Origin of the sequence: Mycobacterium nebraskense, assembly GCF_002102255.1 — a bacterium.
Classification (GTDB): Bacteria; Actinomycetota; Actinomycetes; order Mycobacteriales; family Mycobacteriaceae; genus Mycobacterium; species Mycobacterium nebraskense.
The window spans coordinates 1-57481 of sequence record NZ_LQPH01000144.1 but is presented as its reverse complement, the minus strand read 5'-3'; the positions used below and the strand labels follow the sequence as shown (position 1 = coordinate 57481).

54 protein-coding genes (1 of these 54 cut by a window edge) are annotated in these 57481 nt (G+C 68.4%); 30 read left to right on the top strand and 24 right to left on the bottom strand.

Annotated features, from left to right (window positions below; genetic code table 11):
* The 8 genes from ctaD to AWC17_RS19790 form a co-directional block, all read left to right on the top strand.
* Window positions 1–1001: the 3' portion of an aa3-type cytochrome oxidase subunit I gene (gene ctaD / locus AWC17_RS19825; RefSeq protein WP_046187041.1), read on the top strand. The gene continues 745 nt to the left of window position 1, outside the view; only the last 1001 of its 1746 coding nucleotides appear in the window; the start codon falls outside the window, past its left edge; its stop codon occupies window positions 999–1001.
* Between the two features lie 24 nt (window positions 1002–1025).
* Window positions 1026–2261: a phosphoserine phosphatase SerB gene (gene serB, locus AWC17_RS19820; protein WP_047321686.1), complete on the top strand. Its 1236-nt coding sequence runs from the start codon at window positions 1026–1028 to the stop codon at window positions 2259–2261.
* Between the two features lie 45 nt (window positions 2262–2306).
* Entirely contained in the window at window positions 2307–3149 is an 843-nt protein-coding gene (locus AWC17_RS19815; protein WP_046186838.1) for an ABC transporter ATP-binding protein, read from the top strand.
* A complete protein-coding gene (locus AWC17_RS19810) occupies window positions 3146–3967 on the top strand; it encodes an NUDIX hydrolase (RefSeq protein WP_046186837.1) in 822 nt (273 codons plus the stop codon). The genes AWC17_RS19815 and AWC17_RS19810 overlap by 4 nt, the downstream gene beginning before the upstream one ends.
* Complete coding sequence (locus AWC17_RS19805) at window positions 3964–4728, top strand: enoyl-CoA hydratase (RefSeq protein WP_046186840.1); 765 nt, start codon at window positions 3964–3966, stop codon at window positions 4726–4728. Before AWC17_RS19810 ends, AWC17_RS19805 begins: the two co-directional genes overlap by 4 nt.
* 10 nt (window positions 4729–4738) lie before the next feature.
* A complete protein-coding gene (locus AWC17_RS19800; RefSeq protein ID WP_046186836.1) occupies window positions 4739–5713 on the top strand; it encodes a class I SAM-dependent methyltransferase in 975 nt (324 codons plus the stop codon).
* Window positions 5671–6912 (top strand): class I SAM-dependent methyltransferase, encoded by a 1242-nt coding sequence (locus tag AWC17_RS19795; protein ID WP_085165004.1) that lies wholly within the window; start codon window positions 5671–5673, stop codon window positions 6910–6912. The genes AWC17_RS19800 and AWC17_RS19795 overlap by 43 nt, the downstream gene beginning before the upstream one ends.
* 71 nt (window positions 6913–6983) lie before the next feature.
* Window positions 6984–7667, top strand: coding sequence for an esterase (locus AWC17_RS19790; protein WP_046187082.1), 684 nt, complete (start codon window positions 6984–6986; stop codon window positions 7665–7667).
* Between the two features lie 3 nt (window positions 7668–7670).
* Here the strand turns inward: AWC17_RS19790 and AWC17_RS19785 are convergent, their stop codons facing one another.
* Both AWC17_RS19785 and AWC17_RS19780 read right to left on the bottom strand, forming a co-directional pair.
* The gene (locus AWC17_RS19785) at window positions 7671–8039 is read right to left on the bottom strand and encodes a DUF6264 family protein (protein ID WP_046187083.1); all 369 of its coding nucleotides are present in this window, start codon (window positions 8037–8039) and stop codon (window positions 7671–7673) included.
* Window positions 8036–9394: an outer membrane protein assembly factor BamB family protein gene (locus AWC17_RS19780; RefSeq protein WP_372517403.1), complete on the bottom strand. Its 1359-nt coding sequence runs from the start codon at window positions 9392–9394 to the stop codon at window positions 8036–8038. The genes AWC17_RS19785 and AWC17_RS19780 overlap by 4 nt, the downstream gene beginning before the upstream one ends.
* 103 nt (window positions 9395–9497) lie before the next feature.
* Here AWC17_RS19780 and AWC17_RS19775 point away from each other — a divergent pair, with 103 nt between their 5' ends.
* Complete coding sequence (locus tag AWC17_RS19775; protein WP_046186342.1) at window positions 9498–10235, top strand: acyltransferase; 738 nt, start codon at window positions 9498–9500, stop codon at window positions 10233–10235.
* A 51-nt stretch (window positions 10236–10286) separates the two neighbouring features.
* Here AWC17_RS19775 and AWC17_RS19770 read toward each other — a convergent pair whose 3' ends face one another.
* From AWC17_RS19770 to AWC17_RS19755, 4 genes are all read right to left on the bottom strand, one after another.
* On the bottom strand, window positions 10287–10838 hold the full coding sequence (locus AWC17_RS19770; protein WP_046186341.1) for an anti-apoptotic protein: 552 nt from the start codon (window positions 10836–10838) through the stop codon (window positions 10287–10289).
* A 134-nt stretch (window positions 10839–10972) separates the two neighbouring features.
* On the bottom strand, window positions 10973–12301 hold the full coding sequence (locus AWC17_RS19765) for a cryptochrome/photolyase family protein (protein ID WP_046186340.1): 1329 nt from the start codon (window positions 12299–12301) through the stop codon (window positions 10973–10975).
* Window positions 12302–12316: 15 nt separating this feature from the next.
* On the bottom strand, window positions 12317–12796 hold the full coding sequence (locus tag AWC17_RS19760; protein ID WP_046186339.1) for a TspO/MBR family protein: 480 nt from the start codon (window positions 12794–12796) through the stop codon (window positions 12317–12319).
* Window positions 12793–14892 (bottom strand): MMPL family transporter, encoded by a 2100-nt coding sequence (locus tag AWC17_RS19755; RefSeq protein ID WP_085164991.1) that lies wholly within the window; start codon window positions 14890–14892, stop codon window positions 12793–12795. Before AWC17_RS19755 ends, AWC17_RS19760 begins: the two co-directional genes overlap by 4 nt.
* Before the next feature lie 165 nt (window positions 14893–15057).
* On the opposite strand from AWC17_RS19755, the gene fni reads away from it, so the two are divergent.
* The gene (gene fni, locus AWC17_RS19750; protein ID WP_141224690.1) at window positions 15058–16083 is read left to right on the top strand and encodes a type 2 isopentenyl-diphosphate Delta-isomerase; all 1026 of its coding nucleotides are present in this window, start codon (window positions 15058–15060) and stop codon (window positions 16081–16083) included.
* 10 nt (window positions 16084–16093) lie between these two features.
* Window positions 16094–17344, top strand: a complete 1251-nt coding sequence (locus AWC17_RS19745; RefSeq protein ID WP_046183267.1) for a glycosyltransferase — start codon at window positions 16094–16096, stop codon at window positions 17342–17344.
* Here AWC17_RS19745 and AWC17_RS19740 read toward each other — a convergent pair.
* The 11 genes from AWC17_RS19740 to AWC17_RS19690 form a co-directional block, all read right to left on the bottom strand.
* Window positions 17341–17925, bottom strand: coding sequence for a MarR family winged helix-turn-helix transcriptional regulator (locus AWC17_RS19740; protein WP_046183268.1), 585 nt, complete (start codon window positions 17923–17925; stop codon window positions 17341–17343). The genes AWC17_RS19745 and AWC17_RS19740 overlap by 4 nt on opposite strands.
* Window positions 17926–18335: 410 nt before the next feature.
* Entirely contained in the window at window positions 18336–18629 is a 294-nt protein-coding gene (locus AWC17_RS19735) for a LapA family protein (protein ID WP_046183269.1), read from the bottom strand.
* A 235-nt stretch (window positions 18630–18864) separates the two neighbouring features.
* Complete coding sequence (locus tag AWC17_RS19730; protein WP_082122948.1) at window positions 18865–19299, bottom strand: DUF2784 domain-containing protein; 435 nt, start codon at window positions 19297–19299, stop codon at window positions 18865–18867.
* Window positions 19300–19309: 10 nt separating this feature from the next.
* Window positions 19310–20320 carry a Rieske (2Fe-2S) protein gene (locus tag AWC17_RS19725; protein WP_046183270.1) on the bottom strand — a complete coding sequence of 337 codons (1011 nt, stop codon included), beginning with the start codon at window positions 20318–20320 and terminating at the stop codon, window positions 19310–19312.
* Window positions 20317–21864 (bottom strand): FAD-dependent oxidoreductase, encoded by a 1548-nt coding sequence (locus AWC17_RS19720; RefSeq protein ID WP_046183271.1) that lies wholly within the window; start codon window positions 21862–21864, stop codon window positions 20317–20319. The genes AWC17_RS19725 and AWC17_RS19720 overlap by 4 nt, the downstream gene beginning before the upstream one ends.
* Window positions 21861–22586, bottom strand: a complete 726-nt coding sequence (locus AWC17_RS19715; protein WP_046183272.1) for a class I SAM-dependent methyltransferase — start codon at window positions 22584–22586, stop codon at window positions 21861–21863. Before AWC17_RS19715 ends, AWC17_RS19720 begins: the two co-directional genes overlap by 4 nt.
* Window positions 22573–22884, bottom strand: a complete 312-nt coding sequence (locus AWC17_RS19710; protein ID WP_046183273.1) for a lycopene cyclase domain-containing protein — start codon at window positions 22882–22884, stop codon at window positions 22573–22575. Before AWC17_RS19710 ends, AWC17_RS19715 begins: the two co-directional genes overlap by 14 nt.
* Complete coding sequence (locus AWC17_RS19705; RefSeq protein WP_046183274.1) at window positions 22881–23204, bottom strand: lycopene cyclase domain-containing protein; 324 nt, start codon at window positions 23202–23204, stop codon at window positions 22881–22883. The genes AWC17_RS19710 and AWC17_RS19705 overlap by 4 nt, the downstream gene beginning before the upstream one ends.
* Window positions 23201–24157 (bottom strand): phytoene/squalene synthase family protein, encoded by a 957-nt coding sequence (locus AWC17_RS19700; protein WP_046183275.1) that lies wholly within the window; start codon window positions 24155–24157, stop codon window positions 23201–23203. The genes AWC17_RS19705 and AWC17_RS19700 overlap by 4 nt, the downstream gene beginning before the upstream one ends.
* A complete protein-coding gene (gene crtI, locus AWC17_RS19695; RefSeq protein WP_046183276.1) occupies window positions 24154–25686 on the bottom strand; it encodes a phytoene desaturase family protein in 1533 nt (510 codons plus the stop codon). The genes AWC17_RS19700 and crtI overlap by 4 nt, the downstream gene beginning before the upstream one ends.
* A gap of 27 nt (window positions 25687–25713) precedes the next feature.
* Window positions 25714–26835, bottom strand: coding sequence for a polyprenyl synthetase family protein (locus tag AWC17_RS19690; RefSeq protein WP_082122949.1), 1122 nt, complete (start codon window positions 26833–26835; stop codon window positions 25714–25716).
* A gap of 299 nt (window positions 26836–27134) precedes the next feature.
* Between AWC17_RS19690 and AWC17_RS19685 the strand changes: the two genes are divergently transcribed.
* Window positions 27135–27650, top strand: coding sequence for a MarR family winged helix-turn-helix transcriptional regulator (locus AWC17_RS19685; protein WP_046183277.1), 516 nt, complete (start codon window positions 27135–27137; stop codon window positions 27648–27650).
* A 112-nt stretch (window positions 27651–27762) separates the two neighbouring features.
* Here AWC17_RS19685 and AWC17_RS19680 read toward each other — a convergent pair whose 3' ends face one another.
* The 5 genes from AWC17_RS19680 to AWC17_RS19660 all read right to left on the bottom strand — a co-directional run bounded on the left by AWC17_RS19680 (window position 27763) and on the right by AWC17_RS19660 (window position 33825).
* Window positions 27763–28749, bottom strand: coding sequence for a hypothetical protein (locus AWC17_RS19680; protein WP_046183278.1), 987 nt, complete (start codon window positions 28747–28749; stop codon window positions 27763–27765).
* 63 nt (window positions 28750–28812) lie between these two features.
* Window positions 28813–30171, bottom strand: a complete 1359-nt coding sequence (locus tag AWC17_RS19675) for a TIGR01777 family oxidoreductase (RefSeq protein WP_047321692.1) — start codon at window positions 30169–30171, stop codon at window positions 28813–28815.
* 9 nt (window positions 30172–30180) lie between these two features.
* Window positions 30181–31425 carry a glycosyltransferase family 4 protein gene (locus AWC17_RS19670; protein WP_047321761.1) on the bottom strand — a complete coding sequence of 415 codons (1245 nt, stop codon included), beginning with the start codon at window positions 31423–31425 and terminating at the stop codon, window positions 30181–30183.
* A gap of 13 nt (window positions 31426–31438) precedes the next feature.
* Complete coding sequence (locus tag AWC17_RS19665; RefSeq protein ID WP_276038656.1) at window positions 31439–32989, bottom strand: glycoside hydrolase family 57 protein; 1551 nt, start codon at window positions 32987–32989, stop codon at window positions 31439–31441.
* Between the two features lie 26 nt (window positions 32990–33015).
* The gene (locus AWC17_RS19660; protein WP_085164989.1) at window positions 33016–33825 is read right to left on the bottom strand and encodes a class I SAM-dependent methyltransferase; all 810 of its coding nucleotides are present in this window, start codon (window positions 33823–33825) and stop codon (window positions 33016–33018) included.
* A 227-nt stretch (window positions 33826–34052) separates the two neighbouring features.
* On the opposite strand from AWC17_RS19660, the gene AWC17_RS19655 reads away from it, so the two are divergent.
* The 7 genes from AWC17_RS19655 (at window position 34053) to mnmA (ending at window position 42146) form a co-directional block, all read left to right on the top strand.
* Entirely contained in the window at window positions 34053–34844 is a 792-nt protein-coding gene (locus AWC17_RS19655; protein WP_046186521.1) for an electron transfer flavoprotein subunit beta/FixA family protein, read from the top strand.
* Between the two features lie 39 nt (window positions 34845–34883).
* Entirely contained in the window at window positions 34884–35840 is a 957-nt protein-coding gene (locus AWC17_RS19650; protein WP_085164987.1) for an electron transfer flavoprotein subunit alpha/FixB family protein, read from the top strand.
* 531 nt (window positions 35841–36371) lie between these two features.
* Entirely contained in the window at window positions 36372–38021 is a 1650-nt protein-coding gene (locus AWC17_RS19645) for a GAF domain-containing sensor histidine kinase (RefSeq protein WP_208618382.1), read from the top strand.
* A 124-nt stretch (window positions 38022–38145) separates the two neighbouring features.
* Complete coding sequence (locus AWC17_RS19640) at window positions 38146–39006, top strand: GNAT family N-acetyltransferase (protein WP_047321695.1); 861 nt, start codon at window positions 38146–38148, stop codon at window positions 39004–39006.
* Entirely contained in the window at window positions 39003–39851 is an 849-nt protein-coding gene (locus AWC17_RS19635; RefSeq protein ID WP_085164983.1) for a lysophospholipid acyltransferase family protein, read from the top strand. The genes AWC17_RS19640 and AWC17_RS19635 overlap by 4 nt, the downstream gene beginning before the upstream one ends.
* 40 nt (window positions 39852–39891) lie before the next feature.
* Window positions 39892–41073 carry a cysteine desulfurase family protein gene (locus AWC17_RS19630; RefSeq protein ID WP_085164981.1) on the top strand — a complete coding sequence of 394 codons (1182 nt, stop codon included), beginning with the start codon at window positions 39892–39894 and terminating at the stop codon, window positions 41071–41073.
* Window positions 41070–42146: a tRNA 2-thiouridine(34) synthase MnmA gene (gene mnmA, locus AWC17_RS19625; RefSeq protein WP_046184643.1), complete on the top strand. Its 1077-nt coding sequence runs from the start codon at window positions 41070–41072 to the stop codon at window positions 42144–42146. The genes AWC17_RS19630 and mnmA overlap by 4 nt, the downstream gene beginning before the upstream one ends.
* On the opposite strand, the gene AWC17_RS19620 is transcribed toward mnmA, so the two are convergent.
* Complete coding sequence (locus tag AWC17_RS19620; RefSeq protein WP_046184642.1) at window positions 42143–42775, bottom strand: sensor domain-containing protein; 633 nt, start codon at window positions 42773–42775, stop codon at window positions 42143–42145. The two genes, mnmA and AWC17_RS19620, sit on opposite strands and share 4 nt — an antisense overlap.
* A 108-nt stretch (window positions 42776–42883) precedes the next feature.
* On the opposite strand from AWC17_RS19620, the gene AWC17_RS19615 reads away from it, so the two are divergent.
* The 7 genes from AWC17_RS19615 to AWC17_RS19585 all read left to right on the top strand — a co-directional run bounded on the left by AWC17_RS19615 (window position 42884) and on the right by AWC17_RS19585 (window position 52312).
* Window positions 42884–43897 (top strand): uroporphyrinogen decarboxylase/cobalamine-independent methonine synthase family protein, encoded by a 1014-nt coding sequence (locus AWC17_RS19615; RefSeq protein WP_085164979.1) that lies wholly within the window; start codon window positions 42884–42886, stop codon window positions 43895–43897.
* A gap of 90 nt (window positions 43898–43987) precedes the next feature.
* The gene (locus tag AWC17_RS19610) at window positions 43988–44881 is read left to right on the top strand and encodes a hypothetical protein (protein ID WP_046184641.1); all 894 of its coding nucleotides are present in this window, start codon (window positions 43988–43990) and stop codon (window positions 44879–44881) included.
* Between the two features lie 47 nt (window positions 44882–44928).
* Window positions 44929–47010 (top strand): NAD-dependent DNA ligase LigA, encoded by a 2082-nt coding sequence (gene ligA / locus AWC17_RS19605; RefSeq protein WP_046184640.1) that lies wholly within the window; start codon window positions 44929–44931, stop codon window positions 47008–47010.
* A 4-nt stretch (window positions 47011–47014) separates the two neighbouring features.
* On the top strand, window positions 47015–48130 hold the full coding sequence (locus AWC17_RS19600; protein ID WP_046184639.1) for a cystathionine gamma-lyase: 1116 nt from the start codon (window positions 47015–47017) through the stop codon (window positions 48128–48130).
* Window positions 48131–48171: 41 nt separating this feature from the next.
* On the top strand, window positions 48172–48780 hold the full coding sequence (locus tag AWC17_RS19595; protein WP_141224689.1) for a TetR/AcrR family transcriptional regulator: 609 nt from the start codon (window positions 48172–48174) through the stop codon (window positions 48778–48780).
* Window positions 48781–48950: 170 nt separating this feature from the next.
* Window positions 48951–49397, top strand: a complete 447-nt coding sequence (locus tag AWC17_RS19590) for an MmpS family transport accessory protein (protein WP_197083435.1) — start codon at window positions 48951–48953, stop codon at window positions 49395–49397.
* Window positions 49394–52312, top strand: coding sequence for an MMPL/RND family transporter (locus tag AWC17_RS19585; protein ID WP_085164977.1), 2919 nt, complete (start codon window positions 49394–49396; stop codon window positions 52310–52312). The genes AWC17_RS19590 and AWC17_RS19585 overlap by 4 nt, the downstream gene beginning before the upstream one ends.
* Here the strand turns inward: AWC17_RS19585 and AWC17_RS19580 are convergent.
* Complete coding sequence (locus AWC17_RS19580; protein WP_141224688.1) at window positions 52309–52965, bottom strand: ACT domain-containing protein; 657 nt, start codon at window positions 52963–52965, stop codon at window positions 52309–52311. The two genes, AWC17_RS19585 and AWC17_RS19580, sit on opposite strands and share 4 nt — an antisense overlap.
* Before the next feature lie 117 nt (window positions 52966–53082).
* On the opposite strand from AWC17_RS19580, the gene gatC reads away from it, so the two are divergent.
* The 4 genes from gatC (at window position 53083) to AWC17_RS19560 (ending at window position 57340) form a co-directional block, all read left to right on the top strand.
* A complete protein-coding gene (gatC, locus tag AWC17_RS19575; RefSeq protein WP_046183988.1) occupies window positions 53083–53382 on the top strand; it encodes an Asp-tRNA(Asn)/Glu-tRNA(Gln) amidotransferase subunit GatC in 300 nt (99 codons plus the stop codon).
* Window positions 53379–54878, top strand: a complete 1500-nt coding sequence (gene gatA, locus AWC17_RS19570) for an Asp-tRNA(Asn)/Glu-tRNA(Gln) amidotransferase subunit GatA (protein ID WP_046183987.1) — start codon at window positions 53379–53381, stop codon at window positions 54876–54878. Before gatC ends, gatA begins: the two co-directional genes overlap by 4 nt.
* Before the next feature lie 68 nt (window positions 54879–54946).
* Window positions 54947–55978, top strand: coding sequence for an ATP-dependent 6-phosphofructokinase (locus tag AWC17_RS19565; RefSeq protein WP_046183986.1), 1032 nt, complete (start codon window positions 54947–54949; stop codon window positions 55976–55978).
* A gap of 495 nt (window positions 55979–56473) precedes the next feature.
* Entirely contained in the window at window positions 56474–57340 is an 867-nt protein-coding gene (locus AWC17_RS19560) for a MinD/ParA family ATP-binding protein (RefSeq protein WP_244193509.1), read from the top strand.
* The last annotated feature ends 141 nt before the right edge of the window (window positions 57341–57481 follow it).

Genomic DNA, 57481 nt, shown 5'->3' with positions numbered 1-57481 from the left:
ACGGCGGGGTCCTGCTGTGGCAGCACCTGTTCTGGTTCTTCGGCCATCCCGAGGTGTACATCATCGCGCTGCCGTTCTTCGGGATCATCACCGAGATCATCCCGGTGTTCGCCCGCAAGCCGGTCTTCGGTTACACCACCCTGGTTTACGCGACGCTGTCGATCGCCGCGCTGTCGGTCGCGGTGTGGGCGCACCACATGTTCGCCACCGGAGCCGTTCTGCTGCCGTTCTTTTCGTTCATGACGTATCTGATCGCGGTGCCGACCGGGATCAAGTTCTTCAACTGGATCGGCACGATGTGGAAGGGGCAACTCACCTTTGAGACCCCGATGCTGTTCTCGGTGGGCTTCCTGGTGACCTTCCTGCTGGGCGGTCTGACCGGGGTGATGCTGGCCAGCCCGCCGCTGGATTTCCACGTCACCGACACCTACTTCGTGGTCGCGCACTTCCACTACGTGCTGTTCGGAACGATCGTGTTCGCCACGTTCGCGGGCGTCTACTTCTGGTTCCCCAAGATGACCGGCAGGCTGCTCGACGAGCGGCTGGGCAAACTGCACTTCTGGTTGACGTTCATCGGCTTCCACACCACCTTCCTGGTGCAGCACTGGTTGGGCGATATGGGTATGCCGCGCCGCTACGCCGACTACCTGCCCTCGGACGGCTTCCAGCCGTACAACATCGCCTCGACGGTCGGCGCCTTCATCCTGGGCGCGTCGATGTTCCCGTTCGTGTGGAACGTCTTCAAGAGCTGGCGTTACGGCGAGGTCGTGACCGTCGACGACCCCTGGGGCTACGGCAACTCGCTGGAGTGGGCGACCAGCTGCCCGCCGCCGCGGCACAACTTCACCGAGCTGCCCCGGATCCGTTCGGAGCGCCCGGCTTTCGAGCTGCACTACCCGCACATGGTGGAGCGGCTGCGCGCCGAGGCGCACGTGGGCCGTGCTCACGGGCCGTCGGACAAGGACGTCACCAGGCTGGACGACGTCAACGTGCGCAGTTGATGGCCTGATAGGCGGCTATCGCGAGTGAGCACACCGAAGGTGTCGGTGCTGATCACCGTCACCGGAGTCGACCAACCGGGCGTCACGTCGGCCCTTTTCGAGGCGCTCTCCCGGCATGGTGTCGAGTTGCTCAACGTCGAACAGGTGGTGATAAGGCACCGTCTGACGCTCGGCGTGCTGGTGTGCTGTCCGGCGGACGTCGCCGACGGCCCCGAGCTGCGCCGTGACGTCGAAACGGCGATCCGCGGGGTGGGCCTCGACGTCAGCATCGAGCGCAGCGAGGACGTGCCGATCATTCGGGATCCCTCGACCCACACCATTTTCGTCCTGGGCCGGCCCATCACCGCAGGCGCGTTCGGCGCGGTGGCCCGGGCGGTGGCCGGCCTGGGGGTCAACATCGACCTCATCCGCGGTGTCTCCGACTACCCGGTGACCGGCCTGGAGCTACGGGTCTCCGTGCCGCCGGGATCGGACGCCGCGCTGCGGACCGCCCTGAACCAGGTCTCGGCCGAGGAGCGCGTCGACGTGGCGGTCGAGGACTACACCCTGGAGCGGCGGGCCAAACGGCTGATCGTGTTCGACGTGGACTCGACGCTGGTGCAGGGCGAGGTCATCGAGATGCTGGCCGCCCGCGCGGGTGCCGAGGGCAAGGTCGCCGCCATCACCGAGGCCGCCATGCGGGGCGAGCTGGACTTCGCGCAGTCGCTCGAACAGCGGGTGGCCACCCTGGCGGGTCTGCCCGCCACCGTGATCGACGAGGTCGCCGAGCAGCTGGAGCTGATGCCCGGGGCCCGGACCACGCTGCGGACGTTGCGGCGGTTGGGTTTTCACTGTGGTGTGGTTTCCGGCGGCTTCCGGGGGATCATCGAGCCGTTGGCCGAGGAGCTGATGCTGGACTACGTCGCCGCCAACGAGCTGGAGATCGTCGACGGCAAACTCACCGGGCGAGTCGTCGGCCCGATCGTCGACCGCGCCGGCAAGGCCACGGCGCTGCGGGACTTCGCGGAGCGGGCCGGGGTGCCGATGGCGCAGACCGTCGCCGTCGGCGACGGCGCCAACGACATCGACATGCTGGCCGCGGCGGGGCTGGGGGTGGCGTTCAACGCCAAGCCGGCGTTGCGGGAGGTGGCCGACGCCTCGCTGAGCCACCCGTACCTGGACACCGTGCTGTTCCTGCTGGGCGTGACGCGCGGCGAAATCGAGGCCGCCGACGCGGTGGACGGCGAGGTCCGCCGGGTGGAAATCCCGCCTGAGTCGTAGCGACCCGGCAGGTATCGGGCCGCCGCGGTACGGCACGATGGTCGGGTGTCCGAAGACGGAAGCGAGGCAGCCGACCCCGATCTGCTGATCGACTTCAGGAACGTGTCGCTGCGGCGCGACGGCCAAATCCTCGTCGGGCCATTGGATTGGGCGGTCGAACTCGACGAGCGCTGGGTCATCGTCGGCCCGAACGGGGCGGGCAAGACGTCGCTGCTGCGGATCGCGGCGGCGGCCGAGCACCCCTCGTCGGGTGTCGCCTTCGTGCTCGGCGAGCGGCTGGGCCGGGTGGACGTGTCGGAGTTGCGCTCCCGGATCGGGCTGAGCTCGTCGGCGCTGGCGCAACGCATCCCCACCGACGAGGTGGTGCGCGACCTGGTCGTCTCCGCCGGCTACGCGGTGCTGGGCCGCTGGCGGGAACGCTACGAGGACGTCGACTACCGCCGGGCCACCGACATGCTGGAAAGCCTGGGCGCCGAACACCTCGCGGACCGCAGCTACGGAACGCTGTCGGAAGGCGAGCGCAAGCGCGTGTTGATCGCCCGTGCGCTGATGACCGATCCGGAACTGCTGCTGCTCGACGAACCGGCCGCCGGCCTGGACCTGGGCGGGCGTGAGGAGTTGGTGGCGCGGCTGGCCGACCTCGCCGCCGATCCCGATGCCCCCGCGCTGGTGCTGGTCACCCACCACGTCGAGGAAATCCCGCCCGGCTTCAGCCACTGCATGCTGCTGTCCGAAGGGCAGGTGGTCGCCGCTGGGTTGCTGACCGACGTGCTGACCGCCGAGAACCTGTCCACCGCGTTCGGCCAGTCGATCGCCCTCGACGTCGTCGACGGGCGCTATTTCGCCCGGCGCGTCCGCACCCGCGCAGCACATCGGAGGCAGCTATGACGTCACCAACCGAGCAGCCCCCGCTGGTCCCGCGCCCGGCGGCGACGGTGATGCTGGTCCGCGATGACCCGGGCGGTATCGCCGTCTTCCTGATGCGCCGGCACGCCAAGATGGAGTTCGCCGCGGGCACGATGGTGTTCCCCGGCGGCGGCGTCGATGACCGCGACCGCAACGCCGACATCGCATGGGCCGGCCCGCCGCCCCATTGGTGGGCGGAGCGCTTCGGCATCGAGCCCGACCTGGCGGAAGCGCTGGTCTGCGCCGCGGCCCGGGAGACGTTCGAGGAATCGGGGGTGCTGTTCGCGGGTCCGGCCGGCGATCCGGATGGCATCGTCGGCGACGCCTCGGTGTACGCCGACGCCCGCCGCGCGCTTGCCGACGGGACGTTGTCGTTCGCGGATTTCCTGCGCCGCGAGAACCTGGAGCTGCGCTCCGACCTGCTCCGGCCGTGGGCCAACTGGGTCACCCCCGAAGCCGAGCGCACCCGCCGCTATGACACCTACTTCTTTGTGGGAGCCCTGCCGGAGGGGCAGCGGGCCGACGGCGAGAACACCGAATCCGACCACGCCGGCTGGACGACGCCGCAGGCCGCCATCGACGACTTCTCCACCGGCCGCTGTTTCCTGCTGCCGCCGACGTGGACCCAGCTGGACTCGCTGGCCGGACGGACCGTCGCGGACGTGCTGGCCGTCGAGCGGCAGATCGTGCCGGTGCAGCCGCACATCGAGATCCAGGGCGACAACTGGGTCTTCGAGTTCTTCGACTCCGACCGCTACCACCAGGCACGCGAAGCCGGCGGGATGGGGTGGCGGCATTGAGCGAGTTCGTCAGCACGGTGGTCAGTGACGGCTCGCGGGATGCCGGCCTGGCCATGTTGCTGCTGTCGCGGCCGCCGACGAACGCGATGACCCGACAGGTCTACCGGGAGATCGTGGCGGCGGCCGGCGAGTTGGGGGAGCGCGACGACGTGGCCGCGGTCATCCTGTTCGGTGGCCACGAGATTTTCTCGGCCGGCGACGACATGCCGGAGCTGCGGACGCTGACCGCGCCGGAGGCCGAGACGGCGGCCCGGGCGCGGCAGCAAGCCATCGATGCCGTGGCGGGCATTCCGAAGCCGACGGTCGCGGCGATCACCGGATACGCGCTGGGCGCCGGGCTCACGCTGGCCCTGGCCGCCGATTGGCGCGTCGGCGGTGACAACGTGAAGTTCGGCGCGACCGAGATCCTGGCCGGCTTGATCCCCGGCGGCGACGGCATGGCCCGCCTGACCCGCGCTGCCGGGGCGAGCAGGGCCAAGGAACTGGTGTTCAGCGGCCGGTTCTTCGACGCCGAGGAGGCGCTGGCGCTGGGCCTGATCGACGAAATGGTGGCCCCCGACGACGTGTACGACGCCGCCGCGGGGTGGGCACGCCGCTTCCTCGATGGCCCGCGACACGCGCTGGCCGCCGCCAAGGCCGGCATCAACGACGTGTTCGAGCTGAGTTCGGCCGACCGGGGCGCCGCCGAGCGGCGCCGCTACGTCGACGTCTTCGCCGCTGGTCAGGCCGGTGAAGAGGACTCCGAATCCGGCGCCCGTTAGGCTGCCCTTCATGACGACGAGTTCGACCGATGCCGTTCCCAACCCGCATGCCACGGCCGAGCAGGTGGAAGCCGCGCGGCATGACAGCAAGCTGGCCCAGGTCCTCTACCACGACTGGGAAGCCGAGTCGTACGACGAGAAGTGGTCGATCTCTTATGACCAACGCTGCGTGGACTACGCCCGGGACTGCTTCGACGGCATCGTGCCCGACGAGGTGCTGCGGGAGCTGCCGTACGATCGGGCCCTCGAACTGGGCTGTGGCACAGGGTTTTTCCTGCTCAACCTGATCCAGTCCGGGGTGGCCCGGCGCGGGTCGGTGACCGACCTGTCGCCCGGGATGGTCAAGGTCGCCACCCGCAACGGGCAGTCACTGGGGCTGGACATCGACGGCCGGGTCGCCGACGCCGAGGGAATCCCGTACGAGGACAACACCTTCGACCTGGTGGTCGGACACGCCGTGCTCCATCACATCCCCGATGTCGAGCTGGCGCTGCGGGAGGTCGTCCGGGTGCTGCGGCCCGGCGGCCGGTTCGTCTTCGCCGGTGAGCCGACCGCCGTTGGCGACACCTACGCCCGCACGTTGTCCACTTTGACCTGGCGCGTCGCGACCAACGTCACCAAGTTGCCCGGTCTGGACGGCTGGCGGCGACCGCAGGCAGAACTCGACGAATCCTCCCGCGCCGCGGCCTTGGAGGCCCTCGTCGACCTGCACACCTTCACACCGGGCGACCTGGAGCGGATGGCTGGCAACGCCGGGGCGGCTGAAGTGCAAACGGCCACAGTGGAATTCACCGCCGCGATGCTGGGCTGGCCGATGCGCACGTTCGAATGCGCGGTGCCGCCCGGGCGGCTCGGCTGGGGCTGGGCAAGGCTTGCGTTCAACAGCTGGAAGACGCTGAGTTGGCTGGACGCCAATGTCTTGCGGCACGTGGCGCCGAAGGGCTGGTTCTACAACGTGATGATCACCGGGGTCAAGCCCTCCTGAGTGACGGTCTCACCTTCGGTGTCGGGGACGTCCGTTATCTGCGGTCGGAGTCGGGCGCCGCGGCGCTGGCGGCGGTCGCCGAGCTCGAGCTGACCGACGCCACCCGGGTCGCGGACATCGCCGCGGTGCGGGCCCGGTTTGGCGACCGGGCGGCGGTGTTGGTGGAGACGACGTTGCTGCGCCGGCGCGCGGCCGACAAACTCGGCGGGCTGGGCACCGACATTCCGGTGTCGAACTGGCTGTTCACCGACGAGGCGCTGCAGCAAGCCACCGCGGCCCCGGTGGCTTTGCACCGCGCCAGGCGGCTGGCCGAGGCGGGAGTCGTCGTGCACGACGCGACCTGTTCGATCGGCACCGAATTGGCCGCGCTGCGCCACGTGGGGGTCCGGGCGGTGGGCAGCGACCTCGATCCGGTGCGGCTGGCGATGGCCCGGCACAACCTGGGGGAGGCGGCGCACCTCTGCCGTGCCGACGCGCTGGCTCCGGTGACCCGCGATGCCGCGGTGCTCGTGGACCCGGCGCGACGTGGCGGCGGGCGGCGCCGCTTCCGCGTCGATGACTACCGTCCCGGCCTGGGCGCGTTGATCGGCACCTACCCGGACCGCGATCTCGTCGTAAAGTGCGCTCCCGGAATAGATTTCGATGAAGTGAGCCGACTCGGCTTCGGCGGTGAGATCGAGGTGACGTCGTATCGCGGTTCGGTGCGCGAAGCGTGCCTGTGGTCGGCCGGACTGGCGCAGCGGGGCGTCCGCCGGCGAGCCAGTGTCCTCGATCGCGGCGAGCAGATAACCGACACCGACCCGGACGACTGCCCGGTGCGGCCGGCCGGGCGGTGGATCGTCGACCCGGACGGCGCGGTGGTCCGGGCCGGGCTGGTGCGCCACTACGGCGCGCGGCACGGGCTGTGGCAACTCGATCCCGACATCGCCTACCTGTCGGGGGATGAGCTGCCGTCAGCGGTCCGGGGCTTCGAGGTGCTCGAGCAGCTGGCGTTCGATGAGCGACGGCTCCGCCAGGCGTTGTCGGCCCTGGACTGCGGGACGCTGGAGGTCCTGGTTCGCGGTGTGCGGGTCGACCCCGATGCGCTGCGGCGACGGATGCGGCTGCGCGGTGCCCGGCCCCTGTCGGTGGTCATCACCCGCATCGGGTCGCGGGCCGCCGGTCGCGCGACGGCGTTCGTCTGCCGTGCGTCGCGATAGCGCCGGGTACTCTGGTGCGATCGCTCTGCCAGGCGCCCAGCCCCCGCCTACCCCGCAAGGACAATAGAAGAATGCGTTATCTGATAGCGGCCGTGGTGCTCACATCGGTGGCCCTGTTGGGCTGGCCGGCGGCCGCAGCCCCGCCGTCGTGTGCCAGCTTGGGCGGCACCATCGAGGACGGCCAGATGTGTCGCGTGCGCGCCACCGGCCCGACCTACACGCTCAACATGGCGTTCCCCGCCGACTATCCCGACGAGCAAGTGCTGACGGACTACATCACGCAAAACCGGGACGGTTTCGTCAACGTCGCACAGAGTTCCGGCTCGCGCGACCAGCCCTACCAATTGGAGGCCACCACCGAGCAACGCAGCGCCGGTCAGCCGCCGCACAGCACCCGCAGCGTGGTGCTCAAGTTCTTCCAGGACCTCGGCGGAGCGCACCCCTCGGTCTGGTACAAGGCGTTCAACTACAACCTCGGGACAAAGCAGCCGATCACGTTCGACAACCTGTTTGCACCGGGCACCACGCCGCTGGACAGCATCTTCCCATTCGTGCAGCGCGACCTGGAGCGCCAAACCCCTTTGGGCGCAGCCATTCTGCCCTCGACCGGGCACGACCCGACGCACTATCAGAACTTCGCCATCACCGACGACCAGCTGATCTTCTACTTCGCACCCGGTGAAATGCTGCCGGCGTTTGCCGGGGCGGTCCAGGCCCAGGTGCCCCGCAACGCCATCCCGCCGCTGGCCCTCTGACGCCTAGACGGGGCCGGCCTGCAACTCCATTGCCACGGCGCCGACCGTGAGCCCGACCTGTGCCAGGCAACCGATGATCGGGACAAAGAATGCCCGTCGGCGCCGGCTGAGGAGATAAACCGCCACCACCGCGTCGAGGAGCAAGACGGCGCCGCCGCCCAAGGTCGCCAGCGTCATGGCCCGTTCGATCCACGCAGGGTCGCCACACTTCACCGAGCCGCACGGGTCGGTTGCCATGACCAGCAGGCCGAGCAGGCCGAACGTCGCCCCGAACAAGCATGCGTGCAGGATCAGCAGGACGAGGGTCGCGGCGAGGTCGGCGGGCCGGCCGCGAGGCGCGTCGGCGGTTGGCACCCGACGATTATCGGTCAGGCCGGCGCGAAGCCGTACACCTGACCGTCGCTGGTGGCGGCCACCACCCGACGATCGGTGCCGACCGAAACCCCGACCGGATATCCGGTGGCGGCCGGAAGCGGATAGGTCCCCTGCGTGTGGCCATTGCCGGGATCGAAGACCAGGACCGACATGCCGGGTGCGCCGTTCGCGGCCGCGGCGCCGATGACCGTGTAGCCGACACCCGCGCCGGCCAGGCTCGATGACGACAGCGGGACGACGTCGTCGCGGCGCCACGCCTGATCGGCGTGATCGCCCGCGTCCTTGAACGCCACCAACCGGGTGTCGGGGCCGCCGCCCGACACGATGAGGCCCTCAGGCGTGACCGCGGGTGGCGTCTGCGCCAGGAACCCCAGCGGCGCCGACCACTTCACTTTCCCGTCGCCGGCGTGCAGTGCCCACAGTCGCTGGTCGCGGCCGTTGACGTAGACGGTCGACCCGTCGGCCGACAGCACCGGGCTCGCGATGACACCGGAGCCGATGGCGTCGCTGGTCCACTCCCGCGACAGCAGTGGCGTCTGCCCGGGGTGATACTTCAGCCCGACCAGCCCCGCGGCCGGGGCGCCCGGCTGCCAGACGCCCAGCACCGCCATCTGGCTGGCCGGCGAGAAGGCGGGTGCGGCGGCCACCGGGCAGCCAGGCTGGGCCGGCGCGCAATCGGCCAACCCGCGCGTCGCGTCGGTGGGATCGACGCCCTCAACCAGATCCATCGGGCTGCCGACCACCACGCCGCGGTGGGCCTCGAAAACCAGCACCTGGCCCAGGTGCGTCGCGACGAGCAGCTGCCCGTGCCCGAGAAACCTTGGGGTTGCGGGCATTCCGATCACCGGCTGCCGCCACCGCGTCCACTGCGTCACCGGGAAGGAGAGGAACGCGCCGGGCTGGCCGACGTAGAGGTTGTCGAACCCGTCGAACAGGGGGCCCGCGAAGCCGCCGCCCTGAAACAGCCGCACACACCAGCGCTGCCGGCCGTTGTCGTCGTTCTCCCACTCCATCAGCGAACATCCGGCCGGAGTCTGCGCGTTGAGCGCCAGATAGCCGCGCGCGCTCAGCGCCGGGCCCGCCGCCAAGCTGCCTTTGACCGAGCGCGTCCACCGCAGCGACAGCTTGGTGGCGCCGTTGGTGCCGGTGTAGCTGCTGTTGGCGGCGTCGCCGTATTGCGCGGGCCAGCCGGCCGCGGCCGACGCCTCCACCCACGAGTCGGTGTTGGCACAACCGCCGAGCCCCACCGCGATCACGGCCGCCAGCAGCGCAGATGAGCAACGCCGAAGCCCACGCGGGAGATGTCGGTCAAGCACCTCGATTCCCAGATCCTTCCCCGGGGCGTTCGGCATGAGCGGCCAGTGAGTACAGGTGAGGGTAACCCGTGGCGACTCGGCTCTGGCGGATTGCCCGCGGTTCCCAGTTCGCTGACTCGGCGCGCTAGGCTGTCCGGCCATGACGAGCATGTGGGGTGCGCCGGTCCATCGCCGCTGGCGTGGATCGAACCTGCGGGACCCACGTCAGGCCAAGTTCCTCACGCTGGCCTCGCTGAAATGGGTGCTGCGCAACCGCGCATACACACCCTGGTACCTGGTGCGCTACTGGCGGCTGCTGAAGTTCAAGCTCGCCAACCCGCACATCATCACCCGCGGGATGGTGTTCCTGGGCAAGGACGTGGAGATCCACGCGACGCCCGAACTGGCGCAGCTGGAGATCGGCCGGTGGGTGCACATCGGCGACAAGAACACCATTCGCGCGCACGAAGGTTCGCTGCGGTTCGGCGACAAAGTGGTGCTGGGCCGCGACAACGTCATCAATGCCTACCTCGACATCGAGCTCGGCGATTCGGTCCTGATGGCCGACTGGTGCTACGTCTGCGACTTCGACCACCGCATGGACAACATCAACCTGCCGATCAAGGACCAGGGAATCGTCAAGTCGCCGGTGCGGATCGGGCCCGACACCTGGGTGGGGGTGAAGGTGACGGTGCTGCGCGGCACGGCCGTCGGCCGCGGCTGCGTGCTGGGGTCACACGCGGTGGTCCGCGGTGTCATCCCCGACTACTCGATCGCGGTCGGTGCGCCGGCCAAGGTGGTCAAGAACCGCCAGCTCGCCTGGGAGAGCTCGGCCGCCCAGCGGGCGGAACTGGCCGCCGCGCTGGCCGACATCGAGCGCAAGAAGGCCGCCCGCTAGGCAAATGGCGGTGACCCGCAGCGCCCGGCTGCGCTGCGCTCGCGGTCACCGCTAGGAGGCCGGTTCGGGATGGTCGTCGACCTTGAAGTCGAAGTTGACGTCGCCGGCGTCGACGTTGGTGACGGTCACCGCAATGCCGTATTTGTCGGTGCCGTCGACGAGTTGGCACCGTAATGTCGCGCCCTGAACGCCCTTCAGGTTGTCGGGGCAGGTAACCGAATCCGGCTTTCTGCCCACCTGCTGGGCCAGCTTGTTGCTGATGATGCTGGCGACCTGGTTCTTGTCGACCGTCTCCACCATGTCGAACTTGACGTCCTTGCCGTCAACGCTGGTCACGGTCACGTTGACATTGAAGGTCTGGTTCTTGACCTTCATCTCGCAATTGAGTTGCGCCCCAACCTTGGCCGGCAGATCGTTCGGGCAGTTCACCGAATCGGGCTTGTTGCCGGCTGCGTCGGTCATCTTGGAGGTGATCTGGCCGGCGACATCGCTCTTGCTGACCGTGTGCGACGAGCCGACGGAACACGAACAGGCGTCAACGCCCGCCAGCAACCCCACGGCGGCACCGGAGACCAGCAACGTCCGAACGATGAAGTGTGTCATTGGTGCCTCCCGAGCGGCTTGACAACTGCGAATCGGCTGATAATTGCATGCCAAACAGCTCCGGGGTAGGCGATTGAGCAAACATTCACGCAAGCGACAATTCGTTGCTGAGCGAAGTGCGTCCGTCTCGTGGGTCAGATGCTCTGATAGCGCCGCAGCGCTTCGGCGCGCTCGGCGCCGTGGTCGACGATCGGGGCCGGGTAGCCGGCCGGCCGTTCGCCCTTGCGCAGGTGCGCATCGTCGGCCGAGCGCAGCTCGGACACCCATCGCCGGATGTAATCCCCGGACGGGTCGAACTTTTCGCCCTGGGTGGTCGGGTTGAACACCCGGAAGTACGGCGCGGCATCGGTGCCGCAGCCCGCGCACCACTGCCACCCGTGCTGGTTGTTTGCCATGTCGCCGTCGACCAGCTGATCCAGGAACCACTCGGCGCCCCACTGCCAGGGCAGGTGCAGGTCTTTAACCAGAAACGAGGCGACGATCATCCGTACCCGGTTGTGCATGAAGCCGGTCTCGCGCAGTTGACGCATGCCGGCGTCCACCAGCGGAAAACCGGTTTCGCCGGCCTTCCAGGACTCGAAGCGGCGTTTCGCTTCGGCGCCGGTGTCGGTACGGATGCCGTCGAACTGGCTGTTCCAGTTGTGCCAGGCGCTGGCCGGCCAGTGATGCAGCACGTCGGCGTAGAAGTCGCGGAACGCCAACTCGCGCACATACGCCTGCGCTCCGGCGTGACGGAGGTCGAGGTCGGCGACCATGGTGCGGGGATGGATGGTGCCGAACTTCAGGTGCGCCGACATCCGGCTGGTGCCGTTCAGGTCGGGCCGGTTACGTTCCTCGTCGTACCGTTGTAACCCGTTGTCCACGAACGACTTCCACTGCTGGCGGGCGGCCGCCTCACCGGCGGCAACGTCGAGCGCGGCGCCCGGATCGGGGATCTCGGTTTGTTGGATCCGCAGCTGCGCCGGATCGAGCCAGCGAGCGGACCCGGCGCCCGATTTCGCCGGTACCCGCCAGCCGCGCTCGCGCCATTGGCGCAGAAACGGAGTGAACACCTGGTAGGGGGAGCCGTCCTTCTTGGTGACCCGGCCCGGCGAGACCAGGTACGGCGACCCGGTGGCCACCAGGGGAACGGAATCCAGTGCGGCACGGACCCGTTCGTCACGGCGCTTACCGTAGGGCGCGAAATCTTCGGAGATGTGCACGGCCGATGCGCCGATCTCCTTGGCGATGCGCGGGATCAGCTTGTCGGGCCGCCCACGGGTCACCAGTAGCCGGCCACCCAGGTCGTCACGCAGCTGTCGCAGCGAGTCACCCAGGAACTGGAGTCGCCGCCGGCCGGAGGAAGCCTCGAGCTTCGGATCGAGCACGAAACAGGCGAGGACTTCCCCGTCATCGGCCGCGGCATTCAGCGCCGGATGGTCACCCAACCGCAGGTCGCGACGAAACCATAAGAGGGTCGGCATGATCCGATGGTTTCCTCAGCGGTTGAGCCGCCAAACATGGGTCGCGAGGGCGGTCGCGAAGGAACACCACAGTGGGTACGCCGACAGGGCCAGTCCGGCCCGCGGGTCGGCTTGCGCGGCCCGGCGCGCGAGGTCGGCGCTGCTGGCTGTCAGCACGACGGCACCGGCCGCCGAGGCGCCGAGTTTGTGGAAACGAAAGAAGAGCCAACTCCATGCGGCGTTGAGAACGAGGTTCACGCCGAGCGCTGCGGCGTAGCGGCGCGCTTTGTCCTGTTGTCCCGACGCCCGAAACCGGTCGATGGCCACCGCGGACGTGACCGCGATGTCGCCGTAGAGGGTGGTCCATGCCACCGGGAAGGCGGCGTTGGGGGGCTGATACGGCGGCTTGCGGAGCCGCGCATACCAGTCGGAAACGGCGTCGGCGCTCGCGATGCTTCCGGACCCGGCGGCGGCGGCGACGGCGAGGCTTGTCGCGGCCAGCGTTGACCTGTTCACGGGATGCTCCCTTCATGTTGATCTTCGGCTTGTGCTGCAACGGCTTTGGTAGATTCCGGTTCGGCGGGCCACCAGATACGGTCACCGATGAGGGCGAACAGCGCGGGGATGACGAGTGTGCGGACCACGAAGGTGTCCAGCAGGATGCCGAGGCCGACGATGATTCCCAGCTGGGTCAGCACGATCAACGGCAACACACCGAGCACGCAGAAGACTGCGGCCAAAACGATTCCCGCACTGGTGATGACGCCGCCGGTGGCCGACACCGCGGCGACCATCCCGGCGCGTGCGCCGCGCTGCGCGGACTCCTCGCGGGCGCGGGTGACCAGAAAGATGGTGTAGTCCACGCCGAGGGCGGCCAGGAACAGGAACGCGAACAGCGGGGTGCTGTTGTCCAGCGCCGGGAACCCGAAGACGTGGCTGCTGGCCCAGCCGCCCATGCCGAGCGCGGCCAGTGCCCCGAGAATCGTCGCGGCCAGCAGTGTGGGCGGCGCGAGGGCCGACCGCAGCAGGACATAGAGGACAACCAGGATGACCGCGAGGATCGCCGGGATCAGCACATGCCGGTCGTGGGTGGCCGCGTTGCGGACGTCGAGCGCCTGCGCATCGGCCCCGCCCACCAGCGCCGCGGGGCTGGCCGACTTGGTCGTATCACGCAGTGCGGCAATGGTATTGAACGCGCGATCGGAGGACGGCGGCGCATCGATGATCACCGACCACTTCGTCAACCCGGACGCCGAGCGGCCGGAATCAGTCGCCGATACCACGCCGGGGGTCGCCCTGATGGCCTGCGGCACCCGCGAGAGGGTGGGGGCGATGACCAGCGTGGGGTTGGCCAGGCCGGCCGGAAAGTGGGCGGCCACAATGTCGTAGCCGGACACCGAATCCGCGTGGACCCGGAACTGTTCGGTCTGGGACAAGCCGATGCGCGTGCCCAGGAGGCCGGTGGACAGCGCCGCCAGACCCGCGATCGCAACCGTCGCGACCAGCGCCGGACGCCGGTTCACCCAGTCCCCGACGCGGTGCCAGGCACCGGAATCCGCGGTTGGGGTGTCCTCCGGGCGGGGAATGAAGGGCCAGAACAACCGCCGGCCGCACAGCGCCAGCAGCGGTAGCAGTATCACCAGAGCCGACACCGCGGCGACCACGAGTCCGCATGCCGCCAGCGCGCCCAGACTGCGCGTGCTCGGGGTCGAGGCGAACAGCAAGGTGAGCAGCGCCAGCACCACGGTGGCGTTGCTGGCGACGATCGCAGGCCCGGCCATCCGCACTGCGCGGTGCAAGGCCTCTCGATGACCGCTATGGCGCCGAAGCTCCTGCCGGTAGCGGGAAATCAGCAGCAGCGCGTAGTTGGTGCCCGCGCCGAAGACCAGCACACTGGTGATCCCGGAGGTGGCGCCGTCGAAGCTGAGCCCGGTCAGCGACGCCACCGCGGTACCCACCGCCGCCGCGACCCGGTCGGCGAACCCGACCACGAGCAGCGGCACCAGCCACAGCACCGGGGAACGGTAGGTGGCGATCAGCAGCAGCGCCACCACCGACGCCGTCACCGCGAGCAGGGTGACGTTCGCATTAGTGAACGCGCCGGCGATATCGGCGCCGAACGCCGGGCCGCCGGTGACGTGGGCCTGCAGCTCCGCCGGCAGGCCGGTGGAGGCGGCCTTGCGCAGGTTGGCGACCACGCCGCTCAGGCTGAGTCCCGACAGGTTGGCGCTGACGGGCACCACCGCAATGGCCGCCTTGCCGTCGCCCGACACCTGCGCCGGCGCCGCTCCGATCGCCCCATCCGCCTTTGCGGCGGCCCGCATGCGGTCGCCGGCCGCTTGGGCGGCGGTGACGTCGGCCGGGCCGAGCGCAGCGCCGTCCGAGCGGCTCACCACCAGGATCAGCGGAGCGCGGTCACCCCCGGGGAACTGGCGGGCCACGGCGTCGACCCTGGCCGAATCTGAACCGGACGGCACCGATAGCGGCGCCTGTCCGGCGGCGGCGTTAGCGCCGACGACCGCCATGAAGCCGATGCCAAGCAGGAGGGCACCCAGTGCGAACAGCCACGAGCGTCGCCCCGTTACGGCTGCGGCCACGCGATCCCACACCACGAATCGAAGTCTTTCAGTATGTTAAACATTAATCAACTGAAATTACGCAACGTCACGCATAGAGCGCCGGCGATACGCAACAAGGGGCACTATGGACATTATGGATGTGCGGGGCCGGGGGTTCGTCGCGCCGGGGGGCCTGGCGTGACGGTCGACCGTGGGCCCATGACCACCCGCAAGCGGCGGCACATCGACGTGTGCCTCGGCGAGCAGGTCAACTATGAGCACCTCAGTACCGGGTTGGACCGCTATCAATTGCCCTACAACGCCCTGACCCAGACCAGCCTCAGCGACATCGACCTGTCCACCAAATTTTTCGGTGCGAACCTGCGGGCGCCGATTCTGATCGGTGCGATGACCGGTGGTGCCGAGTTGTCGGGCACCATCAACCGGAATCTGGCCGCGGCCGCTCAACAACTCGGCATCGGGATGATGCTCGGCTCGCAGCGAATAATGCTGGACAGCGCGCTGGGGGAGCGGGCCGCGGCCAGTTTTACCGTTCGTGATGTGGCTCCGGATGTGTTGCTGTTCGGCAACATCGGTCTGGCCCAGCTGACCAGGGCCGCCGCGCCCGATCTTGCGAAGGCTCTCGACCGGGTGGGCGCCGATGCGCTTGCGGTGCACACCAATCCGTTGCAGGAAGCGATCCAGCGCAACGGTGACACCGACTTCTCCGGTTCGTTGGACAGGCTGCGGGATGTGGCCGACGCGATAGATCGCCCGGTTTTGCTCAAGGAGGTCGGCCACGGGATCGGCGGCGCGGCCGCCGCGGAACTGGTTGGGACCGAAGGAGACTTGCCGGTGTCCGGAATAGACGTCGCGGGCGCCGGCGGCACCTCGTGGTCGCGGGTCGAGCAGTTCGTTCGGTACGGCGAACTGCGCTACCCGCACCTGGCTGATTGGGGCATTCCGACAGCGAGGGCGGTCGTGGAGGTGCGGGAGGTGCTGCCCGAGATTCCCCTGGTGGCTTCGGGTGGTATCCGGACCGGTATGGATGCGGCCAAGGCGATCGCGTTGGGCGCCGACGTCGTGGCGGTGGCTCGTCCCCTGCTGCCGGCCGCGATCGATTCCGCTGCGGCCGTGGTCGATTGGTTGCAGCCGTTCATCGACGAGCTTCGGGTCTGCCTGCACGGCTGCGGTGCCGCAAGCCTTTCGGGGTTGCGCGCCGTCGACCTCACGCCTGTCTCATAGAGCGTGCGACATGGCGGTGATACTGGCCTACGGGTCGCCGGCGCTGGGTCACCTGTTGCCGGCTGGGGCGCTGCTGGCCGAGCTCGCCGGCCGTGGTCATGAGGTTCACGCGCGCACCATGGCGGCCGGCGTCGCGACGCTGCGTGCGGTCGGCGTGCACGCCGAGCCGGTCGACCCCGACATCGAGGCGATCGTCGGCGAGGATTGGCGGGCCCGAAACGCACTGGGAGTGTTGAAGTCGACGATCGACGTGCTTTGCCGGCGAGCGGTGCTCGAAGTCGAGGATTTGCGACGCGCGGTGGATGCGGTCCGGCCGGATGCGATCATCGTGGACGCAAACTGCTGGGGGGCGATGTCGGCCGCGGAGGCGGGGAATACTCCGTGGCTGGTGTTCTCGCCGTTCACGCCCTACCTGCGGTCCCGTGGGGTGCCGCCCTTCGGTCCGGGGCTGCGCCCGCTGCCGGGCATCCTCGGCGACCTCCGGGACGCCCAGGTGCGACCGATCGTCCGGCATCTGTTCGACCGGCCAATGCTGCCGCGGGTCAACGCCATTCGCGCCGAGCTGGGGGTTTCTCCGGTCGCTTCGGTCGACGAGTTCGTGCGGCGCGCGCCTCTGCTGCTGGCCGTCGGGGGCGAGCCCTTCGAGTACCCGCACCCTGGCTGGGCCGGTTTGGTTCACCACATCGGCGCGTGTGTATTCGAACCCGGGCAGGGGGCCACGCCGGACTGGATCGCTGCCATCAAGCGGCCGGTGGTGCTGGTGAACACCTCGTCGATCAAGCAGCCCGACGCCGCTTTGGGACGGATCGCGTTGCGGGCGCTGGCCGATGAGCCAGTCCATGTGGTGGCGACTTTTCCGGCGGGAATCCCGCCGGGTCTGCCGCGACCACCGAACGCGACCATATGCCGCTTCGTCCCCCACGCGGCCGTGCTCGAGCGGGCCAGCTGCGCCATCACGCACGGGGGAATGGGAACGACGCTGAAGGCCCTCGACCGCGGCGTACCCGTCTGCGTCGTGCCGTTCGCGCGGGATCAGGCCGAAGTCGCCCGGCGCGTACAGGTCGCTCGCTGCGGCACCCGCCTGGCGGCCAAGAATCTCACCCCGGCACGACTGAGGGCGAAGGTGCGTGTGGCGATGACGATGGTGGACGGCGCGCGTCGAGTGTCTGCCGGGTTCGCCGCGACCGGGGGCGTGCGGCGCGGCGCGGACCTGATCGAGCAGCGGGTGCTTGGCTCCGCGGCCCACTGGCCGGTGCGCTAGGCCGGGCGATCGCCGGTCTTACTCACCGCACGGCGCCGGCCCTTGGCCGGAGCGCGTTTCGCGTCGGTCGCCAACGGCTTGGGGGCTACGGTGGTGAGTCGCGATTCAAACGTGGACATCGCCTCCATCATCGCCAGGAAAACCCGGTGTGCGGCGGCCAGATCGCGGTCGGACACGTCGGCGAGGGCCGAGCGCAGTTCCGCGCCGAGGGGGGTGAAGAACGCGCGGGCCAACGCCATGCCCGGTTCTTCGTAGCGGAGCAGCGTCTTGCGGCGATCGACGGGATCGGGCTCGCGCCGGAGGTGGCCGGAGTCGATCATCCGGTCCACCAGGTAAGTGATGGCGGCGGGCGACACGTCCAGACGCTGCCTCAACTGTGCCGGCGTCAACGGCGTACCGGCCGTTTCGGCAACCATGATGTGCAGCAGGGCGTGCAAGTCCGTGCCGCCGACGTCGTTTTGACGCGCGAAGTGCCGGCCGATGCGGTCCGATTGCGCTGTGAGTGCGCGCATGTCGGCCGACATCAACTTCTCGAGTTCGGCTCGGTCAAATCGCCGATCAGCGGCGCCGCGCTTGGTCACTTACCTGTGTCCTTCTTGGGAGATTCGCCGACCAGCGTATCGGCGAGTTCCACGCGCGGCCCGCGAACCCCGGCAAGTGTCTCGCGTTTGTACCCGATTGGTCGACGAATACGCGGACCCGGGCGGCTCCGCGCGCCGCGCGGTCAGGACGTCACCGGGTCGTGGCCCCAGTTCATCAGCGAGTAGCGCCAAGCGCTCTCGAATGCCTCGGTGACTTTGCCTACCGCCTCCGCGACGGCGTCGCTCGCCCCGTCGTGACTCATGGTTTCCTCCCGCCGGTCGCTGCGGCATCCCCGCTGGGCTTCAGCAGTTGATCAACTTGATATTTCAGGATGCGGGTATCGCGATCGCGGTTCACTCGTGAAGGCTTGTCCAGCAAGGGCTTTGCGTGCGCGCCCCGGCCCGGGAAATCAAAGCGGCCCGAGCTGCTTCTTGGCGGTCCGACGTAGCTGGATGATCCGCGCAGCGCCGACCAGGACGGTCGTGGTCGCGCCGGCCGCCGCTGCCAACAGGTAACCCACTCCCACGGGCAGGTTCCAGTGGAACCCCAGGAAGTGGGCGGTTATCGGTTCGGTGTTCTGCGCGACAAAGATGAGAAGGACAATGAGGATCACCAGGCCGACGACCAGCGCCCACCACGCGGCCGCTAGACGGGTGAAGGATCGAGATGACGGCTCGGAGGGAATGTGCGACTCGGTGCTCATGCTGGTGATTAGCCCCCGGCGCGATAAGCCAAACCCGTTGGAAGCCTCGAAATGGTCGTGCCCTGCCGTTTAATCCGCCCGCTCTGGGGTATGCGGCGTGCGATGACTGTCAAAGAGGTACCGCAGCGTGTTTGGCGCGGTCGGCGCAAGGTGATGCGGCTGCAGCGAGACGTGTGGCTTGCGCAGTTGGCCCTCTGGCCGACGTTGATACTGTCGGCCGTTCTGCTTTCGGCGGTCACTCGCGCGGTGTGGCAACGCAAGTCTCGTCGGCGTCAATCCGATGTGGTGGCGCCTCGGCCACAGGTCGGCCTGAGCGGCTGACGCGTCTCGCAAACACGCCCCAGGAAATGGCGGCCGACAGGAACGCGAATGTCTGTGCGACACCGACACGGCCGGACGGGACCAAAAGCCCCGCGACGTAACGGTCGACGAATCCCGTGGTGGGTAAGGGATCCATGTCGGCGCGGCGGCGCGCCCACGTTTCCAGTTCTGTCAATGGGCAAGGCAGCTTGAGCGCTATGACGGCGGCGCCCCACGCGACGGCCGCCCGGTGCAGCGCGATGGTGCGTGGCCAGCGCAGGGCGAGGAAGCCGCCGGCCGGTACGTAGGCCAGGTAGGCGAGGTGCACGCCAACCGTCGCGACGACCGCGGCGACGTAACCTTTCCGCACGGCTGAGCCGTCAGCCGAGGCCGGCACGCACGTGGTAGCGGCGCTCGGCGTAGGCGAGATCGTCGCGCCAGAGTCTGTTGGCCGCGAGGCGCATGAGCGGTGTGATCAGTGGCGCGGCCCGAGACGCCCGCTTGAACCCGGGACGGTCCGAATGCGCGATGGTGGCTTCCAGCACTGCGGTGCGGGGATGCCCGTCGGGGCCGGAACCGATTGGGGTGGCGTGGGTCTCGACGGTGCTGCCGGTTCCCTCGCCGTCCACGATGCGCATCACGATGGTGCGTGCCTCCGGGCAGCTGAATTCCGCGACGACGGGGACGCCGAGGCGGCCCATCCGGAAGGTCACCGCCACCAGAAAGCGATCGACGTGTTCGGTTGGCGTGGTAAGGACTTCGAGCCGGGTGAACGAGTACGGGTGGAACCATGCGCCGTGCCAGGGGTCGAGGCGATTGGCGATGATGTCGGCAGGCTCGCACACGCCCGCCATGCGCGCGACCGCGGCCAGCGTGTCACCGGTCGGTCGGGCGGGAATCACCGGCTCCTCCAACGGGGTCTCCCCGCCCACCTTGTCGAGCCGCACCCATACCAGAGTGCCATCGTCGTGACTGGGCAACGGGCTCCAGCCGAATTCACGTCCATGGCCGTCCAGAGCCAGCCCGTGCCACCGGCAGATCAGGGTGCCGCCGTGCACCGTCCCGGTGGCCAGATCCGCCCCCAGGTGGGGGCAACTGCGGGGTCCCACACAGAGCCGGTGTTCCCCGTCGCGCCAGGCGACGATCTCGACTCCGGCGACCCGCGCGCCGAACGGCCGCCCGGAACGCACGTCGACGCTGCTGGCGAACGCGAACCAGTTCCCGGTGGGCTTCTGCTGGGCCCGTTTCAGCGCGCCGTCGATGATGGCGGGTTGTGCGTCCCGGTAGGTCGGGCGCTGGTCGGCCCATGACGTACGCGGGATCACCTGCAGGGGCCAGTCTTTGGGCCTCGCGGCCGGCCGCAGGTGTTGCAGTTGTTCGCGGATATTCATCGTCGGGCAGGTCCTTCGCGGGTGGCGAGCCAGCGCAGCAGGGGTGACCGGCCTCGGGTTGGTACGGTGACCAACGGGTGCCCGGCCAGTCCCCATCCTCTCAGCAAATGGTTCGCGGCGCACCAACCCGTGGTGGCGGCGCGCTCCATGAGTGCAACGGGCAAGTCGATGCGGATGGCGTCGCCGGCCAGCAGCAGGCCGGGCTGCGGCGTGACCACCGCGGGGCGGTGCGCATAGGACCCGGGCGCGAACAGCGGGCAATCGCTGCGATGCAGCAGCCGTTCGCAAACGACTTGCGCCGCAGCGGTTTCCGGATACACCTTGTGCAGTCTGCGCAGCGCGGCCGCGCGCGACGGCGCGGCGTCGAGGGCGTAGGAGTGCAACTCGACGACGGACCCATGGTGCGCGCGTGACCACTCGGCGGCCTCGCGTTCGTAGCGCTCCAACACGCTGATGTTGTCCAGTGGCTCGTGGCCCGCCGTGCCCAGGAAAGCCGGCCGCCGGGCGGCGACGGGCCGATCGAGCCACAACCGATGCACCGCGAACGGCGGCGCGGTGCGCAACTGCGCGATCTGTGCGCGCCAGTCGTCGTTGACCAGGCCGGTGGATGCGCCGACGACGCGCTGGAGGCCGGCCACATCGGTGGCCAGCACCACGGCGTCCGCCTCCACGTGGCCGCCCGAATCGGTGTGCACCCGGAACGTCTTCGTCGGCCCCGTCTCGATACACGACGCACCCGTGCCGAGCCGGAAGCGCACGTCGCGCGCCTCGAGGTATCGCCGCAGCGGCTGCCAGAGGGCGCTGTCGTAGTTCGACGTGGGGACGTCGAAGATGAGGCCTTCGGACGACCCGAGGAAGTAGATGTGGAACATGGTCGCCAACTCGGCTGCGGAAAGCTTCGAGGGGTCGGCGAAGAAGCTGCGGGAGAACACTTCAAACGCCAGATGCCTTGCCGCCTCTGGAAATCGGATGCTCTTCAGGAAGGTCGCGGCGTCGAAGTGGTCGAGGCGCTCATAGATGTCGGGCACCGAAACGGCGGCGAGCGGCGCGGCCGCGCGAGCGTCGATCTGAAGGAAGTCGCGAAGCCGGAAGGTCGGGCTGCGCGCGGCGAAGGCCACCGCGTTCCAGGGCGGGGTGCGCGGCAGTCCCCGGAAGGTGTCGCGCCGGCCCGCCCCGTCGATGAGCGGATAGTCGTCGACGGGCGTGAGCATCCGCAGCTTCGGATCGATGCGGCCGAGCAGGGCCCGCAGGTTGTAGTACTGCCGGAAGAACGCGTGGAAGCCGCGATTCATCGCGAGGTCGGCCCCGTCGTGGTGCTCGGTCCAGCCGCCCACCCGGCCGCCGAGGTAGTGTTCGCGCTCGATCACCTCGACGGCGACGCCCCGTTCGGCCAGCCCGGTGGCGGCGGTCAGCCCCGCGATGCCGCCGCCCACGACGACCACCCGGGGTCGCGAAGGCAGCGCGCCGGCATCCGGCAATCCGGTTGGCGCGGGCAGTGTTTCGCGTCGACGATCGGTACGGTGAGCAGTTCCGGTGGCGGTCATGGCGGCGCGTCCGCCAGGAACGTGTGCACGATATTGGCCTCCCAGCCGGGCATCGTCTCGCTGTGCACGGCGGTGAAGCCCGCATCGGCGAGGCGGGCCCGGAATCGTGCTGCGCCGTCGAACTCCAGCACGCTGCGCCACAGGTAGCGGTACAGCGCCGTGTCACGGGTGCGCCACCACCCGGCGGGAATGATGATGCCCCAGCACACGGCGTTCCAGATGAGGGTGGCGGCCCGGGAGTCGCGCACCGAGTATTCGTGCACCGCCAGGGTGGCGCCGGGTCGCAGCAGCATCCGGAGTTTCCGCAATTGGTCGTCCCGGTCGGCGAGGTTGCGGATCAGGTAGGCGGCCAGGATTCCGTCGAACGGTCCGGTGATGCCGTGCTCTGACAGCTGCTCGACGGGGGTGTGTACGAACCGCACCGAGGCGGGCCAGTCCTTCGCGGCCGCCGCGTCGAGCATGCCCCGCGACGCGTCGACGGCAACGATGTCGGCCTCCGGGGCGACGGCCAGCAGCGCGGCCGTCGACGCACCGGTGCCGCACCCGGCGTCGAGCAGCCGTAAGCCCTTGCCGCGGTCGCGGATTCGCATGCGGCGGGCGGACAGGAGCAGTTGCTGGTGGTAGCCGGGGCTGGAGCCCACCAGCCGGTCGTAGGCCGTCGCCCCCGCGTCGAACGCGGCTGACAACTGGCCGGGGGTGGGACCGGCTTCACCGACGCGCACGTTGGCGTTCCCATCCCAGCAGCACCGCGGTGGCCAGCGCGAAGCCGAACAGGAAATCCTCGACCGGGATGTCGAATGGGAAGCGCAGGCCGCTGATCTGGCGAGGGTTGTAACTGACGATGGGGGAGCTGAGTTTGGTCAGCCAGCCATCGACGGGGACCTGGAACCCGAGCACGATCAGCATCGACAGCCAGTAGGCCCGGCGTCGGAAGAGCCCGGTCCGCAACACCGCCAATTCCAGTGCGCAGACGGCCAATACCGCCGCCGCGGCTGGCACGGTGTAACCCAGGCCGGTCATCGGCGGTTGACCCTCTCCAGGATGGTGCTCACGGCGTTGTAGGTCAGGAGCGCGCATATCGGGATGACGATGAAGAACAGCACTTCTTCGATCGGCACCCGGAACGGGATGTTCAGGCCGGTGATGTAGGCGCCGTTGTACGTCCACACGTGCGCGGCGATGGCTATCTCGTCCCAGAGCAGGAACACCGCGGCCACCGGGAAGACCGCCCTCACGAGCCGCCGCCACTGCCGGTAGACACCGGGACCGAACGTCTCCAGGGGCGCGGTGATCGCCAGGCATGCGGCCAGGACCAGAAGATATTGCCACCGATCCGTCATGCGGCCCCCGGGGAATCGGAAACGCCGGGCGGGCTATTGCGCGCCCGCCACGACCGTAGCAGCCCGATGCCGGCGACCTGCAGTCGTCGGGCTCTGCCGACCGTGGCCCGGTGAGTGAACACCGCGAAGTCGCTTTCTTCGATGCGGTCCAGGATTTCCGAGTACAGCGCCGCCGCGGTGGCCACGCACGGTTGTGAGCGGGGGCTGAGCATGGTGATGCCGGCAGCGGCGAAACGGTAAGTTTCCCGGGTGATTTCGTGCTGAGCGGCCAGCGCCTCTCGGACCCGCGGGTCGGTGCGGCGGTGCTGGTGACACCAGGTCAACAGCTCGCGGTCGACTCCGTGGGCGGCGAGTTCGTCGGCCGGCAGGTAGACCCGTTGCCGCAGCAGGTCTTCGTCGATATCGCGCAGGAAGTTGGTGAGCTGAAACGCCCTGCCCAGCGCGGCGGCGTAGGGTGCGGCCTCCTCGACCGGCACCACGGTGCCCAGCACCGGAAGCACTTGCAAACCAATGGCTTCGGCGGATCCCCGCATGTAGAGGTTGAGTGCCTTGCGGTCGGGATAGTCGGTGACCGTGAGATCCATCCGCATCGACGCCAGGAAGTCATCGAACAACTCGGTGCCGATCCGGTACCGGCGCGCGGTGTGGGTGACCGCGGCGAGCACGGGATCGTCGAGGTGGTCCCCGCCGGCAAAGAACCGGTCGGCCAATTGCTGTAGCCGCTGGGCGCGAACGTCGGTGCGCAGCTGCGGGTCCAGGTCGTCGAGGATGTCATCGGCGTGGCGCGCGAAACCGTAGAGGGCGTGCACCGCCGGCCGTTGGTCGGGCGCCAGTAGCCGGGTGGCCAGAAAGAAGGTGCGGCCGTGCGCGGCATTGAGTTCGCGGCAGCGCCGATACCCCTCGCGCAGCCGGGGATCGTCGATTCCGGCCGCGTCCAACTCGCTGCGGATCATGTCAGTCCGGCTCCCATGTCGTGGTGCGTCGCCATCCGGTTGGCTCGGCCGGCACGGGGGCCGGTGATGCGGTCGGCGGCCAGCCGGCCCGAGATCAGCGTGGTGGGGACACCGACGCCCGGCACCGTCGACGACCCGGCGAGCACCGCGTTGTCGATGCCGCGCACCATGTTGGCCGGCCGGAACGGACCCGTCTGCCCGAAGGTGTGGGCCAGCGCAAAGGGGCTGCCCGCGGCCATGCCCTGACGCGCCCAGTCGGCGGGCGTGACGATGTCCAATACCGTTGCGTTGTCGGGCAACCCGGGCAGCAGCCGCGCCGCGACGTCGTCGATGAGGTTGTCGACGTACGGGGCGCCCACACTGCCCCAGTCGATCGTCCCGCGATCCAGGTTCGGCGCCGGCGCGAGCACGTACAGCAGGTCATGCCCGTCCGGGGCGAGCGTCGGGTCGCTCGCCGTAGGGCGGGTGACCAGCAGCGACGGATCCTGCATCAGCCGTCCATCACCGATGATGTCGGTGAAGGTCTGATCCCAGGACTCGCCGAACAGGATGGTGTGATGCGCCGTGTCGGACGGAACCCGGCGACAGCCCAGATGAGCCACGACCGCCGACGGTGCCGGCCGCAGCCGCACGGGCCGGCGCGGTGTGCGGCCCAATAATTCGTAGGTCTGGGGCAGTTCGGTGGTCAGCACCACCGCGTCGCAGGCGATGGGGTCCAGGCGATCCGTTCGCACGGCGCTGACCCGCCCGCCGACGCGGTCGAGCCCGGTGACCGTGGCGTCGTAATGGAACTGAACCCCGGCATCGACCGCCGCCGCGGCCAGCGCGTCGGGGAGCGCGCGAACGCCGCCGCGCGGAAAGAATACCCCCGCGATGGTGTCCATGTAGGCGATGACCGCGTACACGGCCAGAGCGTTTCGCGGCGCCACGCCGGCGTACAGCGATTGAAACGTGAACACCCGCTGCAGCCGGGGATCGCTGAGGTGGCGCTTGACCATGCGATCCCACTTGCGGAATCCGCCGATCGCGGCCAGGCGCGCCAATTGCGGCGTGAGCAATGACAGCGGGGAATCGAAATTGGCGGCGATGAATCCGTCGAATTCGATCCGGTACAACCGCTTCAGCCACTCGCGCAGCCGCCGGTAGCCCGCTGCCTGCCCGAAGCCAGCGAACTCCTCAATGGCGGTTGTCATCCGGTCCGGGTCGGTGTGCACGTCGAGCGCACTGCCGTCGGCGAACACCGCCCGGTAGGCCGGATCGAGCGGCAGCAGGTCCAGCCGGCCCGACCGGCTGTGGCCCACGGCCGCAAAAGTCTCGTCGATGATGTCCGGCATCGTCAGCACCGTCGGCCCGGTGTCGATGCGATACCCGTCGATGTCGAGTCGGCCGGCGCGTCCGCCCGGCCATGGGTGGCGCTCGACCACCGTGACCGCGCGCCCCCGGCCGGCCAGATGCAAGGCGGCGGAGAGTCCCGCCAGGCCGGCGCCGATCACCACCACGTGCTCGCTGCGTCCTTCGACGGTCCGCATGTCAGCATGCTCCCAAACTTGTGGCACTCATTGGGCGCGATCCGCACAGGCGGCCGCCATTTCGCCCAGCGCTGCGCGGACGGGCTCGTCGATCGAGGTGTCGCCAAGGTGTTCGCGCGCGGACGCCACCCGGTCGCTGATCATCTCCTCGATCATCTCGACGGCCCCGGTCGCGACGATCAACGCTTTCCACCGGTCAACCGCGTCGTCGTCGAGGACATGGCCGTTCATCAATTCTGTCAGTTCGGCGCGGGTCGTCGGATCGGCCAGCTGGTGAGCGGTCACCACGAGGCTGGTTGCCTTGCGCTCCAGCAGATCTCCGGCACACGGCTTCCCCGTGATCGCCGGCGAGCCGAACACCCCGAGCACGTCGTCGCGAAGCTGGAACGCTTCTCCGACGGCGGCGCCGTACCGGCCGAGCTGTGTCACAGTTCGATCGTCGCAATCGGACATCGCCGCGCCGATTTCCAACGGTCGCCGCACGGTGTAGTTGCCCGACTTGCGCCGCGCCACGTCCAGCACGGACTCCAGCGACGGCATGTGCCGGACATCGCTCGTCAGGTCCGCGAACTGACCCACCGCCAGCTCGGTGCGCATCGTGTCGTAGCGGGGCCACGCCTGGTACAAGCGCCTGGGTTCGACTCCGCTCTCGCGCAGCATCTGCTCGGACCAGATCAGGCAGAGGTCACCCAGCAGGATTGCGGCCGATTCACCGAACCGCCGTGACGAGCCGGATAACCCGCGCTCGCGGTGCCATTGGGCGAATTGAAGGTGTGCCGACGGGCGCCCCCGCCGTTCGGTCGAACCGTCCATGACATCGTCTTGCAGCAGCGCAAACACGTGCAGCAACTCGAAACTGGCCGCCGCCCGCAACGCCGCCTCGCCGGGCGCTGCACCGCAGAGCCATCCCAAGTACACGAAGGTCGATCGCAGGCACTTGCCGCCGGAGGCGAACGCCATCAAGATGTCGCCGGCGGCATCGATACGCGTGTCGTCCAACTCGGAGCGCCGGGGCCCGACGAAGTCGGCGAGGTGGGCGAGAACACCCTGCCGCACACTGGCGCGCCATTCGCTGAAGTGCGCAGTGCCTGGCCATTCCGACTCGATTGCCGGTGACTCGGTGGCGGGTGATAACGACAAAGCACCCATCTTGGCCACGCGCTCCCTCCTGGACGGCTTGGCATTTCCCAGGTTAGAACGGCTCAAACACACGCGGTCATAGCCGGTGCCCGGAACCACAAACCGGCCACGCTGCCGCCGCGAAATCGCTCCGATGGGCCCTTCTCAACCTCGGACGATCTTACCCATCACCTTCAGTAATTTAAACATTAACTTACTGAAGGTAATGGTGCTCCGCCAGTCCGGAACCCGCGGGGCAAAGCCGCCCCAACCGAGGCATTTCAGCAAATTAACCATTAACCAACTGAAATGTCTGGCGATTCGGGGATATGCTGCACACCGTTATGGAAGCTGATGAGCAGCGCCGGCGCCGCGATGCGCTGGAGGCGCTGATCTCGGCCGATCTGCGGGAGATGTCAACGGAATCCGACCAGATCGGCCGGCAGTTTGCGGTGTCGCATCACTTGCGGCCCAACGACTTCCGTGCGCTGATGTACATCATGGTGGCAGAAACCGCAGGATGGCCGATGACCTCAGGTGACCTCAGCCAACGGATGGGACTGTCTGGTTCGGCCATCACCTACCTGGTGGATCGCTTGATCGATTCCGGCCACATTCGCCGTGATTCACACCCCGACGATCGCCGTAAGGTCATCCTGCGTCACGGTGAATCCGGCCTGGCTACCGCCCGGTCGTTCTTCAGTCCGCTGGGTGCGCACACTCGTGTGGCCCTCGAGGAGCTGCCCGATGGCGACTTGATGGCCGCGCATCGGGTGCTCGGTGCGGTGATCCATGCGATGCAGCGATTTCGGGGCGAACTGGACAGGGCCGGCATTGATCCGTGATCGCGCCATGCGGTACCGCGCTGACGCCCGCTCTCCGAGCTGGGATTTCGGCCGGTTTGGCGGCGTTGCCGCCGTGGCGGGCCAGTGACCGTCCGTTCGGTGCCGTGACTCGTCACGGCAGTGTCGTGATGGTGCCGGCCGTCAAGAGTTCGGTGTAATAGCTTCCGCCCGGGTAGAAATCGGGTGTGATCGTTCCCGCAAACATATCGGCGATCCAGCCTCGTGTCAGACCCCATACCGCCGCGACGTTGTCCGGCTTCGGGCGACCACACACCAGGTTCTCGTAAGTCGGCGACGATGGGCCGAGCGCGTCGCCGTGGGCGCCGGTCGTGATCTTCACCCCGTGAAATGCACGATCCGACAGATACCGTTCGATTGCCTTGGTGCCGCGTTGGAAGAAGTTGCAAAGAAGATGCGGCGACGCCGTGGCGTAGATCGGCAGCGTGGTGCCTGCCAGACCTGCCAGCGCGTCGTCGGTATTGGAACCGATGAACGACTTCACGCCGTCTTCGCTCACGATGCCGCGCAATTGGGCGAAGGTTGCCGGGTAGGTGCTGTGCAGACGCTCCGCGACGTATTCGACGGCCTCGGCCCCGGCCGAATGCCCCACGAAAACCAGATTGTCGGGCAACGGCGTGACAGGCCGGCCGACCGTCGCCGCCGCCATCGCGAAGGACGTCGCCAACGCGCCATTCGGATCGTCTTTGTGGGCAAAGACATCGGCGATGTTGCCCAGGAAGCCGGTGTTGTCGATCAGGTGTTCCACCGTGCAGCCGGAGACGCTGAGGGTGGGCAGCGTGGTGGCCATCACCAGGTAGCCGCTCTCGGCGACCTCGGTGGCGAAGGCCGACCATACTTTCTTGCCTTCGACGAAGCCGTGCTGCAGCCAGACCAATCCCCGAGGCGGCGTGCTCGGGAAATACCAGGTCGTCGGTACCGCCTGGGTCGCGCTTGCGCATGCGACGTCGGTCGTGCTGTCCGCTTCGGTGGCTTCGGCTCGGGCCGGGCGCGCGGCAAGCACCATCGCGGCCAGCGCGAAGATGCCGATCACGGCCGCGCTGGTCCGACCGGCATGCCGGATCAGCGCACCTGAGATCATTAAGAGATTGAATCATTAAGAGATTTAAACTGGGCGTGATCAGGCCCAACTGCGGTAGATCTATTACTCGCCTACCCGCCCCAACAGGTGGCGCAGCGCCTGCTCGAGATCGGGCTGGCGGAACCGGTGCCCGACCGCGGTCAGCTTCTGCGGAGCCACCCGCTGACTGGCGCACGCCAATTCACGCGCGCCCTGCTCGCCAAGCAGCACCCGCGGCCCCAGCGACGGCACCGGCAACACCGCGGGCCGGTGTACCACGCGGGCCAGGGTGGCGGTGTACTCGCTGTTGCGAACCGGCTGCGGCGCAACGGCATTCACGGGTCCCGACAGGGGTTCGTCCCACAATGAGCGGTGATAGATGTCGACCAGGTCGTCGATCCCGATCCACGACAGCCACTGCCGGCCGTCGCCGAGCCGGCCACCCAACCCGGCGCTGAACAACGGACGCATCAGCTTCAACGTGCCGCCGCGCGGGGATTGCACGATGCCGGTGCGCACCTTTACCACCCGCACCCCGGCCTGTTCCGCGGGTGCGGTCGCCGCCTCCCAGTCGGCCACGACGTCGGCGAGGTAACCGTCTCCGCGTTCGCTGTCCTCGGTCAGGATGTCATCGCCGCGGTCGTATCCGTAGTATCCGATCGCCGAAGCCGAGATGAGTACTGCCGGCCGGTGCGCGGTGCGGCCCAGCGCTTCGGCCAGCCGACGGGTGGGGCCAATCCTACTGTTGCGGATGGCCTTTCGATGCTTCTCGGTGAACCGGCCGGCGATCGACGCGCCCGCCAGATGGATGACCGCGTCCACCCCGTCGAACAGCCCCCGGTCGGGGTCGTCGGGATTCCACTCCCGCTCGTCGTCGCCCCTCGGGTTGCGGCGGACCAACCGGATGACGCGATGGCCGCCGGTGCTCAGAAACGCCGTCAACGCCGACCCCACCAACCCCGACGCTCCGGTGACCGCGACCGTCGCCGGCGCCAGCCCGTTCTCGGCGGCCAGCCGGTGCGCGGCCAGATCGTCAGCCAGCTGACGGTGCCGGTAGATGAACATGGGACGCAGCAACGCCCCCGGCACCGGGGTGTCAACCCGGTCGATGACCCTGGTGCGGCCGTCGCCGACGTCTTCGAAGTCGTGGGTGTGCCGCCAGCGCACCGCGGTTCGTGCCGGCAGCGTGGCCAGTCCGTCGCCGCCAATGGCGTCGACGAAGCGCCGCGGCGGGTCATAGCCGTCGGGCTGGTGGACGGCTACCCAGCGCAGGCCGCCCGGTAGCGCCAGCGTCGCCCGCCCGTCCTTGAGCGAGGTGGCCTCGGTGACCAGCCGCATGGGCTGCCACGGCGGCGAGAGCCGGGCGAACGCGCCCGGTCTGGTGTGCCACGCAAAGACGTCGGCGATAGGCGCGTCGACCACGCTCGAATATTCCAGCCCCATCGCTGGATGTTAGCGGTCTGGCAGGGCGTGCTCAACGATGGGCATCCGTGGCTGGGGCTGCCGCTCGGCGCGCTTGGCCGCCAGATACACCTGCGCGGTTTCCGTGGCCACGGTCCTCCAGTCGAAATCCGAGGTGAGCCGTTCGCGGGCGGCTCGGGCGCGCCGCTGCGCGGCGTCCGGATCGTCGAGCACGACCCGCACGGCCGAGGCCAGCCCGGCGACGTCGCGGGGCGCACACGACACCCCGGTCTGGCCGTTGAGCACCGCCTCGCCCAGGCCGCCGATGTTCGACGTCACGAGTGGAGTGCCGGCCGCGGCGGCCTCCAGCGCGACGATTCCGAACGGCTCGTAGTGGCTGGGCAGCACCGCCGCATCGGCCCGATGCAGCACCGCGAGCAGCTCGGCGTGGTGGAGGTGCCCGACGAACCGAGTTGCCTTGAGCACCCGATGCTTTCGGGCCTGCTCGATGAGCCACTCCTGCTGAGTGCCCTCGCCGGCGATGGTCAGTGTGGTCCCGGGGTGGGTGCGCCTGATCCGCGGCAGGGCGGCGATGACGTCGTGCACACCCTTCTCGTATTCCAACCGTCCGAGGTAGAGCAGTTCGGCGGGGCCGGTGTGCGGCCGCCGCTCGGCGAACGGCCAGCGCGCGGCGTCGATACCGTTGCGGATGACCGTTATTCCGGCCAGCCCGGGACCGAACAGTTCGGTGATCTCGTCGCTCATCGACGCCGAACACGTGATCAGCGAGTCGGATTCGCGCACCAACCAGGACTCCACGGCGTGCACCTGACGGCTGATCGCACCGGACACCCAGCCGGAATGCCGTCCGGCTTCGGTGGCGTGGATGGTGGAAACCATTGGCACGTCGTAGAACTCGGCGAGCGTGATGGCGGGATGAGCCACCAGCCAATCGTGTGCGTGCACGACGTCGGGACGCCACGGCCGGTTGTTGCCCCGCTTCTTCAGCGACAGCCCGGCGCGGATCATGGAATGGCCCATCGCCAGTGTCCACGCCATCATGTCGCTGCCGAAGGAGAATTCGTGCGGGTCTTGTGCGGCGGCGATCACCCGGACACCGTCGACCACCTCGTCGGACGACGGGTGCGTGCTGGGATCGGTACCCGTGGGGTGGCGCGACAGCACGACGACCTCGTGACCGGCGGCCGCCAGCGCGGTCGACAGGTGATGCACGTGTCTGCCGAGCCCGCCGATCACTACCGGTGGGTACTCCCACGACACCATCAGGATCTTCACGCTGCCGCCCAACTCATCGAGGCAGCCTGCGCGCGTCGAGTGCGCCGAACAGTCCGTCGGCGCGGTTCCATCCGTCGGCCAGCCGCTGCGCGGTGTCCCGCCTTCCGGACGCCAGCGCCCCGGCGATCTCGCGGGTGGCGTGGGCATGCAGGTGGGCGCGGTAACGCGCGTAGTCGGCGGCCGAGTCCTTGCTCACCATGAACGGCCAGTCGCTGGAGACGGTGAGCAGGGTCTCGCGCAGGATCTGGTCGGCGACGTGGTCGCGGGGGAGCGGCCCGTCCAGCGATGCCCGCTGCGACAGCGCCTTGTCGACAGTGCTCAACGCCGCGTCGACGACTTCGGTGTTGAGCTGGACGAGATCGGCCACCTTGTCGCCGGCCCACACCTGCCAGTCCTTACCCGAACCCCACGAACTGGGCGGCAATTCCACTGCGCGCCCGACGAATCCGTCGGCGATGGCGTCGTTCAACGTTCCCACCCGCACGCCGGCGGCGGGCAGTGCACGCAGCACCCGCTGCAGCCACGTCGGGCCTTCGTACCACCAGTGGCCGAACAGTTCGGTGTCGAAGGCGGCGACCACGTGGGCGGGCCGCCCGATCCGCTCGGATTCGCTCGTCAGCCGGTTGCGGACCATGTCGACGAAGTCGGCGACATGGCTGTCGACCGCGTGGTCGGCACGCTCGGGATCGTAGGGCGCCTTGGCCTCCGACGGCACGTTGCGGCCGGTCACCCGCGCCGGCTTCAGCCCGGTGAGGTGGTCATAGGTGTGGAAGTCGCGGTAGGCGGCGTGGCCCGGGTAGCCGGATTTGGGCGACCACACCCGATAACTGACCTGCAAATCGCGCCCGAACGCGACCACGTCGGTATCGCCGACGGGCCGGCCCAGCGCGGTGTCGCCATGCAGCGACGGGCCGTCGACCATGAAGTGGGTGATGCCCGCGGCCGCATAGCCGTGCTCCATGCCGGGCGCGTAAGCGCATTCGGGCGCCCAGATCCCGCTCGGGCGATGCGCCATCCGCTGCTGGGGGTCCGCCAGCCCCTCGCGCAGGGCGAACTCGCGCAGCCGCGGCGCGAGCAGCGGCTGGAACGGATGGGCCAGCGGGCCGCCGAGCAACTCGAGCGCGCCGGTGTCGATCAGGCCGCGCAACAGCGGGCTACCGCCGTGCCGCCAGTGGGTGGCAAACTCGTCCAGCGCCCGATCGGCCTCGGCGCACTCCCGAACCCCCAAGTCGCGCAACGCTTCCGGCGTGCATGACAGGAAGCCGGCCGACTTCGAACGGGGAGCGGACCGCACGCTGGCGGCCTCGGCCGCCCGCAGCCGCCAGTTGGCCAGCCAGTGGTGCATGCCGTCAAGGCAGTACGGGTCGTCGAGCTGCGCGTTCACCACCGGAGTGATGCCGAGGGTGAGCAGCCCGTGGCGGTCCTCGTCGGCCAACGTGCTCAGCACCCGCATCAGCGGCAGGTAGGACGCCGCCCAGGATTGGTAGAGCCACTCCTCACCGACCGGCCACCGGCCATGATGGGCCAGCCACGGCAGGTGGGTGTGCAGGACCAGGGTGAACATGCCGGGCACCCGGTCGTGCGAACTGCTCACGGCGCTACCGCGATCGCGATCAGATCCAGGCTGTCGTCGATGTCACGGCACCCGCTCTGCACCATCTCGAAGTCGTCGCACGTCACTGCGGCGACGTCCGCCGCCAGCTCAGCCGGCCAGGGTGCGTCGGCCAGCGCGCGCTCGATCTGCGCGTCGATGATGGAGCCGCCGTGGCGGGCGTCCATCTTCCGCAGCCGCGGACCGTGGAACAAGCCGCTGACCGACACGTCGCGAAAGCCGGCGTCCACCAGCAATTCGGCCAGCTCGGCGGCATTGAGTTCGCGGGTGTGGAACGGGTTGATCGGGGTGTCGCGCCCGGGAGAGAAGGTGATCCGGTTGGGTGTAGACACCATCAGCTGTCCACCGCGACGCAGCACGCGCGCGCACTCGGCGACGAATTGTGCTTGATCCCACAGATGCTCGATGACTTGGAAGTTGACCACAATATCCACCGACGCGTCCGGCAGCGGCAGCTCGGCCAGGTTCGCGCGCATGACCTCCACCCGGGGGTAGCGGGTGCGCACGTGGGCCACGGCGGCTTCGTCGTAATCCACGGCCACGACCCGGCGGGCGACGCCGGCGATCAGGTCGGCGCCGTACCCCTCGCCGCAGCCGGCCTCGAGCACCTCGCGGCCCGCGCAGTGCCCGGCCAGTCGCTGGTAAACCACCTGGTGACGGCGAAACCAGTAGTTTTCGACGTCCAGGTCCGGGATGGTGCGCTCGCCCGTCAACGTCAGCACGGGGTCAGCCGGCGGCAAGGGATCGCCGGGGCTGTGCCGGGGTACGTCGGGGACGGTTGCGCTCATCGCATAGGCAGGCTAACGCGAAGTGTCGGATTCGCGAACCGGAGACGGGGCGCCCCCGGTTCCGGACGGTAGACATGCCGCAAGAACGTGCAGTACGACCCGCTATGGTGTGAATGCAGGCTGCACAAAGTTACCGAGTAGTAACACGACCGTGCGCTGCAAAACGCGTACTGAAAGTCTCGTGGTCGACTGCTGCGAGACTCCTTCAAGGAGGACGAACCACACTCATGACGAACATCGTGGTCCTGATCAAGCAGGTCCCAGACACCTGGTCCGAGCGCAAGCTGAACGACGGCGATTACACGCTGGACCGGGAGGCCGCGGATGCGGTGCTGGACGAGATCAACGAGCGCGCCGTCGAAGAGGCCCTGCAGATCCGTGAGCGGGAGGGCGGCGAGGGTTCGGTGACCGTGCTGACCGCGGGCCCCGAACGTGCCACCGAGGCGATCCGCAAGGCGCTGTCGATGGGCGCCGACAAGGCCGTTCACCTCAAGGACGACGGCATGCGCGGGTCCTGCGTGGTGCAGACCGCGTGGGCACTGGCCCGCGCGCTGGGCACCATCGAGGGAACCGAGCTCGTCATCGCCGGTAACGAGTCCACCGACGGTTCCGGCGGCGCGGTGCCGGCCATCATCGCCGAGTACCTGGGCCTGCCGCAGCTGACCCACCTGCGCAAGCTGTCCGTCGAGGGCGGCAAGGTCACCGGCGAGCGCGAGACCGACGACGGCGTGTTCACGCTCGAGGCGTCGCTGCCCGCGGTGGTGAGTGTGACCGAGAAGATCAACGAGCCGCGCTTCCCCTCCTTCAAGGGCATCATGGCCGCCAAGAAGAAAGAGGTCACGGTGTTGACCCTGGCCGAAATCGGCGTCGAAAGCGACGAGGTCGGGCTGGATAACGCCGGGTCGACGGTGCTGTCGTCGACGCCGAAGCCGCCGAAGACCGCGGGTGAGAAGGTCACCGACGAGGGTGAGGGCGGTAACCAGATCTCCCAGTACCTGGTTGGCCAGAAGATCATCTAGCCGAGCACACATCCCACAGACGAGAAGAGCGAAGAAACCATGGCTGAAGTTTTGGTGCTCGTTGAGCACGCCGAAGGCGCACTGAAGAAGGTCACCTCCGAATTGATCACCGCCGCCCGCGCACTGGGCGAGCCGGCCGCCGTCGTGGTCGGCAAGCCCGGAACTGCCGCGCCGCTGGTCGACGGGTTGAAGGAGGCGGGCGCCGCCAAGATCTACGTCGCCGAGTCCGACGACGCCGAGAATTACCTGATCACCCCGGTGGTCGACGTGCTGGCGTCGCTGGCCGAGTCGAACGCACCCGCCGCCGTACTGCTGTCCGCCAACGCCGACGGCAAAGAGGTCGCGGGCCGGCTCGCGGCCCGGATCGGATCCGGCCTGCTGGTCGACGTGGTCGGCGTCCAGGAGGGCAACAAGGCGGTGCATTCCATCTTCGGTGGTGCGTTCACCGTCGAGTCGCAGGCCAACGGCGACACCCCGGTCATCACGGTGCGCGGTGGCGCCATTGACGCCGAGCCGCAGGCCGGCGCCGGCGAGCAGGTCACCGTGGAGGTGCCCGCGCCCGCCGAGAACGCCACCAAGATCACCGCTCGCGAGCCCGCCGTCGCGGGCGACCGCCCAGAGCTCACCGAGGCCACCATCGTGGTCTCCGGTGGCCGCGGCGTCGGCAGCGCGGAGAACTTCAGCGTGGTCGAGGCGCTGGCGGACTCGCTCGGTGCGGCCGTCGGTGCGTCGCGCGCCGCCGTCGACTCCGGCTACTACCCGGGCCAGTTCCAGGTCGGCCAGACCGGCAAGACGGTCTCGCCCCAGCTCTACATCGCGCTGGGCATCTCCGGAGCCATCCAGCACCGCGCGGGCATGCAGACGTCCAAGACCATCGTCGCCGTCAACAAGGACGAAGAGGCGCCCATCTTCGAGATCGCCGACTACGGCGTGGTGGGCGACCTGTTCAAGGTCGCTCCGCAGCTGACCGACGCCGTCAAGGCGCGCAAGGGCTGAGTTCCTCGGCCCAGGAGCCCTTGACACCCTGGTGTCGGGGGCTCTTGCGTACCGGGCCACATCCGCATCGCGTGAGCACCATCAACCGAACGGCGAATTCGATAGCGCATGTGCTATCGAATTCCAAAGTCGGGCATTGGCGTCCGAATGGACCAGCGCGAAGCTCAGTCGCCGCGATCGTCGCCACCGCTCGAACGGCTCAGTGCGGCACGGGCTTTCGATGCCGCGTTGCGCGTGGTCTCCGGGCGGTGCGGGCCGCCTGCATTCCCAACAGTGCAAGCGGCAAGCTACGGCTATCCGTAACGTTCAGCAACATTTGCGCCAAGCGCTCCGCGCGCTGGTAGCGTGGAGTCTACCGGCAGATCCAGGCTTAACCCTCAAACGCTCACTCGCCTCGCCAGCAAACATTTTCAAGCTCGGGATTCGCCTTCACTGTAGGGCCGCCGGGCACTAGTCGGAGAAGGTCGGGAGATGCGTGAAAACGAGCGTGAATCGGCTTTCAAGCTGCGTCACCCCGACTATCTGAGCCGGATGCATGAGCAACTCGACGAATTGGTGGCCGACCGTCAGCAGATGGGACAGCTGCTGCAGGTAGCAATCGAGATCGGCTCCGATCTCGAACTGGACGCGATACTGCACCGCATCGTGGCCGCCGCAATCGGCATGACCGGCGCCCGCTACGGGGCTATCGGGGTGTGGGGACTCGAGGGGACCCTTGCATCCTTCGTACACAGCGGAATGGACCCCGAGACGGTGCGACTGGTCGGTCATCTGCCGGTGGGCAAAGGGGTGCTCGGCGCCCTGCGCGACCGCACCGAGCCGCTGCGCCTGACCGACCTGTCCGACCATCCGACCGCCGTTGGATTCCCGGAGCACCACCCACCGATGAGGGCCTTCCTCGGGATGCCCGTGATAATCCGCGGTGCGGTGTTCGGCAGCCTGTATGTCACCGACGATCGGCCCGGACGCTGCTTCGGCGAGCCCGACGAGATCACCCTGCAGGCGCTTGCGTCAGCGGCATCGGTGGCCATCGACAATGCCCGGCTATTTGACCGGGTCCGCGCGGGCGCCCGATGGACCGACGCCAGCCGCGAGATCAGCAACGCCCTGCTTTCCGAGTCGCACCCGGATCTGCGACCGCTGCAACTGATCGTGGAACGCGCCGCGGAGCTGACGGACGCCGAGCAGGCGATCGTCCTGGTTCCGACCGACCCCGACCAACCCAGCGATGGCGTAGACCGCCTGGTCGTGTCCGCGGCGGTCGGCGTGCACGCCGAGGAGGTTCTCGGGCAGGAGGTTCCGGTCCAAGGATCCACCACCGGCGAGGTGTTTCGGACCGGCCGGCCCGTGCTCACCGAGACGTTTCGTCGTCCCATCCCGGCGTTCACCGACCTGGGCGAGCGACCCGCGATCCTGATGCCGCTGAGATCCGACCAGCAGACCCTGGGCGTGATCGCGGTGGCCCGCAACACCGACGCGCCCCCCTTCGACGAAGAGCATCTCGAGCTCGTGCGCGACTTCGCCGACCACGCCGCGATCGCCCTCACGCTGGCCACCGAACGACGGAACACGCGCGAGCTGAGCGTGCTGGTGGACCGGGAGCGCATCGCCCGCGATCTGCACGACCAGGTGATCAGCCGCGTCTTCGCCGTCGGTACGGACCTGCAGGGCGTCGCCGCCCACCTCCGCTCTCCGCAACTCGCGGCGCGGCTGACCCAATCCGTGACCGAGCTGCAGGACGTCATCGACGACATCCGGCGCACCGTCTTCGATCTGCAGCAGCAGCCGGCCCGGCGGCGCAGTTTCGCCGAGCGTGTCCAGGACGCGATCGCCCGCCTCGCCGACGACGACAACGAGGGGACGACGCTGCGCATGGCGGGCACGATGACCGCGGTGAGCGACGAACTCGCCGAACACGCCGAAGCCTTCGTCAGCGAAGCGCTCAGCGACGCGGTGCGGCACTCGCGCGCCGGGACCATCGCCGTCGAGATCACCGTCACGGATGAGCTGCTCATCGAGATCACCGACGACGGGCGCGGGGCTCCCTCGGACCAGCAGGACCACGGCGGCCTGGACGAGATCGCCCGCCGCGTCAAAGACCTCGGCGGCGAATGCGCGATTAACAGTGCGCCCAGCGGCGGCACCCGCGTCCGCTGGAGCGCGCCGCTGCAGAATTCCTGACCCGGGCTCTCGAGGGGGAGCCCGGGGCCGGCCGCCCGCGCAACCACATTTCGTCACCTGACGTGCACGGACACGTCACAGCCACGATGCCGACTCGCTCATCGACTAGGCAACGTTGGTTTACATGAGCATTGCTTCTGTCCTGATTCCCAGCGACAAGCCCGACGGTGCGACGACGGCGTCGCCCGCGGGACCGCACTACTCGCTCTTGCTGTCCACCGACGCCAGCATGATCGAGGCGGCGCAGCGGCTCCGGTACGACGTGTTCAGCAGCACGCCCGGCTTCGCCCTGCCGACGAACGACCACGAAAGACGGGACGTCGACAGGTTCGACGAACACTGCGACCACCTGCTCGTTCGCGACGACGGCACCGGCGAACTGGTGGGTTGCTACCGCATGCTGGCCCCGGCGGGCGCGATCGCAGCCGGGGGGCTCTACACCGCGACGGAATTCGACATTCGCGCTTTCGACCCGCTCAGGTCGTCGCTGGTGGAGATGGGACGCGCGGTGGTCCGCGAGGGTCACCGCAACGGCGGCGTGGTGCTGCTGATGTGGGCGGGCATCCTGGCCTACCTGGACCGCTACGGCTACGACTACGTGACCGGCTGCGTGTCGGTGTCCATCGGCGGAGATTCGGACGACCCGGACAATTTGGTCCCGGGCCGTCAGCTCCGCGGCGTGCGTGACTTCATCCTGAGTCGTCACGCCGCCCCGCCGCAGTACCGGGTGCGTCCACACCGGCCGGTGATCGTCGACGGGAAGGCCCTCGACGACATTCCGGCCCCCGGGCGGCCGTCGGTCCCGGCGCTGATGCGTGGTTATCTGCGGCTGGGCGCCCAGGTGTGCGGTGAGCCGGCGCACGATCCCGACTTCGGGGTCGGAGATTTCTGTGTCCTGCTGGACAAACGGCGCGCCGATACCCGATATCTGAAGCGGCTGCGGTCGGTGTCGGCCGCTTCGCAGATGGCCGGCGGCGACCGATGAACGTTCCGGCCGCCACGGGGCACCCCTGGTTACCGCGCGCATCGTGTGACGCCGGTTGTGTGGGTGCCGGCGACGTCGCCGCGTCGCCGCCGCTGGTGGTGGCGCTGCGGGTAACGCTTCGGGTGATGCTGGCGCTGCTTCTGGCACCGGGGGTGGCGCTGCTGGCCGTGCCGCTACCGGGCCGGACTCGCGTGCAGCGCATCTATTGCCGGATGGTGTTGCGCTGTTTCGGTATCCGAATCACGATCATGGGCAGCCCGATTCGCAACCTGCGCGGGGTCTTGGTGGTCAGCCCGCACATGTCCTGGCTCGACGTCTTCGCCATCGGGTCGGTGTTGCCCGGGTCATTCGTCGCCCGGGCCGATATGTTCACCGGGCTCGCCACCGGGATCGTGGCCCGCATCCTGAAGGTCATCCCGATCGAGCGGTCCAGTTTGCGGCGGCTGCCCGTGGTGGTGGACACCGTCGCCCGCCGGCTGCGCGGCGGCCAGACGGTGGTGTGCTTCCCGGAGGGCACCACCTGGTGCGGTCTGGACCGTGGGGCGTTCTACCCGGCGATGTTCCAGGCAGCGATCGACGCCGGCCGTCCGGTGCAGCCGCTTCGGCTGACCTACCACCACGCCGACGGCAGGGTCTCGACCGTCCCGGCGTTCGTCGGCGACGAGACACTGGTGCGGTCCATCCGCAGGCTGCTCACCGTGCGGCGCACGCTGGCGCGGGTGCACGTCGAATCTCTGCAGCTCCCGGGGACCGATCGGCGAGCCTTGGCGAGCCGCTGCCAGTCGGTGGTGGGCGTCGGAGCGGCCCGGCACGCTGGTCACGGGCCCGTGCTGGTGGCCTCCTAGGTCCGGAGGCCCTTCACCTGCCGGTATCGTGGGTCGCGTCATGGTCTACCTGGATCACGCCGCTACCACGCCGATGCACCCCGCCGCCGTCGAGGCGATGACGGCGATGCTGGGCACTGTGGGCAACGCCTCCTCGCTGCACACCAGCGGCCGGACGGCGCGGCGGCGCATCGAGGAATCCCGCGAGCTGATCGCCGACAGGCTGGGCGCCCGTCCGTCCGAGGTCATTTTCACCGCGGGCGGGACCGAAAGCGACAACCTGGCCGTCAAGGGCATCTATTGGGCCCGCCGCGACGCCGAACCGCGCCACCGGCGCATCATCACCAGCGAGGTGGAACACCACGCCGTCCTGGACTCGGTCAACTGGCTCGTCGAACACGAAGGCGCCGAGGTGACGTGGCTGCCGACCGCTGCCGACGGCTCCGTGTCGGCGGCCGCGCTGCGCGAGGCGCTGCGGAGCCACGACGATGTCGCGTTGGTGTCGGTGATGTGGGCCAACAACGAGGTCGGCACCGTGATGCCGGCCGCCGAGCTCGCCGCCGTGGCGGCCGAATTCGGGGTTCCGATGCACAGCGACGCCGTGCAGGCGGTGGGGCAGTTGCCGGTGGGCTTCGCCGCGAGCGGGCTCTCGGCGATGAGCGTGGCCGCGCACAAGTTCGGCGGTCCTCCCGGTGTGGGAGCGCTACTGCTGCGCCGGGACGTGACGTGTGTCCCGCTGTCACACGGGGGCGGACAAGAGCGCGACATTCGCTCCGGCACTGCCGATGTCGCCGGCGCGGTCGGCATGGCGACCGCGGCCCGAATCGCGGTGGACGGGATCGAGGCGAACGGCGCACGCCTGCGTGTGTTGCGGGATCGCCTGATCGAAGGGGTGCTGGCCGGCATCGAGGACGTCGGCCTCAACGGTGCCCGCGACCCGGTGCGGTTGCCCGGCAACGCCCACTTCACCTTCCGCGGCTGCGAAGGCGACGCGCTGTTGATGCTGTTGGACGCCAACGGAATCGAGTGTTCGACCGGATCGGCGTGCACCGCCGGCGTCGCGCAACCGTCGCATGTGTTGCTCGCGATGGGCGCCGACCCCGCCACCGCCCGCGGGTCCTTGCGAATATCGTTGGGGCACACCAGTGTTGACGCCGATGTCGATGCGGTGTTGCAGGTGCTGCCCGCGGCGGTGGACCGCGCCCGCCGGGCCGCGCTGGCCGCCGCAGGGGCTCCGCAATGAGGGTCCTCGCCGCGATGAGTGGCGGCGTCGACTCGTCGGTCGCCGCCGCCCGCATGGTCGACGCCGGGCACGACGTGGTCGGCGTGCACCTGGCATTGTCAACCGCGCCCGGCACGTTGCGCACCGGTTCGCGCGGGTGCTGCTCGAAAGAAGACGCCTCGGATGCGAGCCGCGTTGCTGATGTGCTCGGAATCCCGTTCTACGTCTGGGATTTCGCCGAGAAGTTCCAGGCGGACGTGATCGACGATTTTGTGTCGTCGTACGCGCGCGGCGAAACGCCCAACCCTTGCGTGCGGTGCAATCAGCGGATCAAGTTCTCGGCGCTGTCGGTGAAAGCCCTTGCGCTGGGCTTCGATACGGTGGCCACCGGTCACTACGCCAGGCTCTCCGGTGGGCGGCTCCGCCGCGCGGTCGATCAAGACAAGGACCAGTCCTACGTGCTGGCCGTGCTGACCGCCGAGCAGCTGCGCCACGCGACGTTCCCGATCGGGGACACTCCCAAGGCGCAGATTCGTGCCGAAGCCGCCCGCCGCGGCCTCGCGGTCGCGGAGAAGCCGGACAGTCACGACATCTGCTTCATCCCGTCCGGGAACACCCGGGCCTTCCTGGGCGAGCGCATCGCGGTTCGCCGCGGCACCGTGGTCGGCGCGGAAGGCGCGGTGCTCGCCGAGCACGACGGGGTGCACGGTTTCACCATCGGCCAGCGCAAGGGACTGGGCATCGCCGGGCCGGGGCCCGACGGCCGCCCGCGCTACGTGACGGCCATCGACGCCGACACCGCGACCGTTCGGGTGGGGGAGGCGGCCGACCTCGACGTGCGCGAATTGCGCGGGCGGGAGGCGGTCTTCACCGCGGGACGGCCGCCATCGGGCCCCGTCGAGTGCGCGGTCCAGGTGCGGGCGCACGGTGAAACTGCCGGTGCGGTAGCGGAATTGGCCGGAGACGAGCTTGTTGTGCGGTTGCGCGCTCCGCTGCGCGGCGTCGCGCGCGGCCAGACGCTGGTGCTGTACCGCCCCGACGCGGACGGTGACGAGGTGCTCGGCAGCGCCACCATCGCCGGCACCGCACGCTAGGCCGGTACGTTCGCGAGGATGTTCGTCATCACGATGTCGGACACCGATTGCGCAAAGCCGCAGAAGGTGACCTCCAGGATGGCCACTGACCGCAGCCGATAATCGCGGCCACAGCCGCCCGGCCGCAGGTGCAGCGAGCCGGCGTCGGCCTTCCAGTCGCCGACGTATTGCTGGCCGGCCGAGCCGTTCGCGCAATCCCCGACCGTGGTCACCAACGCGTCGAACGTGCGCCGTGCGGTGTCGACATCCCGGTAGGCCGCGGCCCCTTCCGAGATCAGCGCGCCGTCGGGCGGGTCTTGGAAGGTCGTCTTGTGGAATTCTTCGACATCGGGCCCGAACGTCGCCGTCTCGGCGTAGATGAACCGACACTCGTGCGGCGTGGTATCGGCGAGCGCGTTGATGTCCACCGGGCTGGTGCCGTCCATCGACGGGATGATCGTCAGGTGCTCGCCGGCGCCGGTGATCGCGCGCATCCGCGACTGGTCCAACAGGATCGTGTCGACGTTGATGCCCTGCACGGCCCGGCGCGGGGAACCGAATCCGGCCACCGCCGCCCCGTCCACCACCCGGGTGCACGCCGCGGCCAGCACCACCGCCCCGCACAGCAGCGGCCATGCCAATCTCGACATCCGCGACACGTTTTCGCACCCCTTCTTGCGTCGAACCTACCCGTGCGCTCGCGCGGCTGACACCCCTGGCCGCCGGCGGGTGAGGTGGTGTCGAATATGGTTGGGCGGGTGAGTGTTTTCGCGAGGGCCAGCGGTGTCGGGTCGTGGCCCGGCATCAAGCCGCGGGAGGCCGCCGAGGTCGTCGTCGGGGAGTTGGCCGGCGCGCTGTCCCACATCGTCGAGTTGCCCGCCCGGGGAGTGGGCGCTGACATGATCGGTCGGGCCGGTGCGCTGCTGATCGATGTGGCCATCGATATCGTGCCGCGGGGCTATCGCATTGCGGCTCGCCCGGGCGCGGTCACCCGCCGCGCGGTCAGTCTGCTCGACGAGGACATGGACGCGCTGGAGGAGGCCTGGGAGGTGGCCGGTCTGCGCGGGGGCGCCCGCGTGGTCAAGGTGCAGGCTCCCGGACCGATCACGCTGGCGGCCGAGCTCGAGCTGGCCAACGGCCATCGGGCGATCACCGATGCCGGCGCCGTGAGCGATCTGGCGGCGTCGCTGGCCGAAGGCGTCGCCGTCCACCGCGCGGCGCTGGCCCGCCGGCTCGAGACGCCGGTGGTGGTGCAGTTCGACGAGCCGTCGCTGCCGAAGGCATTGGGCGGACGGCTGACCGGTGTGACGGCGCTGAGCCCGGTGGCACCGCTCGACGAGGCGGTGGCCGTCGCCCTGCTCGACGCCTGTGCCGCCAGGGTGGGAGGCGAGGTGCTGTTGCACAGTTGCGCCCCGGACCTGCCATGGAACATGTTGCAGGGCAGCAGCATTGGTGCGGTATCGGTGGACGCGAGCACGCTGATCGCGGCGGATCTCGACGGTGTCGCCGCGTTCGTCGAATCGGGTCGCACGGTCATGTTGGGGGTGGTCGCCGCCAGCGCCCCGCCACGGCGACCCTCGGCCGAAGAGGTGGCCGCCGCGCTGGTCGCGGTGACGGACCGCCTCGGCTTCGCTCGCTCGGCGCTGCGCGATCGCATCGGCGTCACCCCGGCGTGTGGTCTGGCCGGCGCGACACCCGAGTGGGCCCGCCTGGCGATCGACCTGGCCCGCAAGGCGTCCGAGGCTTTCGCCGAGGACCCCGACGCCATTTAGCTTTCCGTTGGAGAAAACGATTAACAATGGCGAACGCGGCGCGAGTCAAAATCTGCTGGGGCCGTGGTCGCTGCGACTAACATCTCGACAATGGTCACGAGACAGATTGCTGACTCCTGCACCCTTTGGACCGGCTTCGACATATCGATCGTGGCCCGGAGCTATGCCCAGTTCACCGGCATTCTCGCCGGTTTTGCCTTCGTGGTCATAAATCTGGTGATCGATCGCGCCTACCGGCGCCGCACCGATGGTCGTCCGCTGGAGCCGCGTGAGGTCGAGCACGACACACAAGTCGGAATTGCATTGGTGTGTGCGTTTCTGGGCCTGTTTCTGACCACCCTGCGATATGCCCTGCTGGCCGGCGAAAGTGGATGTGCCCTGACCGATGGCCGCGCCGCGTCGGCCGAAGTCCTCACCGCCGTCTCGTTCGCGGCCTCCATCTACATGCTGCTCAACGCCATCGTGCAGTTCTTCTCGGGTTCAGCCGGCGTGCTCGCCCAGCACTGTGTCTTCATCTTGGTGGTGCTCGTGCCCCCGATCTCCGTGTTCTTGGTCGAAGACACGCTCACACACCTGGCGCTATCGCTGGGCGATCCGGAAAAACACCAGCCGCTTCAGCCATTGTGGGTCTGGGCCACCCGGCTCGCGATTCCGATACCGCTGGCGGTCGGAATCGTCGGCGCCGTCGCGTGGTTTCTCGGAATCAAGAGGCGGCGTTCGGAATCGCCCGCTAGCCGCATTGCGCGGCAATTCCGAACGGTCGTCCCCTACCTTACCGTCGTCGTCGTGGCCGCCGTGATAGTACGGTCCATCGTCGAATTGCGATACGCAAATACCGCCACCCATATCAGTCCGGGCGAAGCCTGGCTATGGGTCGGCGTGCTTGCTGCTACATTGCTCATCCAGAGCGTGGCTTTGTCGTTTCAAAAAGGCGTGGAAGTTCCTCTTGGCGGCTTTACGGAAACGGCCGAAGAATCGGCCTGAGTGGAGCGCGCGGGCGTGGTGTCGGCGACCTCGGATAGCCTGCGAGGGTGAGCTCACCAGAAGCTGATTCGGTGGCGCCCGAGGTGCGGCGGCAGTGGCAGGAACTGGCCGGCGAAGTCCGCGAACACCAGTTCCGCTACTACATCAAGGACGCGCCGATCGTCTCCGATGCCGAATTCGACACGATGTTCAACGAGCTCCTGGCGCTGGAGGACCGTTACCCCGAGCTGCGGGTCCCGGATTCCCCGACGCAGCTGGTCGGTGGGGCGGGCTTCGCCACCGACTTCACCGAGGCTGAGCACCTCGAGCGGATGCTGAGCCTCGACGACGTGTTCGACCGCGACGAGCTGGTCGCCTGGAGCAACCGCGTCGAAAACGAGATCGGCCGCGAGCCGTACTACTTATGCGAACTCAAGATCGACGGGGTGGCGTTGTCGCTGGTGTACCGCGATGGCCGGCTGGAACGGGCCGCCACGCGCGGCGACGGCCGGGTCGGCGAGGACGTGACGCTCAATGCGCGTACCATCGATGACGTGCCCGAGCGGCTCACTGCCAGTGACGATTTGCCGATTCCCGCCGTGCTCGAGGTGCGTGGCGAGGTCTTCTTCATGCTGGCCGATTTCGAGGCGCTCAACGCCAGCCTGGTCGAGGACGGCAAGGCGCCGTTTGCCAATCCGCGTAACAGCGCAGCCGGTTCGCTGCGCCAGAAGAATCCGGCGGTCACCGCCCGGCGCAAGCTGCGGATGATCTGCCACGGCATCGGCCGTACCGATGGATTCGCGCCCGCGACGCTGCACGACGCCTACACCGCGCTGAAAGCGTGGGGTTTGCCGGTGGCCGAACAGACCGCGCGCGTGCGTGGCCTTGCCGCCGTGGAGGACCGGATCGGGTATTGGGGTGAGCACCGCTACGAGATCGATCACGAAATCGATGGCGTGGTGGTCAAAGTCGACGATTTCACGCTGCAGCGCCGGCTGGGGACCACATCCCGGGCGCCGCGGTGGGCCGTTGCGTACAAGTATCCACCCCAGGAAGCGCAGACCAAGTTGCTCGACATCCGGGTCAACGTCGGGCGCACCGGGCGCGTCACGCCGTTCGCGTTCATGACGCCGGTGAAGGTGGCCGGGTCAACCGTGGGGCTGGCGACCCTGCACAACGCCGCCGAGGTCAAGCGCAAGGGCGTCCTGATCGGCGACACGGTGATGATCCGCAAGGCCGGCGACGTGATCCCGGAGGTGCTCGGCCCCGTCGTCGACCTGAGGGACGGGTCCGAACGCGAATTCGTCATGCCCACAACATGTCCCGAATGCGGCACCACGCTGGCCCCCGCCAAGGAGGGTGACGCCGACATCCGCTGCCCCAATGCCCGGTCCTGCCCGGCGCAGCTGCGAGAGCGCGTCTTCCACGTCGCCGGCCGGGGAGCGCTCGACATCGAGGGGCTGGGCTACGAGGCGGCCATCGCGCTGCTCAAGGCCGGGGCGATCGCCGACGAGGGCGATCTGTTCACGCTCACCGAGGACGACCTGTTGCGCACCGACCTCTTCCGGACCAAGGCCGGCTCCTTGTCCGCCAACGGCAGGCGGCTGCTCGACAACCTGGACAAGGCCAAGACGGTGGCGCTGTGGCGGGTCCTCGTGGCGCTGTCGATCCGGCATGTCGGTCCGACGGCCGCGCGCGCCCTGGCCACCGAATTCGGCAGCCTGGACGCGATCATGGCGGCGTCGACCGAGCAGCTGGCCGCGGTCGAGGGTGTCGGTCCGACGATCGCCGCCGCGCTCACCGAGTGGTTCACCGTCGACTGGCACCGCGCGATCGTCGACAAGTGGCGGGCCGCCGGGGTACGGATGGCCGACGAGCGCGACGCCAGCGTGCCCCGCACGCTGGAAGGGCTGACGATTGTCGTCACCGGTTCGCTGGCCGGATTTTCGCGCGATGACGCCAAGGAGGCGATCATCGCGCGCGGGGGAAAGGCCGCGGGTTCGGTGTCGAAGAAGACCGACTACGTCGTCGCCGGCGATGCACCGGGCTCCAAGTACGACAAGGCGGTCGAGCTCGGCGTGCCGGTGCTCGACGAGGACGGTTTCCGGAAGCTGCTGGCCGAGGGGCCGCCGGAAACTCCGGCGGACTAGACCGATGAGCGGTCGCTACGGCGATTCCACCCGCAGCCTCAAAGCTGCGAGCTCACCGGCGATTTCGGGTCAGCCGGTGGCACCGCAGGCGGTGCTCGCCGCCACCTATCACCTGTCCAGCGTCCAAAGTGGTGCGTCAGACAGCAACGACAGCTATGGCCGCAGCTCCAATCCGACGTGGCGGCAAGTGGAGTCGGCGCTCGCCGAGCTGGAGGGAGCGACCGGTGCGCTGGTGTTCGGCTCGGGTATGGCGGCCATCGGCGCCGTGCTGCGGGCGCTGGCGACGCCGGGATCGGCTTTGGTCGTGCCCGCCGACGGCTATTACCAAGTGCGCCGCTTCGCCGGGGAAGACCTGGCGGGTGTGGCCGTCATCGAGGCGTCGAGTTCACAGATCTACGACGCCGCCGCGGGCGCCGACGTGGTGCTGGCCGAAACGCCCACCAACCCGGCGTTGGACGTGGTTGATCTGCACCGGTTGGCCAAGATCTGCCGTGATCGCGGTGCGCGCTTGGTCGTCGACAACACCGCCGCCACTCCGTTGGGTCAGCAGCCGTTGTCGCTGGGCGCCGACGCGGTTGTGGCCAGCGCAACCAAGGCCCTGTCCGGCCACAGCGACCTGCTGGCCGGCTACGTCGCCACCAACGAGCCCGAGTTGCTCGCCGCCGTGGAGCGCCAACGGCTGCTCGCCGGTGCGATCCTGGGCGGGTTCGAGGCCTGGCTCCTGTTGCGCAGCCTGGCAAGCGCCGGTCTGCGTTTCGAGCGGCAATGCCAGAACGCCCGGGCGGTGGCAACAATGTTGGCCCGCCACCCGGCGGTGCGGGCGGTTCGCTACCCGGGGTTGGCTGAGGATCCGGCGCATCGCGTGGCCATGGCGCAGATGCGCCGGTTCGGGGCTCTGGTCTCAATCGAATTGGCCGACGCCGGCGCAGTGCACGCCCTCGTCGACAACAGCGAGCTGCTGATCGCGTCCACCAGCTTCGGTGGCCTGCACACGTCGGTGGATCGCCGGGCACGCTGGGGCGATCCCGTCACCGACGGATTCGTGCGCATCTCGCTGGGCATCGAAGACACCGACGACCTCATCGCGGACATCGAACGCGCTCTGCTGACATCGAGATAACGGCGCCGGCCGAAATTGGGCCGCATCGCCCAAGCGGCTCTATCGTGGGCGCTATGACCCAGACGGCCGACCGGTGCACGCAGGAATCACCGTGGTCGCCGCGAGAGGCCGAGATCCTGGCGGTTACCCTGCGGCTGCTGCAGGAACACGGCTATGACCAACTGACCGTGGATGCCGTCGCCAGTGCCGCCCGCGCCAGCAAGGCCACGGTGTATCGGCGCTGGCCCTCGAAAGCCGAATTGGTGTTGGCCGCCTTCGTCGAAGGCGTCCGCCAGGTCGCGGTTCCGCCGAATACTGGCACGCTGCGGGGCGACCTGCTGCGACTGGGGGAGACGGTCTGCCAAGAGGGCGGCCAGCACGCGAGCACGATCCGCGCGGTGATGGTCGAGGTGTCGCGGCACCCCGCGCTCAGAGACGCCATGCAGCACCAGTTCCTCGACCAGCGCAAGGCGTTGATCCAGCACGTCCTGCAACAGGCCGTGGACCGCGGCGAGATCGGCGCGGACGCCATCACCGACGAGCTCTGGGATCTGCTGCCCGGCTACCTCATCTTCCGGTCCATCATCCCCGACCGGCCACCCACCCGCAGCACCGTGCGAGCGCTTGTCGACGGGTTCCTCATCCCTGGCCTGACCAGAACCACCCGGTAGCGTCGCAGTCACCGCCCCGTCAGCCAACTTTCGATGAATGTGTACGCTCGCGTCTCTTGTACAGTACGGTCCAGTACCGTACTGTCGTAGCTGTCGATCACGCCCGGCCCGCCGGCAGCCGCCCTCGCATCGAGGGTGAGCGTGTCGCCCGATGATCGAAAGGTGAACGGGTGAAGGGGATTTCGGTGGCATCCCTGGTCAAACGGGGGTGGATGGTGCTGGTCGCGGTGCTGGTCGTCGCGCTTGCCGGGTTTGCCATCTATCGCCTGCACGGAATCTTCGGCTCGCACAACAACACGTCGGCCAACAGCGGCCTCTCCAACGAGATCGTCCCCTTCAACCCCAAACAGGTGGTGCTCGAAGTCTTCGGGGCTCCCGGCGCAACCGCGACCATCAACTACCTTGATGTCAACGCCCAGCCGCAGCAAGTCAAGGATGCCCCGCTGCCATGGTCGTTCACCATCACCACGACGGAGCCGGCGGTCGTCGCCAATGTCGTGGCGCAAGGTAACGGGGACACCCTGGGTTGCCGCATCATCGTCAACGGCGAAGTGAAAGACCAACGCACCGTCAACAAAGTTGACGCCTACACCTTCTGTCTGGATAAGTCGGGATGAGCAACCAAAGCGACGATCAGCAGACGCGGCCCTTTGTGCCGCGCACCATCCACCGGCTCGCGCTGCCGATCCTGTTGTTCTGGGTGGCGCTGGCCGCCCTCACGAACATTGCGGTGCCCCAGCTGGAAGAGGTGGGTAGGACCCACAATGTGGCGCTGAACTCGCCAGATGCCCCGTCGCTCAAGGCGATCAAGCGCATCGGCCAAGTGTTCCACGAGTTCGATACCGACAGCTCGGCCATGATCGTGTTGGAAGGCGACAAGCCGCTCGGCGCGGACGCCCACCGCTTTTACGACGAGATGGTCCGCAAGCTCGAGCAGGACCGCAAGCACGTCGAGCACGTTCAGGATTACTGGGGCGATACCCTGACCGCCGCGGGCTCGCAGAGCTCCGACGGTAAGGCCGCGTACGTTCAGGTGAACCTTGCGGGTAATCAGGGCTCGGCGCTGGCCAACGAGGGCGTCGGCGCGCTGCGCGACATCCTTGAGCGCATGAAGCCGCCGCCTGGCGTCAATGTCTATGTGACCGGCGCGGCGCCGCTGATCTCAGATCAGTTCGACGTCGGCAGCAAGGGCACCGCGAAGGTCACTGGGATCACCATCGGGGTGATCGCGTTGATGTTGTTCTTCGTCTATCGCTCGGTGCTTACCACACTGCTGGTGCTCGCCACGGTCCTCATCGAAATGTCCGCTGCCCGAGGTCTTGTCGCGTTTCTGGGTAACGCAGGAATCATCGGGCTGTCGACGTACGCGACGAACATCCTGACCCTGTTGGTTATTGCGGCAGGAACGGACTACGCGATATTTTTCGTGGGCCGCTACCAAGAAGCGCGCCAGACCGGCGAAGACCGCGAAAAAGCTTTCTACACCATGTATCACGGCACCACCCACGTCGTGTTGGGCTCCGGGCTGACCGTGGCCGGCGCGGTGGCCTGTCTGAGTTTCACCCGGTTGCCCTATTTCCAAAGTCTCGGTATACCAGCGGCTCTGGGGGTCCTGGTTGCGCTTTTCGCCGCGCTGACGCTGGGGCCCGCGATCCTCACCCTGGGCGCCAAGGCCGGCATCTTCGACCCCAAGCGGGCGATGAGAACCCGCGGATGGCGGCGGATCGGCACCGCCATCGTCCGCTGGCCGGGTGCCGTTCTCGCGGCCGCGTGCGCACTGGCTCTGGTGGGTCTGATCGCCCTGCCCGGATACAAGACGAGTTACGACACGCGTCCCTACATGCCCGACAGCGCGCCGGCCAATATCGGCTACACGGCGGCCGAGAAGCATTTCTCGCGGGCCCGGCTCGAGCCCGAATTGCTGATGGTCGAAACGGATCACGACATGCGCAACCCGGCCGACATGCTCGTCCTGGACCGGGTGGCCAAGGCGGTGTTTCACGTACCCGGCGTCGCGCAGGTGCAGACGATCACCCGGCCGTTGGGCACCCCGCTCGTCCACAGCTCGCTCGCGTTTGTAATCAGCAATCAGAGTGCCGGCCAGCAGCAAAACCTGCAGTATCAACGAGATCGGGCCGACGACGCCCTCAAGCAGGCCAACGAACTGTCGAAGACCATCAACATCCTGAAGCAGCAGTACGTCCTGCAGCAGCAGCTGGCCGACACCACCCACGGCGAGACGCAGAACTTTCACGACACGCTCGCCACGATCCAAGACATTCGCGAAAAGATCGCGAACTTCGACGATTTCTTCCGGCCGATTCGCAGCTACTTCTATTGGGAGAGGCACTGTTACGACATTCCAGCCTGCTTCGCGTTCCGGTCCCTCTTCGATGCGCTCGACGGGATCGACGAGCTCACGGACAAATTCCAAGACCTCACGGCTTCGCTCGATAAGCTCGACGCGCTGCAGCCGAAACTCACGGCGCTGATACCGCCTCAGATTTCGAGCCAGGAAACCAATCGCGATCTGACCCTGACCAACTACGCGACGCTGTCCGGCATCTACGCGCAGACCGCCGCGGCGATCGACAACGCGACTGCACTCGGACGAGCCTTCGACGCGGCCAAGAACGACGACACGTTCTATCTACCGCCCGAGGTTTTCGACAACCCCGACTTCAAGCGCGGGCTGAAGTTGTTCCTGTCGCCCGACGGCAAGGCCGTTCGGATGATCGTCACGCATGACGGCGATCCCGCGACGACCGAGGGCATTTCGCACATCGCCCCGATCGCAAAGGCCGCGCATGAGGCACTGAAGGGCACGCCGTTGGCCGGCGCCGGGGTCTATCTCGGCGGGACCGCGGCGACGTACAAGGACATCCAGGACGGCGCCAAGTACGACCTGCTGATCGTGGCGTTCGCCGCGCTCAGCCTGATCCTGCTGATCATGATGATCATCACGCGCAGCCTGATCGCCGCGGTCGTCATCGTGGGCACGGTGGCCCTGTCGCTGGGCGCCTCGTTCGGGCTGTCAGTTCTGGTGTGGCAGTATCTCTTCGGCATTCAGTTGTATTGGGTGGTGCTCGCGCTGGCGGTGATCCTGTTGCTGGCGGTCGGATCCGACTACAACCTGCTGTTGATCTCCAGGCTCAAGGAAGAGATTCATGCGGGGTTGAATACCGGCATCATCCGGGCGATGGCCGGTTCCGGTTCGGTGGTCACCTCGGCGGGCATCGTTTTCGCCGTCACCATGTGCGCGTTCATCTTCAGCGGGTTTCAGGTACTCGGCCAGATCGGCACCACCATCGGCCTGGGGTTGTTGTTCGACACGCTGATCGTGCGGTCATTCATGACGCCTTCCGTCGCAACGCTTCTCGGCCGATGGTTCTGGTGGCCTCAACGGGTGCGCCCGCGCCCGGCCAGCACGATGCTGCGACCCTACGGTCCGCGTCCGGCGGTTCGGCAGCTGCTGCTGTGGGACGACGACGACCCAGCGGTGATGTCCGGATCGAACTCGCAGACGCGCTAGCGCAGCATGGTGGCCACGATCCCGGCCAGGTAACCCAGCCGGGCCACCTCCGACGGCCGGAATTCCGGGCCCGGGCGGCCCAGCACCACCGCCGTGTGCGGATCGCCCAGCGGGGCCGCGACCATCGTCGTGTCCATGTCGCGCCACGCTTGGGGCACCCAGTCGCCGGTGCTGTCCAGCGTCGCGGCCCGCTCGATCGGCAGCCACGGGGCGGAATCCGCCCGCGTCTCCGGCGCACCCCGGCTGGCGGCCAGGCGGTGCAGCTCATCGCCCGCACTGCGTAGCACGGTGCACCAGCTGACGCGCAGCACCCGGGGTGCCTCGTTGGCCAGGACCTGAAGCCGGGACACCTTGTCGCCGGCCGCGGCCACGTGGTCGAGCAGCTCCAACTCGCGATGCGCTTCCAGCAACCCGGTGTGCGGTCGCACGCTGTCCACGCGGACACCGGAAAGCGACTCCGCGGCGGTGATCAGCGTGTCCGGCATCGCCCCCGGCGGCAACTCGATCACCAGGTCGTCGATCGCATACCCCGAGCTGCGCTCCACCACATCGAGCGACAAGATGTCGGCGCCCACCGAACCGAGCGCCACGGCCAGCGAGCCCAGGCTGCCCGGGCGGTCGACCAGCTCGATGCGCAACAGATAGGACGGCACGGCCAACACTGTTACACAGCGATGTGTCGACGGCATTTCGGCTCGGTACGACGGGCAGCCCTCGCCGGACCCGAGTGCCCGGAGGTCGCGCGGGCAAGGGCGTTAGGCTTTCCTGTCGTGTCTCAGATCTCCCGCGACGAGGTGGCGCACCTGGCCCGGCTGTCCCGGCTGGCGCTGACCGATAGCGAGCTAGACAGCTTCGCCGGCCAGCTCGATGCCATCCTGACCCACGTCAGCCAGGTGCAGGCGGTCGACGTCACCGGCGTCGAAGCGACCGACAACCCGCTCAAGGACGTGAACGTCACCCGCCCGGACGAGCCGGCACCCTGCTTGACCCAGCAGGAAGCGCTGGCCGAGGCGCCCGAGGCCGCCGACGGCCGCTTCGCGGTGCCGCAGATCCTCGGGGACAGCGAGTGAACGACATCATCCGGTCCGACGCCGCGACCCTGGCCGCCCGGATCGCCGCCAAAGAAGTGTCGTCGGTCGAGGTCACCCAGGCATGCCTGGACCAGATCGCGGCGACCGACGACCGGTATCACGCCTTCCTGCACGTGGCTGCCGACGAGGCGCTTGCCGCGGCAGCGGCCATTGACAAGCGGGTCGACGAGGCGGTGGCCGCGGGGGAGCGGCTGCCGTCGTCGCTGGCGGGCGTGCCGTTGGCGCTCAAAGACGTCTTCACCACCGTCGACATGCCCACCACCTGCGGCTCCAAGATCCTCGAAGGCTGGCGGTCCCCCTACGACGCCACCGTCACCACGCGGCTGCGTGCCGCGGGCATCCCGATCCTGGGCAAGACCAACATGGACGAGTTCGCGATGGGCTCGTCGACGGAGAACTCCGCCTACGGCCCCACCCGTAACCCCTGGAACCTCGACCGGGTGCCCGGCGGCTCCGGGGGAGGCAGCGCGGCGGCGTTGGCCGCGTTCCAGGCGCCGCTGGCCATCGGATCCGACACCGGCGGCTCCATCCGGCAACCGGCGGCGCTGACCGCAACGGTCGGCGTCAAACCCACCTACGGCACCGTGTCGCGATACGGGCTGGTGGCGTGCGCGTCGTCATTGGATCAGGGCGGCCCGTGCGCGCGCACGGTGCTGGACACCGCGCTGCTACACCAGGTGATCGCCGGGCACGACACCCGCGACTCCACGTCTGTCGAGGCGGCGGTGCCCGATGTCGTCGGCGCGGCCAAAGCCGGCGCGGCCGGTGACCTCAAGGGCGTGCGCGTCGGCGTGGTCAAGCAGCTTCGCGGCGACGGCTACCAGCCGGGAGTGCTGGCCTCGTTCGAGGCCGCCGTCGCGCGGCTGACCGAGCTGGGCGCCGAGGTGAGCGAAGTCGACTGCCCGCACTTCGAATACGCGCTGGCCGCCTACTACTTGATCTTGCCGTCGGAGGTGTCGAGCAATCTTGCCCGCTTCGATGCGATGCGCTACGGGCTGCGCGTCGGTGACGACGGGACACACAGCGCCGAGGAAGTGATGGCGCTGACCCGCGCCGCCGGTTTCGGCCCGGAAGTCAAGCGGCGCATCATGATCGGCACCTACGCGCTGTCGGCCGGTTACTACGACGCCTATTACAACCAGGCGCAGAAGGTGCGCACGCTGATCGCCCGCGACCTCGACAAGGCGTACGAGTCCGTCGACGTGGTCGTGTCGCCCGCGACGCCGACCACCGCCTTCCCCCTGGGCGAGAAGGTCGACGACCCGCTGGCGATGTACCTGTTCGACCTGTGCACGCTGCCACTGAACCTGGCCGGCCACTGCGGGATGTCGGTGCCGTCGGGGCTGTCGCCGGACGACGGCCTCCCGGTCGGGCTGCAGATCATGGCGCCGGCGTTGGCCGATGACCGCCTATATCGAGTGGGGGCGGCCTACGAGGCCGCCCGCGGCCCGCTACCGTCGGCACCCACCCTGTAGCACCGCTTCCCGGGGCGATTTTGCGCTTGCCCACGCCATAGGGCCGCCGCCCCAGGCAAGATGAGGGCATGCGGATCGGAATTCTCACGGGGGGCGGCGACTGCCCGGGGCTCAATGCCGTCATCCGGGCGGTGGTGCGCACCTGCGACGCGCGATATGGCTCGTCGGTGGTCGGATTCCAGGACGGGTGGCGCGGGTTGCTGGAGAACCGGCGCATACAGCTGCAAAACGACGACCGCAACGACCGCTTGCTGGCCAAGGGCGGAACCATGCTCGGCACCGCCCGAGTGCATCCCGACAAGCTGCGGGCCGGGCTGGACCAGATCAAGCAGACCCTCGACGACAACGGCATCGACGTGCTCATCCCGATCGGCGGGGAAGGCACCCTGACGGCGGCGCACTGGCTGTCGGAAGAGAACGTTCCGGTGGTCGGCGTGCCCAAGACCATCGACAACGACATCGATTGCACCGACGTGACTTTCGGCCACGACACCGCGCTGACGGTCGCCACCGAAGCCATCGACCGGTTGCACAGCACCGCCGAATCCCACCAGCGGGTGATGCTGGTCGAGGTGATGGGCAGGCACGCGGGCTGGATCGCGCTGAACGCCGGGCTGGCTTCGGGCGCACACATGACGCTGATCCCCGAACAACCCTTCGATGTCGAAGAGGTGTGCCGGCTCGTCAAACGGCGCTTCCAGCGCGGGGACTCGCACTTCATCTGTGTGGTGGCCGAAGGCGCCAAGCCGATCCCCGGTTCGATTGCGTTGCGGGAAGGCGGGCTTGACGAGTTCGGCCATGAGCGTTTCACAGGCGTGGCCGCCCAGTTGGCCGTCGACGTGGAAAAGCGGATCAATAAGGAAGTCCGGGTGACCGTGCTGGGCCACGTCCAGCGCGGGGGAACCCCGACGGCCTACGACCGGGTGCTGGCCACCCGGTTCGGTGTCAACGCGGCCGACGCCGCCCACGCGGGGGAATACGGCCAGATGGTGTCGCTACGGGGGCAGGACATCGGCCGGGTGGCGCTGGCCGACGCCGTGCGCCAGCTCAAGCTGGTGCCGGAAAGTCGCTACGACGACGCCGCCGCCTTCTTCGGTTGATCCCGCCGGATTCGGCGAACGGCGGGTGGCTGCGACCCGACAACGGCCTGAATTTGCCCGACGATTGACCAGCTACAGGAGCTTCGCCGCAAATTCGTGGTTTCCAGACCGGTGCCCAACGGTTATACCGGGAGGGTGAGCAACCGCGGTTCGATTCGCGGAGGCGTTCAGCATCCCGCGGCATCGGCATCGGCAGGGACACCGGGCCCGCCGATTCGTCCAGCGGGCCCGCCGGTTCGTCCGCCGCGTCCACCCGGTCGGCGCATCGACGCCGTTTCGGCAGCCGCCACACTGCCGCAGCCCCATCCCTCGGACCCAGCCATCCGCCGACCGCCGTTCAGGCCGCCTCCGCCGCCACCCGCGCCCGCCCCGGCGTCGCGAGTCCCGTCGCCGCCGCGGCCGCCGCGACTGCCGGGCGGGACCGCACTGGACGGACTGGACCAGCAGCAGCGCGAGGGCTCCTCGAGGTTCAGCTGGCGAGAAGTGATCCATCGTGTGACCGGCGTTGACCTGGGCCCGGGCAAAGACGCACGGTACGAACAGGACCTAGGCAACCGCATCCGTGCCGTGGTGGGCGAAGCGTTACCCATCGCCGTTCTCAACCTCAAAGGCGGTGTCGGCAAGACCGCGGTGGTGGAGGCGCTGGGGTCGACGTTCGCCGACGTGCGTCACGACCGGATCATCGCCGTCGACATTGACGCCGGCGACCTGGTGGAGCGGCATGGCCGACCTAACTCCCTGGGGATGGCCGAACTGCTCGCCGACAAGGCGATCACGGATTATGCGGACGTCCGGGCGCACACCTACATGAACAACTTCGGCCTGGAAGTGCTCGGATTGCCCGACTATGCGCGCACCGACTGGCGGCTCGAGCGTCCCGACGTGGTCAGAGCGTTTTCCCTCTTGCGAAACCACTATTCGGTGGTGCTGGTGGACTGCGCCAAGGCCCTCAATTCGGTTGTGATGGAAGCGGTTCTGCCCGAGGCGCGGGCACTGGTCGTGGTGACGAGCACCTCGATCGATGCGATACGGAAGACCGCCACCACGCTGGATTGGTTGGGTAACAACGGATATCAAGTGTTGGTGCGATCGACGGTCCTTGCGATCAACCACGTCGAGCCGGCCAAGGTGGAGCTGGTGGCCGCCAAGGAACTCGAGCGGTTGTCCGCGCGCGTCGCCGCGACGGTGGTGCTGCCGTTCGACCGGCACGTACACGAGGGCAAACAGATCGAGCTGGATCGACTGAGCAAGGAAAGCCGGCGCAGCTACCTCGAGATGGCGGTCGTGCTGGCCGACATGTTCCCGGGCAGGGGTGAGGAGCGCCACCAATTCCCGGTGCCGCGCTCGCCGCACTGGTGGTGACCCGCTAAGCGCTCGCGGTCACCACTACGCCTGTCGGTGATGACCCGCTTCGCCCGGCTCCGCCGCGCTCGCGGTCACCACTACGCCTGTCGGTGATGACCCGCTTCGCCCGGCTCCGCCGCGCTCGCGGTCACCACTACG

Bases quoted from the DNA above. Each gene is read 5' to 3' on its own strand.
- AWC17_RS19810 (WP_046186837.1), top strand. From the start codon at position 3,146: ATGACGTCACCAACCGAGCAGCCCCCGCTGGTCCCGCGCCCGGCGGCG.
- AWC17_RS19800 (WP_046186836.1), top strand. From the start codon at position 4,739: ATGACGACGAGTTCGACCGATGCCGTTCCCAACCCGCATGCCACGGCC.
- AWC17_RS19790 (WP_046187082.1), top strand. From the start codon at position 6,984: ATGCGTTATCTGATAGCGGCCGTGGTGCTCACATCGGTGGCCCTGTTG.
- AWC17_RS19780 (WP_372517403.1), bottom strand. From the start codon at position 9,394: ATGCCGAACGCCCCGGGGAAGGATCTGGGAATCGAGGTGCTTGACCGA.
- AWC17_RS19775 (WP_046186342.1), top strand. From the start codon at position 9,498: ATGACGAGCATGTGGGGTGCGCCGGTCCATCGCCGCTGGCGTGGATCG.
- AWC17_RS19770 (WP_046186341.1), bottom strand. From the start codon at position 10,838: ATGACACACTTCATCGTTCGGACGTTGCTGGTCTCCGGTGCCGCCGTG.
- AWC17_RS19765 (WP_046186340.1), bottom strand. From the start codon at position 12,301: ATGCCGACCCTCTTATGGTTTCGTCGCGACCTGCGGTTGGGTGACCAT.
- fni (WP_141224690.1), top strand. From the start codon at position 15,058: ATGACCACCCGCAAGCGGCGGCACATCGACGTGTGCCTCGGCGAGCAG.
- AWC17_RS19745 (WP_046183267.1), top strand. From the start codon at position 16,094: ATGGCGGTGATACTGGCCTACGGGTCGCCGGCGCTGGGTCACCTGTTG.
- AWC17_RS19735 (WP_046183269.1), bottom strand. From the start codon at position 18,629: ATGAGCACCGAGTCGCACATTCCCTCCGAGCCGTCATCTCGATCCTTC.
- AWC17_RS19725 (WP_046183270.1), bottom strand. From the start codon at position 20,320: ATGAATATCCGCGAACAACTGCAACACCTGCGGCCGGCCGCGAGGCCC.
- AWC17_RS19720 (WP_046183271.1), bottom strand. From the start codon at position 21,864: ATGACCGCCACCGGAACTGCTCACCGTACCGATCGTCGACGCGAAACA.
- AWC17_RS19710 (WP_046183273.1), bottom strand. From the start codon at position 22,884: ATGACCGGCCTGGGTTACACCGTGCCAGCCGCGGCGGCGGTATTGGCC.
- AWC17_RS19705 (WP_046183274.1), bottom strand. From the start codon at position 23,204: ATGACGGATCGGTGGCAATATCTTCTGGTCCTGGCCGCATGCCTGGCG.
- AWC17_RS19700 (WP_046183275.1), bottom strand. From the start codon at position 24,157: ATGATCCGCAGCGAGTTGGACGCGGCCGGAATCGACGATCCCCGGCTG.
- crtI (WP_046183276.1), bottom strand. From the start codon at position 25,686: ATGCGGACCGTCGAAGGACGCAGCGAGCACGTGGTGGTGATCGGCGCC.
- AWC17_RS19690 (WP_082122949.1), bottom strand. From the start codon at position 26,835: ATGGGTGCTTTGTCGTTATCACCCGCCACCGAGTCACCGGCAATCGAG.
- AWC17_RS19685 (WP_046183277.1), top strand. From the start codon at position 27,135: ATGCTGCACACCGTTATGGAAGCTGATGAGCAGCGCCGGCGCCGCGAT.
- AWC17_RS19680 (WP_046183278.1), bottom strand. From the start codon at position 28,749: ATGATCTCAGGTGCGCTGATCCGGCATGCCGGTCGGACCAGCGCGGCC.
- AWC17_RS19675 (WP_047321692.1), bottom strand. From the start codon at position 30,171: ATGGGGCTGGAATATTCGAGCGTGGTCGACGCGCCTATCGCCGACGTC.
- AWC17_RS19665 (WP_276038656.1), bottom strand. From the start codon at position 32,989: ATGTTCACCCTGGTCCTGCACACCCACCTGCCGTGGCTGGCCCATCAT.
- AWC17_RS19660 (WP_085164989.1), bottom strand. From the start codon at position 33,825: ATGAGCGCAACCGTCCCCGACGTACCCCGGCACAGCCCCGGCGATCCC.
- AWC17_RS19655 (WP_046186521.1), top strand. From the start codon at position 34,053: ATGACGAACATCGTGGTCCTGATCAAGCAGGTCCCAGACACCTGGTCC.
- AWC17_RS19650 (WP_085164987.1), top strand. From the start codon at position 34,884: ATGGCTGAAGTTTTGGTGCTCGTTGAGCACGCCGAAGGCGCACTGAAG.
- AWC17_RS19645 (WP_208618382.1), top strand. From the start codon at position 36,372: ATGCATGAGCAACTCGACGAATTGGTGGCCGACCGTCAGCAGATGGGA.
- AWC17_RS19640 (WP_047321695.1), top strand. From the start codon at position 38,146: ATGAGCATTGCTTCTGTCCTGATTCCCAGCGACAAGCCCGACGGTGCG.
- AWC17_RS19635 (WP_085164983.1), top strand. From the start codon at position 39,003: ATGAACGTTCCGGCCGCCACGGGGCACCCCTGGTTACCGCGCGCATCG.
- AWC17_RS19630 (WP_085164981.1), top strand. From the start codon at position 39,892: ATGGTCTACCTGGATCACGCCGCTACCACGCCGATGCACCCCGCCGCC.
- mnmA (WP_046184643.1), top strand. From the start codon at position 41,070: ATGAGGGTCCTCGCCGCGATGAGTGGCGGCGTCGACTCGTCGGTCGCC.
- AWC17_RS19620 (WP_046184642.1), bottom strand. From the start codon at position 42,775: ATGTCGAGATTGGCATGGCCGCTGCTGTGCGGGGCGGTGGTGCTGGCC.
- AWC17_RS19610 (WP_046184641.1), top strand. From the start codon at position 43,988: ATGGTCACGAGACAGATTGCTGACTCCTGCACCCTTTGGACCGGCTTC.
- AWC17_RS19600 (WP_046184639.1), top strand. From the start codon at position 47,015: ATGAGCGGTCGCTACGGCGATTCCACCCGCAGCCTCAAAGCTGCGAGC.
- AWC17_RS19585 (WP_085164977.1), top strand. From the start codon at position 49,394: ATGAGCAACCAAAGCGACGATCAGCAGACGCGGCCCTTTGTGCCGCGC.
- AWC17_RS19565 (WP_046183986.1), top strand. From the start codon at position 54,947: ATGCGGATCGGAATTCTCACGGGGGGCGGCGACTGCCCGGGGCTCAAT.